Here is a 56,393-nt window from a genome sequence, read left to right as displayed (position 1 = left end):
TAGGATTTTCGGCAATCTTTTTTACATTATTTGTAAAAGTATTGAAAACGACTATTCCAAAGATAACAACAATAGTAACGACCAACCCGAGGAGAATTCTTTTTATCATCTATAGAGCCACCTAAATAACCATTCATTTCAAACGTGTGTAAAAAATAGAGCCCTCGCAACAAGTAGGTCAAGCGAAGCATACATTTTCTTTTATTGCGTAGAATTGCCATCTAACTACAATAGTAAGAAAAAGGACAGAAAATGGCAGATAAAGCAGAACGAAACAAAGCCGTCGCGCGGACTGTAGCAAATATTCGGCAGCTGACTGATGGGAAAGCAATTGTCCCGGATCTCCTGACGCAAATTAGAGCTGAATTACTTACATTGGCGGCGAAAAAAGATTTGTTCTCATTTCAGGATTTTCCACCGCCGGAAAAAACACTTAAGCGCCGTAGTTGCTTATATCGATTATCGGAGGATGAAGATCATGGTTTTGCCTTGTACGTAAATTCAGCTGATGGCTCCGTAAACGCCCCGCCGCACGATCACACGACTTGGGCGGTCATTGTTGGTGTTCATGGACAAGAGGAAAATCGTTTTTATAAACGAATTGAGGCGGGCGTTGAGCAATACGGGAAGCATGTCGTAGAAGACGGAACCGGTGTTGCTTTGATGCCGGATGACATTCATACAATCCATATCGAGGAAGGCGCACCAGTTCTTAATTTTCATATGTATGGTCTGGGCCTTGAGCAGCTTGACGGTAGAAACTTTTGGAATAAGAAAAAGGGTGTTTGGGAAGTATTTCCGGCGCACACGGACATACGTGAGGCCCGTACATGAGTTATTCGCTACTTTCACCGATAGATCTACGTCAAATTATGATGTCTAAAGCGGAATACGCACTTATAGATGTTCGTGAACAAGGTGTGCATTCTGAAGGACATCCCTTTTTTGCAGTATCATTGCCCCTAAGCCGATTTGAGCTGGATGTCGAGAGGTTGTTGCCCGGCAAATTTGCTCCGATTTATCTTCTTGACCAGGGACCAGAAACAGAATTCGCAGTGCGTGCTGTGAAATTGTTAGAGGAGCGTAACTACGCAAATATTGCGATTGTTGAAGGTGGAGTTTTTGCTTGGCGTGAAGCCGGCCTTGAGTTGTTCTCTGGAGTGAATGTGCCAAGCAAGGCTTTTGGCGAGTTTGTTGAAGAAGCCTATGAAACGCCTCACATAACGGCAGAGGAGTTGGCGAAACGACAAGAAAAAGGCGAAACAATTGCTATTTTTGATAGCCGACCCTTTCCGGAATTTCATCGTATGTCGATACCGGGCGGTATAGATATACCGGGTGCCGAATTGGTTCATCGGGTCTTTGAAGCGGTGGTTGATGACAAAACGCAAATCGTTGTTAATTGTGCAGGGCGTACCCGAAGTATTATTGGGGCACAATCTTTGATAAATGCGGGTTTGTCTAATCCCGTATGCGCCTTGAAGGATGGAACAATGGGCTGGTATCTGGCAGATTTTGAGCTTGCCCATCGGCAGGACGCGCTCGCGCCACCGCCTGCATTGCCTGCAGCCGTTCGTAGCCAAAAAGCCGCTTTAGCCGTGGCGGACCGTTTCGATGTAAAATTTACAACTCTGGAATCTGTTAAGGCGTGGCAGAGGGACGATCAAACAACGCTGTATGTTTTAGATGTGCGGACGGAAGAGGAGTATTTAGACGGACACTTGCCAGGATCTTATCACGCGCCTGGCGGCCAGCTTGTTCAAGCCACCGATGAGTTTGTTGCGGTTCGAAATGCCAAGATTGTGGTCGTGGATGATGACGCGACGCGGGCTATCATGACCGCTTCTTGGCTTACTCAGATGGATTGGCAACAAGTCTATGTTTTGCAAGGTGTTCTCGACGCTAGGTGCGAAAGTGGACCACAACCGCGGCCCTCAATCCCATTGCATCCGCATATTTCTGTACTTGAGCTAGATGCCGTGCTTACGTCGCGAGAGGCAACTGCAGTTATTGATTTAGCGAGCTCTTTATCCTATCGGAAGGGCCATGTTCCCGGCTCTTACTGGGCTATTCGGTCACGATTATCGACAGATCACATATTTATTCCCCCAGTTGGGTTGATCATATTGACGTCTGATGACAGCCGTCTCGCCCATTTAGCAGCCCCTGAAATTGCTCTGCTTCGTCCTGACGCAATTGTCAGAGTTTTGGAAGGAGGAACAGATGCTTGGGAAGAAATGGGCCAAAAACTTGAAAGTGGCGATACAAATCTTCTCAGCGCTGCTGATGATGTCTGGTACAAACCCTATGACACCAACAACTCAGAGGAAATTCGTCAACGCATGCAAGATTATCTTACATGGGAAGTTGGCTTACTCCAGCAAGTAGAACGTGATGGTTTGGTGCGATTCCGTCGCTATTAGTTGACGACGTCCTCGTTCCGTAATTATGTGCTCGAATGACGCAACGGAATCCCAGCTTGGATCATATCGAATTTACAAATTGAAACGGGTACTTGCATTGGGCAAAAACCCGGCCTAGCATATGGGTTAAATGGGCACACAAGAAACCCATAAAAAATAATGGAGAAAACCTCGATGGATCTTTCATTCAGCGACGATGATATTGCCTTTCAGCAGGAGGTGCGAGAATTCTTGGCGACTTCTTTGCCACAGGACGTTAAAGAACGAGCCGACCGCGGCTTGCATCCGACAAAAGAAGGCCAGGTTCGGTGGCAGAAAATACTAAATGAAAAAGACTGGATGGCCCCTAATTGGCCCGTCGAATACGGCGGCACAGATTGGACGATTACACAAAAATATATTTTTGCCCATGAAATGGGGTCGGTTGCTGCACCGCAACCTATGGCTTTTGGCGTAAGTATGGTCGGTCCGGTTATCTATACCTTTGGCAATCAAGAGCAAAAAAATAAATACCTCCCAAGAATTCTAAGTTCTGAAGATTGGTGGTGTCAGGGCTATTCCGAACCAGGATCCGGCTCGGACCTTGCTTCATTGCAAACAAAAGCAGTGCGCGATGGAGATCATTATGTTGTCAACGGCCAGAAGATCTGGACTTCCTATGCGCAGCATGCCGACATGATATTTTGCCTGGTAAGAACCGATAGTTCAGTGAAAGCTCAGGAGGGAATTTCATTTCTACTAATAGATATGAAAACGCCGGGTATAACCGTCAAACCAATTTACGGCCTTGATAAAGAAAACAGTCTTAACGAAGTCTTTTTTGAGGATGTGCGCGTTCCCGTCGAAAATCGCATTGGAGAAGAAAACAAGGGTTGGACCTACGCAAAATTCTTGCTGGGCAACGAAAGAACCGGTATTGCGCGGGTTGCGAGATCAAAGAGGCAGATTACCCGTGTGCGCGAAATAGCTGGAGCAGAAAAATGCGACGATGGGTATCTTTTGGAAGATCCGGATTTTGTCAGGAAGCTTGCCAAACTTGAAGTAGATCTGATGGCGCTTGAATATACCGAGCTCCGCTATTTATCTATGTTAAGCAATGGTAAGAATCTCTCCGCGGAGCCTTCTCTGTTAAAAATTAAGGGTACTGAAATTCAACAACGACTTACATCACTGCTTGTTGAATCTTTGGGCATGTATGGCGCTCCATACGAACCCGAACGAGCTTATGAAGGTCGTAACGAAACACCAGTCGGCCCTGATTATGCCAATGGGCCGATGGCAGAACATCTTTACTTACGTGCTGCAACAATCTATGGCGGTAGTAATGAAATTCAACGAAATATCGTCTCCAAGATGGTTCTCGGATTATAAGGAATAAAAGAAAATGGATTTTGAACTCTCGGATGAGCAGAACATGTTGAAAGACAGCGTAGAGCGGTTTGTAAAGGACAATTATTCACCTGAAGCGCGCGCGAAATTGACGGAAACAGAATTAGGATTTAGTCGTGATCATTGGAAAACAATGGCTGAACTCGGTTGGCTCGGGCTCCCTTTCTCGGAAGAAGTCGGTGGCTTTGGCGGAACGGCAGTTGAAACAATGATAATGATGGAAAGCATGGGGCGCGGTCTTGTGCTGGAGCCGTTTTTGAGTACCGTTATTTTGGGAGGCGGCTTGGTCGCGGAAGGCGGTAGCGCTGAGCAGATAGAAAGCATTATACCTGAGGTAATAGAAGGCAACTTGATGCTGGCCTTTGCTTATGCGGAAAAACAGTCTCGATTTAATCTAAATGATGTTGAAACATCTGCCAGTAAATCAGGAGATGGCTATGTCTTGAATGGTCATAAAGCAGTTGTCTATCACGGAACAACAGCGAATAAAATCATCGTCTCCGCTCGTACTAGCGGTTCGTCAAAAGATAAAGAAGGCATTTCCCTTTTTGTCGTGGACAATGATTCCCAAGGTTTAAGCCGGCGTGATTATGCGACGATTGATGGGCAGCGCGCTGCTGATATCGTGTTTGAAAACGTCAATGTTGCTGCCTCCGCGCTCTTAGGTGAAGAAGGTGCGGCTCTTCCTGTTATCGAAAAAGTTGTTGAACGCACAATTGGTGCCCTCTGTGCGGAAGCTGTTGGTGCAATGGAAACGGCCAATGAAATTACCAATGAATATATGAAACAGCGTAAGCAGTTTGGTATTCCTATCGGTAAGTTTCAAGTCTTGCAACATCGTATGGTGGATATGTTTATGGAAGCAGAGCAATCTAAATCCATGTCCGATATGGTTGCAATGAAATTAGCGCTTGATGACGCGACAGAACGAAGCAAAGCGGTTTCAGCGGTTAAGGCCCAAGTTGGACAAGCTGCAAAGTTTGTCGGAGAACAATCCATCCAATTACATGGTGGGATGGGTATGACAGATGAGTATTCTATCGGACATTATTTCAAGCGGCTGACCACTATTGAAATGTTGTTTGGCAACACAGATTATCATTTTAAACGGTTCGCAATACTGTCTGCTTAACGATTACCGCTAATAACGTAATAGGAGGGAGAGGGTTTTTACTCTTTCCCTTTTTTTGTTGATGCAGGTACGTAAGTCGCTTCCTTGAAATGAAGCCGGCATAACGCAACGTACCGATCATTTCCCCCGATTTCTTTTTGCTCTCCCGCGCTGACCGGTTTTCCAGAGCCATCAACGCGGATCACCATGGTTGCTTTTTTCCCGCAATGACAAATGGTCTTTAATTCCCGGAGTTCGTCGGCCCAGGCCAGCAAATATTGACTTCCTTCAAATAAATTACCCTGAAAATCAGTACGAAGACCGTAGGCAAGAACAGGTATGTGGAGCTTGTCGGTAATCTCTGAAAGTTGGTATACCTGTGCGCGCGAAAGAAATTGTGCTTCGTCTACCATGATGCAATCAATAGGTTGAATCTCTAATTCATTCTTAACCGTTTCAAGGAGGTTCGTATCATCGCCAAAAAGCAATGCCTCAGCTTCCAGCCCAATACGGGAAGCTATTTTACCTTTGCCAAATCTGTCGTCTAGCGCAGCCGTAAATAATAATGGGTGCATTCCGCGCTCTTGATAATTGAAACTTGACTGCAGCAATGTCGTCGATTTTCCCGCATTCATAGTTGAGTAATTGAAATAAAGCTTAGCCATTTTTCGGTTTATAATTCATCCAGTTAACCACAAGAAGGGTTGCTTGGCATAAGGGAGATAGAGCGGATGGCCCGGATGTCCCTTGGCTGTTAAAGATAAGACATATAAAGGAATTTTATGGTCTCGTAAAAGGCTAACGATTTCGTCATGTCTTTGGAAATGATTTCCATGTCCACCCCAGGCACATATTGTCATTTTAGCGCCCTGAACACTTTTTAGTAATTTTACGTCATTTAATGGGCCGACAGGTTTTTCAGATTTTTTTAGGTCTTTTGGATCGGTTGCCCGGAACGCAAAAATATTCACGACATCTAGGGCTTCAAATCCCATATCAACTGCTCGTCGATGGCAGCGTTCGACCGTCGGATCATTGCTCATGGCGTCTGCCGTCGAGGGGTTGAGCATGACAAAAGTTACTTTTGCACCGTCACCCCAACGCCTCCAAAGGCAATATCGATAGGTTTCGCAGTCACTAAATTCGGCGCCTGACTGAGCAAAATAACTAGCGTCCATAGTCTTCCGGAAAAGGTAGGCCGTGTGTACCCTCCGTCCATATTTCCCGCTTTTTCATGACATATTTAAAGGCGCTGGTATTCATCTGACCATAGAGCCATTTTTTTAGCTTTTGGTAAGGGGACTGATCAAACCAATCCTTGTCCGAATTGGCAAACTGACGAATGAAGGGGAAAATAGCCGTATCGGCAAAAGTTATCATGTCAGAAGCTAAAAACTCGTGCTGCGAAAGTAGACCTTCAAGTTTTCTCAAGAACTCTTCGCCTTGTGACCGATAGATTTCTCTCGGGCTTTCTGGGTGCCGAACAAAATATTTGTACTGGTCCAAATTACTTTTGAACGGACCATCATTTTCAGCTACGAGATCAAATATGGTCTTTCGTTGCCTTTCATTGTCGGGTAACCAGCAATTGGGATCATTTTGATTAAGGGCCCACAGCATAATATCAAAGCTTTCATCCAATATAGTTCCATCAGATTTCTTCAACACCGGCACCGTTGCTTTTGGACTAATAGCGATCATGTCTTCTGGCTTGTCTTTCAAAAGAATGTCGCGCAGTTCCACTGTGATACCAGAATATACGATAGTCATACGGCTACGAATTGCATACGGGCAACGTCGAAAGCTGTATAGAATAGGCAAGGTTGGTTTGGTCATAGGACGTAATCTGGCTTTAGACATTTGGCATTATTCATAACGAAAAGTTAGTGTGATTACCAGCGAAGTCTATTTACGCGCCTTCTCATAGCCGCCCTCAGAGTTTCTTTGCGTTTGAATTCAATATCGATGATGGGTTCTTCTTCTGTGAAGTCAAAGTTGGGTATGTCCGAAGAATAAACGTTTCCAGCTTTATAGAAATCAGGATGCTCAGTTGCTGCGCCCTGGCCTGGTTCCAAATCAATAACATCGACAGTTTCACGGTCAAAACCCGAACTTCGAAAACGATCTTGTGTAGGTGATTTCAGCAGATCAATTTCTTCAGGGGCTAATTCCGGTGAGACTTTGTATTCAGAAGATTTAGACGCTTCTGATTTAGATGCACATTTCTGATTGTTTGAAAATTGCATTTCAGGTGCGGGTTCCGCAAACTCTATTGGTTCCTGGAATGTTTCAAGGATTTCTACTGTTTTTGGCTTATGTTCTTTATGTTTTGGTTTTCTCGAAAACGGCTTTTGTTTCTCGAAAGTATGCTCAGATTTGTTCGGTTTTTCTCTTGCAGCACTTCGCGGTGCTTCTAGGGATGGCAACTTGGTTTCAATGTGATCAACTAGGGTCAAGATAGCATCGCTTAATCGTCTATTCTTATCACGAAGCAGGTTATTTTCGGCCAATAATTCCCGTTCCCGTACTGAATTGATATCAGTGTGGCCGTAAAGTGATCTTCCAGGGTTATGCCGAGCGAAACTCATTTGAAGCGCAATTACCGATCCGTAGTCGAAAAATTGTCTGCGAAATCAACGTCGAGAAAATCCAAGACATCGATATTTGCGCTTAGTTTATGTTGGAATTAGGTCCGAAACCACTCAAAAAGTAGAATTTATGGTTAATTTACATAATATTTTATCTATTTTTTGGTTGGCTCACGACGCCAGGTCAAAGTTAACTATAATTCTTTTCAAATATACGAAATTTCCCTGTTATTTTGAAAAAATATGGTTTGAGAAAACTTCTTTTTTAAGTGGGCATGGTTAATTCGAATCAGTAAAAAACTTGGTAAACCACCATTTGTACCGATTCTAAATATCAAGAACTGTTCTTTACTATTTTATCGAGCTGACATTCATTCCTTGGGTATACGGATTGAATTTGACAATTTCTGTTCATCTTTACGACGTAATTACCTTTACAATTTTTGAAACTTAACCACCCTTCATAATCATATTGTTCACCAATTTCTCCCATGACAATATTAACTTTGAGATACTCAATTTTCGTCATATTCGTGCGGTCGATGGATAATCTGTCAATTTCCTGTTCGACTACTGGGGCGCAGTCTTCAGCATCATAGGCAGCGATACTTCCCGGTAAATAATCAGAGTCCGCACAGCCTGAAAGGATCGGGAAACAAACCAGCATACTGAGGAGCTTAGAAATTTTTTGTGACATATAGAGGCCCTTCTTAAAATTATATCGATAAAATAACATTGTGAAATCCCTAAACTTGACTAGAGATCCCTAATTTCAAAATAGAACAGCAAAATTTATTATCAATTGATGGTCTCGATCATTTTAAAGTGAAGGAAATTGGTGTCAGTCCCTCGACATAGCCTTCAATTTTATCACCTGATTTAATGGCGCCAACACCAGCAGGAGTGCCCGTATAAATCAGGTCTCCTGGTCTCAGTGCAAACTCAACAGATAAAAACGCAATAACCTCGTCGACGGACCAAATTAAATCTGAAATCGTAGCAGATTGGCGTGTTTCTCCGTTAACAGTGAGCCAGATTCTCGAGCTTGTAATATTAGTTATTTCAGAGGCTTTCGTTAGAGCGGCACAAGGAGCCGATTGGTCAAATGCTTTGCCGCTGTCCCAGGGGCGTCTTTTATCTTTGGCAATTTGCTGAAGGTCGCGTCTGGTTAAATCAATTCCGGCTCCAAATCCAAAAATATGTTTTGAGGCCATTTCCTGGGAAATATTCGCCCCTCCCTTGCCGATAGCAACCACCAATTCCATTTCATGATGAAGGTCGCTGGTGGCCTGCGGAAAGGGTATTTCTGTACCACTATCAACTACAGCATCTGCGGGTTTCGTAAAAAAGAAAGGAGGCTCTCGATCGGGATCTCCACCCATTTCACGAGTATGTTCCGCGTAGTTGCGGCCGACGCAGAAAATCCGGCGAACCGGAAAGCGTTTGGAGGTTCCGTTTACAGCAACGGTCGGGATTTGAGACGGCTCGAAAACATATTCCATAATTACTTTTTTCTCTGGAGGTTACGTGGCTTGTATGACCTTGGTACGGCGTTATACTGTTCAAAAATAAACTATAATAAAAATGGGATGTGGACAAATGAATGTCTGGAATATTGGGGACATAAAAGTTACCCGTGTTGTTGAAGTGCAAGCGACCGGTGGAACTCGTTTTATATTACCTCAGGCAACACCTGATGCTATCAAACCAATTGAGTGGTTGATCCCTCATTTCGCGACAGATGAAGGCAAACTCATTATGAGTATCCATGCTCTGATTATTGATACAGGTTCTCGACGAATAATTGTGGATACTTGTCTGGGCAATGATAAGGAACGGAAAATCCCTGCATGGAACAAGCTGCAAACCACTTTTTTAGAGGACCTCGCCGCTGCCGGATATCCGAGAGAGTCAATTGACACAGTTTTATGCACGCATCTTCATGTAGATCATGTCGGATGGAATACCATGCGTCGTGACGGGAAATGGGTGCCGACTTTCCCCAATGCCCGGTATTTGATGGGATCTGACGAATGGGCATATTGGAAGGATGCCTCTCAAGAAGAGTTCGGAGATGTTATTGGCGATTCTGTGATGCCGATTATTGACGCTGGGCTTGCAGATTTTGTCGATATGAACCACAGGATTTGCGAAGAAGTAAAATTATTTCCGTCGACCGGGCACACGCCAGGCCATGTATGCGTAGAAATTAGATCAAATGGAGAAGAAGCGGTGATTACGGGGGACAGTACGCATCATCCCTGTCAAATAGCGCATCCGGAATGGTCGAGTACAGCTGATTACGACCAAGTTGCATCATCGAAGACTAGGGAAGCTTTCTATTCAAAATACTCTGATACAAATACTCTCATAATCGGAACGCATTTCGCGACGCCGACTGCGGGCTATTTGAAAAAAACACAAGATGGAAATTATTGGTTAGAAGTCTAGAATGCAGGGCACGTTAATCCAGATTCTCCGGTTCGGAGAAACGTCGCCAACTTAATACTAACAGACGGTTAGAGAATGGTTCGCCTTGCCGCGGACGCGCACGATTAACCGATCAATTAAAACAAGGAAATACAATTATGCTAAAAAAACTAACACGGGGGATACTGGTTCTTGGGATATCCATGTTTGGATTTAACGCGAGCGTTCTCGCTGCTGACCCAGCTTCTTGTAAGCAAGTTCATTTTTCGGATGTTGGATGGACTGATATCACGGCAACGACAGCTGCTGCATCTGTAGTTTTGGATGCTTTAGGGTATGAAACGAAAGCGACAGTTCTCTCTGTGCCCGTGACTTACGCCAGCCTAAAAAATGGAGACATAGATGTGTTCCTAGGAAACTGGATGCCGACAATGGAAGGTGACATTGCGTCATATAGGGAAGATGGATCCGTTGAAACGACAGGTAAGAATTTGTCCGGCGCTAAATATACGCTGGCGGTAAACAAAACTGCGGCTGACGGTGGTATCACAAGCTTCGCTGATATTGCGCAACATAAGGATCAGTTGGACGGTAAAATTTACGGCATTGAACCGGGAAATGATGGAAACCGCCTTATACAGGATATGATCGATAAAGACGCGTTTGGACTGAAGGGTTTTGAAGTCGTCGAAAGCAGTGAGCAGGGCATGTTGTCGCAGGTCTCGCGAGCAGACAGGAAAAAAGAATGGGTGGTTTTTCTTGGTTGGGAGCCTCATCCGATGAATGCAAATTTCGCCATGACATATTTGTCTGGCGGCGATGAGTATTTTGGGCCGAATTATGGCGGTGCCGAAGTATTCACCAACGTTCGAAAGGGATATGTTGCCGAATGTCCTAATGCCGGTAAACTTATCTCCAATCTGCAGTTTACGTTGGTGATGGAAAACGAGATTATGGCAGCAATTCTGGATGAAGGTCAGGATCCCAAGAAAGCCGCAGCGGCGTGGCTTAAGAAACAACCCGACGTACCGGCCGCATGGATCTCCGGTGTAACGACGTTCGACGGCGGTGACGCCAAAGCAGCGCTCAATAAAGCGATGGGCATGTAATTGTAATTCGGCCGGGCTTGTCCCGGCCGTTTTCTTGTCCGTTTAAAACGGGTTTCAGGAAGAGGGGGAAGCCATGGAATGGCTGACTGATCATAAAATTCCGCTAGGGAATTGGATCCGCGATGGTGTTAATCTTCTCCTGGACCACGGTGCGTGGATATTCGACAGTTTTTCAGATGCGCTGGCGTTTTTAATTGATGGCATGGTCGACCTGATGTTGTGGTGCCCTCCATTGTTGCTTGTCGGACTATTTGCTTTAGGTGCATACCTATTACACCGCAGCTGGAAGTTATCGCTGCTAATAGTTGTTTGTCTTTTGCTTGTCATAAATCTTGGATACTGGGAAGAAACAGTTCGAACACTCGGGCTGATTATTTTCGCTACACTCACTTGCGTTATTGTCGGTGTTCCACTTGGTATATTAGCAGCCCATCGGCCAAAGTTTTACACTGTGCTTCGGCCCATATTGGATCTAATGCAGACCATCCCGACTTTTGTGTATTTGATCCCAACGATGATCATGTTTGGATTGGGCGTCGTCCCGGGCCTCATTTCGACAGTAATTTTCGCTATCCCTGCGCCGATCCGACTGACTTATCTAGGTATATCGGGCGTTCCCAAAACCCTTGTTGAAGCAGGTGAGGCGTTCGGTGCGACGCGGCGGCAGATCCTCTGGAAAATCGAATTACCTCACGCGGCTCCAACCATCATGGCCGGCGTCACTCAGTGCATCATGCTGTGCCTTTCCATGGTTGTCATCGCAGCAATGGTGGGCGCGCCAGGGCTTGGGGTACCGGTGTTGCGAGCGTTGAATACGGTAAATATTGCCAAAGGATTTGAAGCCGGATTGGCGATCGTGATTATCGCCATATTACTTGATCGGGTGTGCAAGCAGCCTACGCAGAAAAAAGAGGGCAAGTAATATGGCAGTTGTCGAATTCCGCGATGTGGATATTATTTTTGGCGACGAAGTGAAATCCGCGCTTACGTTGTTGGATAGCGGTGCTGACCGAGAAAAGATTCTTGCTGAAACCGATGCGGTCCTGGGAGTGGCTGGTGCTAGTATGGCTGTGGAGGCCGGCGAAATTTGTGTGCTGATGGGATTGTCTGGTTCCGGAAAATCATCTCTTTTACGGGCAGTTAATGGTCTCAACAAAGTATCCCGTGGTGACGTTCTTGTAGAACATGATGGACAGAAAATCAATATTGCAAGCTGCGATGCGAAAACACTTCGGCATTTGCGGATGCATCGAATATCAATGGTTTTTCAACAATTTGCTCTTCTCCCTTGGCGCACGGTAGAGGAGAATGTCGGCCTTGGTTTGGAGCTCCGTGGACTTGGGAAAATAGAACGCGCCAACATTGTTGCCGAGAAGTTGGAATTGGTCCAATTGGATCAATGGAAGGATAAATTCGTGCATGAACTATCTGGCGGCATGCAGCAACGTGTTGGTCTTGCACGGGCGTTTGCAACTGACGCGGACATCTTGTTAATGGATGAGCCGTTTTCGGCTTTGGATCCTCTTATCAGGAACCGTTTGCAGGATGAGTTGCTTGCATTACAGGAAAAAATGCAAAAAACCATCATTTTTGTCAGCCATGATCTGGATGAAGCGCTTAAAATCGGCAACAGAATTGCTATCATGGACCAGGCTCGCATTGTTCAATATGGAGAACCTGAAGAAATCGTACGCAATCCAGCGAACGCCTATGTAGCGGATTTTGTTGGGCATATGAATCCCCTAAATGTTCTTCGCGGCAGGACTTTAATGACAGCTACTGCCGACATACCAACCCAGGGCGATGAGCTACTTCTTGATCGTGCCGGATATTGCCGACTGAAATTGGACAATCTGAGCAAGCCTTCTTCGGCAACCTCAAATGGTATTGCGTCACAAATTGTCTCTTACACCAAGGAGACCGGAATTGATTCTTTCGTTGATACCAATTTTGCAAAAGCGTCTCCGGAAATCATGCTCCGCGAGGTAATCGAAGTACGACATAAAACCGGCTCACCCGTATTGTTTGTTGAGAATGACCAGCTTGTTGGTATGATTGGCGATGATGAAATATTCGAAGGTTTTCTTCGCTAAACGTTTTTCCGGGCGCACCAGATAAACAGAAAGAAAAAGAATGAAACTCTATGATTTTCCGGGACCTCCTAGCCCGAGGCGTGTAAGAATCTTTATCGCAGAAAAAGGATTGGATATTGAAAAAGTATCCGTCAATATTCGTGAAGGCGAGCATCTGTCGGAAGATTTCAAAAAAATAAACCCCCATTGCACCATACCAGTTCTGGAGTTGGACAATGGCACCAGAATTTCCTCCATTGATGCCATTAATCGTTATCTTGAGGAAATTCATCCTGAACCGCCTTTGTTCGGTAAAAACCCTGAAGAGCGGGCGGTCATCAATGACTGGAACCATTACGTTACTGTGAATGGATTTATGGCTGTCGCAGAAGCATTACGTAATTCTGCAGAACGCTTGAAAGGGCGGGCTATTACCGGCCCGCGGGATTTTGAACAAATACCGGCTTTGGCAGAACGCGGTCGTCAACGCGTGATGAATTTCTTTGAAGACCTGAATACGCATTTGGCGGGTCGAGAATTTATTGCCGGTGATAATTATTCCGTCGTCGACATTGGAGCCATGGTCGTAGTCGATTTTTCAGGAATGGCAAAACTAACCGTTCCAGAGGAATATACGGACCTGAAGAGATGGCATGCGGCTGTTGCTGCGCGCCCTAGCGCTCAAGCTTAGATTTCATTTCCGGCGGCGGCGGCTTGTTCGTCGTCCGCCGCTTTCTGCTTTTGCGCCATGTCCCGCTTCGGCTGGAAGTTCGATTGTCCAAACAGGGCCAAACCTTGCTTCAATTTTGGCAATATCCAATGACGGATTGGGCGTATAGCCATCCAATGCATCTGACATTGCTTTTAAATGCGCATGACTGGTGCCGCAGCAGCCGCCAATAATTCGAGCACCAGCATCTGCTGCCAGACGTGCATAATCTGCCATAACATCCAAAGTGCCGCTAAAGGTCAACGCACCGTCCTTAAATTCCGGAATACCACAATTTGCTTTGGAGACTATGATGTCTGTTTCCTGTGCGGTTGATTTAAGCCCAATAAGAGTTTCAAGCATTTCACCAGCTCCAACACCGCAATTTGCGCCCCATCCCATCGGCTTAGAGGGTAATTCTTGGCAAAATTTTGTGTAATCACCGGGCTTAATCCCCATCATTGTCCGGCGGTTGGTGTCAAAAGACATGGTACATACCACAGGCAGGCCAGTGGAGGCCGCGGCGGTAACTGCAGTTTCCATTTCTTCTGTCGCAGATAATGTCTCTATCCATAGGACATCAACCCCGCCTTCAACAAGCGCTTCTGCCTGTTCTTTGAAAGCGGCAACGGCATCTTCGGGGGTCAATTCGCCCAGCGGAACCATTAATTCACCGGTTGGGCCCATTGACCCTGCGACAATAACCGGTCGAGCAACTCTGTCGGCCTCAGCGCGGGCTATTTTTGCAGCTGCAATATTCAGCTCTAATACACGGGACTGCGCATTATGCAACTTAAGCCGATGCGTCGTACCGCCAAAACTATTGGTCAATATAATATCAGAACCGGCGTCCACAAAACCGCGGTGCAACGCGTGAATTTTTTCTGGCGCATCAATATTCCATAGCTCTGGTGCATCGCCTGATTGTAATCCGGCTGCGAACAAGTTCGTCCCCACAGCGCCGTCGGCCAGCAAAAAGGGTTTTTTGTCTAATAGTTCTTGAAGTTTATTTGCCATTTTAGCAGCCTATGCGTTGAGTTTTACCTTGGCCTGTTCATGACATAGTGTAGAGATCAGTGCAAACTGAAATACAGGTTCGCAATCCGAGGACAATAATTGCCACGGCTAGAAGGCAAGGGAAAGCGACCTGTAGCATCAGCAGATGGTATCGGGCTGTTTATTTCTCGTTTTGATCCGAGCTGTCTTTGGATGGTTTTTTTGCCGTTGTCGGTTTCGTTTTCTTAGGCGTTTCATCGACCGGTTCAGCAACAATAATTACGTCATCTGCTTTTTGCCGCGGAGCGGCGGTTTGTTCAGGCCAGGCCCCAACAGGAAATGGTTTTTCGTCACTTTGATAGGAGAGAAACTCTACCACCTGTTTGTTGTACTCTGCCAAGGACCCACCGAAGGATTGAAGTTGCGGGAAAGGTGAGCCGGTAAACAGGGCTTTAAGAAACTGTATGATTGTTATTGCAAACAGAACGATACTTGCCACTCTGTATGTTATCGCGAACAGAATTATAAAGAGTAATCTAGTCCATGTGGATTTTGATTTTACGTTTGTTTTTACGTCGTCGGTCATCGGGGGCGCCCCATATTAATCTCTATTGATATAACCGGCTCGCACTTTCATTTTACGCTACTCTAAATCCAGCGTCGAACCTTTTGCTTATACTGTAGATATTCTTCGCCGAACTTATCTTCAAGGTACGTCTCCTCTTTTGCAATGACAAATATGCGAATTAATAGTAGACAAAAGAACAATAAAACGATCGCAACCAGGCTAGATGCGGCAATTGCTATCCCTAAGTAAACCGCTGCCATTAATACATAAATCGGGTTACGGGAGTAGCGATGAAGCCCGTCAATAATTAAGGCCGTCGTGGGCTTCCAAGGCTCAACATTTGTGCCCGAAGTTTCATGCTTTCGGACCGATTTCAATAGAAATACAGTGCCGACGACGGCAATGACACCCCCAGCGATAAGCATATATGGTGCCCCTAGCTCACCTTGAATCCAAGCGGAACTTTGCCAAATTCCAAGTATGAGAAAGGACAAAAAATACAAAGGTGGTGGAACACGAACACCTGCATGATCTGGTTTTTCCATAAAGATTCTCCCAAGCTAGAAACGTATTTTCGCCTAAACCCGCGTAGTTATTTGCATATTAAGCGGGGACATTCTGGGCTAGATACTCGATAGCTGCCTGCACACCGCCGCTTCCATGTGGAACATCTAAAGCCACCAGACTCATTTCGATGGCGCTAAGTGTTCCGAGTAACATTGGAGCGTTTATATGACCCATATGCGCGATCCGAAGCGCTTTACCACTTAATGCGGCAATGCCAATACCGACAACAACACCACATTTTTCGTCACAATAACTCAGGATATCGTTGAGAATTTTTTCATCATTTACAAGGACCGTCGTCACTGAATTTGAACGCTGGGATGGGTCGGATATATTAAACGATAATACACCTCCTTCGCACCATTTTGAAACGGCGGCACGGGCAGCATTTGCAAGCAAATGGTGCCGTAAAACAACGTTTTCCACGCCTTCGTCTTTTATCATTTCAAAGGCTTTTTGTAAGCCAAAAAGATGGTGGACAGGAGGTGTTCCCGCATATTTGTGATAATGTTCGTCGCCATCTCTTGCCGTCCAATCCCAGTAGGCGGTGCGAAGGTTGGCGTGTGCGTGTTTTTCTTTTGCTTTACTATTGGAAATCGTAAAGCTCAGGCCCGGCGACATCATCAGGCCTTTTTGGCATGCTGCCACTGTGACATCGACACCCCATTCATCCATTTTGTACGGCATAGTACCAAGCGAAGCAATGGTATCGACCATAAACAACGCATCATGTCCGGCATTATCAATGGCTTTTCGAATAGCTGGAATATCATTAACAACACTGGAAGCCGTGTCTACTTGCACAACTAATACGGCTTTGATGTCTTTACTAACATCGGCCACGAGCCGAGCTTCAACTGTCGCTGGTTCGACAGCTTTTTGGTAGCTGCCGGGAAGGACTTCAACATCTAAACCGATTGTTGCGCCAGCTTGTCCCCAACCCGCTGCAAATGAGCCGCTTTCCAGTACAAGCACTTTGTCGTCACGGGACAAAACGTTACTTAATGCGGCTTCCCATGCGCCATGTCCATTGGCAATGTAGATATTTGGAAAGCCTGTTGTCTGGCACAAATTGCGCAAATCGTGCAACAATCCATCTGTAATTTCTACAAGCTCTCCAGTTCGGATATCGATAGGAGGGCGATGCATGGCGGCAAGCACTTCATCAGGGACAGTTGTTGGGCCTGGAATACTGATAAACTGGCGACCATTTCGAACGCTCATTTCAAGATTTTCCTTCTGAAAAATTGTTTGAAGGCGGCAGAGTTTATTCTTTTTTATCTAGAGGGCAATATCTAAATAAAACGCGCCTTAGACGTTTTAACTCTTCGTAGTCCTTTTGTTCTGTGAAGCTTGAACGGTGCTGTAGAGCTGCTTGCTGGATGTTCCATTGCTGCCCAAGGGCAGGAAATTTGCTTTGCGTTCGCCAGAAGGACGTTGAATGATCCGTAGTAAGGCAAACAGAGCAAGGAAGACAGCGCAGGCAGCGATAAAATAGAACAATCCAGCCGGCCCCATAACGCCCATAATTTGTGAGGCGATGATTGGACCGATACTGGCGCCGGCGCCGTAGGCTAATAGTAGGCCAGCAGATACTTGCACAAGGCGATCTTGATCAGCCATGTCATTAACCTGCGCTGACGATAAGGGGTAAACAGTGTAACAAAAGCCGCCATATATTGCCCCGATAGCGAATAGTACTATTACAGAGCTTTGATCGGCGGCCCAGATAATCCCCACGGCGGCGAGTGATGTGAGTAGAGCAGATATGATAAGAGTTCCGCGCCTGTCAAATCGATCGGAAAGGCGGCCGACGGGAAATTGCAGTAGCATCCCACCTAACAGAATACTCGCCATAAACGTTGAAATCTGCGTGATGGTCAGACCAATAGAAGTGGCAAATATAGGCCCCATACTATTGAAAGAGGCATTCGTCATTCCAGCGATAAGCGTGCCGAGCACACCAACAGGTGAGATTTTGAAAAGGCCGGAAAATTTCATCCGTTCTGGTACCGAAGGTTTTGGTGCGGTCGCGCGCGTCAAAAGTATGGGTACCAAGGCCACGGAAAAAATGATCGACGCAATCGAAAATAACTGGAAACTATCTGGATTTGCGACAGTCAGGAGAAACTGTCCGACACCGCCGCCAAGATAGTTGGTCATCATATAAAGAGAAAGAACGCGGCCGCGATTGGCATTAGTCGACCTTTCATTAAGCCAGCTTTCAACAATCATGACCATGCCGGCCATACAGAAGCCCGCGATTGCCCGAAGAAAAAACCAGGCTATTGCATCAATGATCAAAACATGAGCTAAAACGGAAACAGACATCACGGAAGCAAAGGCGGCAAACGCACGAATATGTCCGGCACTGGCAACAACGCGGACAGCATAAACCGCCCCTAACAGCATTCCGAAGAAAAACCCGGCCATAATGACACCGGTAACTTCTGTCGAGAACCCTTCTAGCTTGCTCCGTAGTCCCAGTAGCGTAGAAAACATGGCGTTTGCCAGCATCAAAAGACCGTAACTGGAAAGGAGTGAGGCAACTGATTTGATAGTCGACCACATCGAATTTATCCCTCGTTCCCATGGGGTGCCGTTTTTATTGTCCAGATCATAGCAGCCAGTGATAGCGCACCCAAAATAGCGAAACTACCAATCAATGGAGAAACTGTTCCATCGTAAAGCTGTGCAATCACGGTGCCGAGTGCCATGGAAACAAATGTTGTTAAAGAGCCAATTACAGCGGCGGCGACACCGGCAATATGGCCGAGAGGTTCCATCGCCATTGCGTTAAAATTACCAAACAAAATACCAATGCAAAAGAACGTGACCATGAAGAAGCTGACAAGGGTCCAAAGAGGCGGGTGACCATTTTGTACATAAGTATAAAGCCAGTAGGTAAACGAAATTGCTGTGAGAGCGATCAACGCGTAAAATGTCAGTTTCCTCATACCGAACCGCATGACCAACTTGGCATTGACGAAGGATGCTATGCCCAATGCAATTGCCAGTACTCCAAAATACACGGCGAATAAATCACCGACGCCATATTGGTCCTGAAATATTTGCTGTGACATGGTCAGGTAGCCCAGAAAGGCACTAAAAATAAAGCCGCCGACCATGGTGAAACCAAAGGCGGCGCGCGTAAAGAATACTTCTTTAACAGCGCCTGCAATTCGGCGTGCTGATAATTTTGCCCTTTTCGACGGAACAAGCGTTTCCTCTTGTCGAATACCGAACCAAACTAAGACACCGAAACCAAGAATAAAAAGAACCACGAAGATCATCCGCCAGTCACCAACGAATAGAATGACTTGTCCGAGAGCTGGGGCAAGAACAGGGACCAATATGAAGACGGTCATCACAAGCGAGACAAAACGGGCCATTTCACGGCCTTCGTATTGATCACGGATAAGGGCAAGGCTGACAATTCTAGGTCCAGCAACCCCGAGACCCTGCAAAAACCGACCGATCAGCATCATGTCGTAGTTTGTGGCAAAGATGGATAGTAGGGTGCCCAGCAAAAAAAGGCCAAAACCGAAATAAATTGCCGGCTTTCTCCCGGTACTGTCGGAAACAGGTCCGTAGATCAACTGGCCAATCGCCATACCAAGGAAAAGAACCGCGACGATATATTGGCGTTCATTCGCGTCACCCGCATTGAGATCTCGCCCGATGTCGTAAAGTGCTGGCAGCATCACATCAATAGAAAGCGCTACCATGGAGATCATCAGGGCAAGTAAGGAAACTTGCTCAATAAATCCGAGTTTTGACGGTTGCGATGACATGCTAAAACTCACAATGTGGAAAATCAAAATAGCGAAGCGAAGCCGTCTCTTTAGTAGGCTTCGCTTGCCGTCGGGTGAATAACAAGTATACGTTGATATTCGTAATAACGGGCAGATTGTTTTTAAGCAATCAATTCGTCTGATTTCTTTAATTTAAAAGTCGACAGCTTTGCCCAATGCAAACTGGATCCGAGAAAATGTGTAATTATCCCAATTTTTCGTTCCGTATTGCCCAGCGAAGTCGCGGTCTTTATTGGTGGCGAAATCACCGATTTCTATTTTTATACCTAGTGCATTCATGTATTCGTCATCAACGATGATGAATTGGGTTTTAAAGGGAACAATATATTTCCCTGAATGCGACAAATGTTGGTTCTTCGCTTCAGCATAATCTCTACACCAAATGTTCAGAAATACTTGGCATTTCCCATCATACCATAGCGTGCCCATGTCTTCACCAATTTGAGCGGAGCCAGATAAAACATGACTAGCATGTTGCCAATTTTTAAATCCGGCCCTTTTGGACACAAGTTTAAGACCATCTTTATGTTTATACGGTCCGTCGACAGCGCCATTCTGAGCGAAAAGTTCTAATGTTTTCGGATTTTCCGATTTGGCCGATTTTAGCATGATTTTGCTGCGAATTTTGAGTTCGGCAAGTGATTTGTGCGGCTGGTATCGGGAGGCAATAGTTTCCATTTTCTGTTCCTTCAATTTATCAGGCATCCCGCGAGGCCAAACTTGAAAGTAAAAAATAGAGAAGCGCAAAAAAATCTCGACAAGGTGATGTCATCTTGGGCGGGCAGGCTCCCTTGCGAACCTCGCCGGACTATACAAATCATGAACGGTAAGTCAAGTCGCCTGATTTCGTTTCGTTTGAATCCGATACTGGAGTAAGGTTTATGCCTAAGGCGAGAAGGTATGCCGGTCAAAATAAAAATAACAAGGATATTCCATGTCTCAACCGTCCGCAAAAAAGCCGCTTGGCGGTCTTGACGCTAAACTTGCCGGAAGTCCCTTTTTTTATGGCTGGGTAGTTGTCGCCATAGTCTTTGTTACAATGGGAATCGGCGTGAATGTTCGAACGGCATTTTCTCTCCTATTTCCTGCTATTTTGGACGAATATGGTTGGGATAGAGCGACAACGGCGGCCGCGTTTTCAATTGGATTTGCTGTCGCGGCTTTTTTATCCCCTCTTGTTGGCAAATTGCTGGAGTATATAGCGCCTAAGTATCTCCTATCGATATCGGCCATCTCTGTTAGCGCTGGGCTGGTTTTGTCAACGTATGCGACGGAACCATGGCATTTTTACCTAACTCTGGGTGTTCTGATGGTTGGTACGGGAATCGTCGTGACGTATGTTGGGCAGTCTATGTTTTTACCTAACTGGTTTCAACGCAAGAGAGGGCTGGCCATCGGGCTTGCTTTTTCCGGTGTTGGGATTGGATCCATAATCTTGATGCCACTCATCCAAGAAACCATCGATCTGGAAGGCTGGCGGCAAGCTTGTTGGTTGATGGCCATTCTACTTCTTACTATTGTTTTACCGCTAAATTTCTTTTTGCAAAGAAAAGAACCGGCGGATTTAGGTTTATATCCGGATGGAGATTTTTCGCCCGAGGATGCAATTGCTCAGGGGCATAAAATTGCGGCAGATCCGGTAGTTGACGTCCAATGGGTTCAGACGGACTGGACGATTTTAAAGGCCATGAAGACTGTGACTTTTTGGTGGATGTCGTTGGCTTGTTTTTCAGCGTTGTATGTCTGGTATGCAGTGCAAGTTCATCAGACCAAATATCTGATTGAAATTGGTTTTTCTTATATCCAAGCGGCGTTTGCTTTGGGATTAGTGGGATTCGCCGGTGTTTTGAGCCAGATTTATCTTGGTCACCTTTCAGATAGGTTGGGTCGGGAGTGGGTATGGTCAATTTCGTTACTTGGTTTCATGATTTGCAGTTTTTTACTGTTGGCGATGGAGACGACGCCCAGCCTGACGATGATGTATGCGATGGTTATTTTGCAGGGGATTGGTTATGGCGCGGCCACGGTTTATGGCTCCATGCCGGCCGATGTGTTCCAGGGTAAAGGCTATGGCGTGATATTTGGCATGATCAGCACTATGGCGTTGATTGGGGGCGCTGTTGGTCCTTGGCTAACAGGACTATTTTATGACAATAGTGGAAATTATCACATAGCTTTTTATGTCGTGATTGGCATGTCAGCGTTATCAATATTCGCTGTTTGGATGGCGGCGCCAAGAAAGAAGCGCCTCGTTGCCGGCCAGGCGGAAAAAAGAGCCGCCAGGTTACAATCCATCTAATGAGAAATCCGGGTTAAATAGACATTGATCTGATCAGAGTTAGTATGCGCGTGAGCCACAAGATAACGGGCGCCTTCAGGTTTGAAATCTATTTCAAATCGATCCGCATTTGCTTCCTTGTTCGTAATTTTTTGCCAGTTTTCCTTACCAACTAGATCATGCGCTGTTGTAATGTTGTAAGAGCGGAAAAATCGGCTCGTTACCGCTCCAACTTCAACGAATTTTCCGTCTTTCGTTGCCCGAAATACCGGGCTTGGGTTCCGATCAGGAAAATCGGCAATTGATTCCAATCGTCGATTTTTATATCGGGTTCCCACAGAAGAATACAGGGCCACACCAAATGGAAAACAATATGTTATCAGGATTGTAAATGTTGTGAGATATGGTCTGACGTCCAGCTCGTGAAGAAGCAATAAAAAGGGATTTTTTCCGGATCTCATCCAAGGAACAAGTAAGTGGCCATAGCAATTAATTGCTGTGCCGACAATGAGAGCGAGCCAGTAGAGGGCGGGGTCGTTGAGTTTTTCTTTGATAAATCGGACGATCAATTGATAATTCATTATCAAGTCCAGCTTTCTCATTCCGTTAGCGCGCCCGCTTTATGAAGGTAGCCTAACCGCTTTCATATTGTTTCAGCAAGAAGACAGTCCTATGCTGTGCCAAATTGTTTGGACCTAGGGGTAGAAGACATGGTGAAGACGACAAAATTTGCGATTGTTACTGGCGCAGGAACAGGAATTGGTCGCGCAGTTTCGCTGGCGTTGCTCAAAAATGACTACAGAGTGGCGCTTACTGGGCGCCGCGAACAGCCCCTGGAGGAAACCAAATCAATGGCTGGCGACAATAGTGCCAATGCATTGGTAATTCCCAGCGATGTTGCTGATCCGGCTTCTGTGCAAGCGTTGTTTGCCAAGGTAAAGAATGAATTCGGTCGATTGGATTTGCTATTCAATAATGCAGGTATGGGTACCCGCCCAGTACCGCCAGATGAACTGGAGATTGAGGCTTGGCAAAGCGCCGTAAATACTAACTTGAATGGGTCTTACTATTGCGCTCGAGAGGCCTTTGGAATTATGCGGCATCAAACGCCAATGGGGGGGCGCATTATTAATAATGGATCGATTTCCGCGCATGTACCGCGCCCCTTTAGCGCGCCGTATACGTCAACCAAGCATGCTATTACGGGATTGACCAAGTGTCTGTCCTTAGACGGAAGACCGTATGATATCGCCAGCGGTCAAATTGATATAGGCAATGCGGAAACTGAAATGACGCAAACGATCAAGAAGGGCGTTCCGCAAGCCAATCTTAAACTGGCTCCAGAGCCCGTGATGGATGTAGAAAATGTGGCGTCAGCTGTTCTTTATATGGACAGTTTAAGCTTGGACGCCAATGTCCAGTTCATGACAATAATGGCGACAAAAATGCCATTTATTGGAAGAGGGTAGGACGGAATGGCAATCAAAGCGTCGGGCTTTAAAATTATTAACAGATGCCTATATGAAAAGGGTATCTAACTGATCGTTCCAATATGATTTAAAGGATAGGTTCCAAATGGCAATTGCTCGCACTGTGTCGCGTGTCGTTAAATCACAGATTGCCTCGGATGGTGCAGGCGTTAAACTTCGGCGCTCGATTGGATCCGGCGACATATCGGAACTTGATCCTTTCTTATTGCTCGACAATTTTGGCACCGAAAATCCCGACGATTATATTGCGGGATTTCCCGAACATCCGCATCGGGGTTTCGAAACGGTTACCTATATGATTGCGGGACAAATGCGTCATAAAGATTCAACTGGCGCAGAAGGTGTGCTTGGACCGGGAAGTGTCCAATGGATGACGGCAGGTCGCGGCATACTGCATTCGGAAATGCCGGAACAACGAGAAGGTGAGATGAGCGGGTTTCAGCTTTGGGTTAATCTTCCCGCCAAAGATAAGCTTTGCACACCGCGTTATCAGAATATTGAGCCAGAAGACGTGCCCTTTGCCAAGATAGAAAACGGTGAAGTCCGGGTGCTGGCGGGTGAAGTCGAGGGATTAAAAGGACTTGTTCGCGGCCCTGTCACGGACGTTTCTGTTGATCCGGTATATATCGACATAACCCTGCAAACCGGCGGATCCTACAGGCACTCTATCAAGCCCGGACATACTGCCTTTGTCTATGTATTTGATGGATCAGTCAATGTGGCCGGAACGACTGTTGGGAAACATCATCTCGCCATTTTGAGAGATGGCGACAGCGTTCAGCTATCGTCGAGCGAGGGTGGGCGGATGATACTAGTCGCGGGACGACCGATTGGCGAGCCTGTTGCCCGCTACGGTCCGTTTGTCATGAATACATTTGAAGAAATACAGCAAGCTGTAGAGGATTTTCAAACCGGAAACTTTTAACCACTGTATTGTTACCAGCCTTCGTACGCGGTGCCTTGATCTAACGGTGAAAAGCCGGTAATTTTCAAATAGAAATTGTCACAATAAGAATGACGAAATAAGGAAATACTATGACTATTGATATCTCTTCGCCTCTCACGCTTCCGTGCGGTGTTTCTGTAAAAAATCGAATTGCCAAGGCACCAATGACGGAAGGCCTGGCCGATGAGATGAACCGGGCCACGGCGCGGCATGAAACTTTATACCGCAAATGGGCTGAAGGAGGCGCTGGAATACTTGTGACTGGAAATGTCCAGGTCGACCGTCGATTTCTTGAGCGGCCGGGCAATGTGGTCATTGATCAAAATGGTGGAATAGAAGAATTACGGGCCTTCGCTGCGGCGGGTACAGCTAATAATACCCTGCTTTTAATGCAAATCGGGCACGCCGGACGGCAAACACCTCGCCGGGTTAATCCGCAACCTGTGGCGCCATCGGAAATTCCGCTGGCATTGCCGGATAGTGCGTTTGGGCGTCCCAGGGCGCTTTCCGCGGAAGAAGTTGAAGATGTCGTCGCGCGGTTTGCTCATGTGGCCAGCATTGCGAAAGAAACCGGCTTTTCTGGCGTTCAAGTTCATGGTGCACATGGGTACCTGATTTCGGAGTTTCTGTCACCTCTCGCCAATCAACGACAGGACAAATGGGGCGGGCCGCTTGAGAATCGTGCCAGATTATTGCGTGAGGTCGTCCAGGCGATCCGACAGGAGGTTGGTCCGGATTTTCCGATTTCAGTCAAGCTGAACTCGTCGGATTTCCAAAATGGCGGATTTAGTCATGAAGATTGTCTTCAGGTTGTTAAGTGGCTTGAAGAAGACACGGTTGATCTGCTGGAAATCTCCGGTGGAAACTATGAAAACCCAGCAATGATGATTGGCGGACGAGGGGCTGACGAAATCAAGGGAACAACTATAGCCCGTGAGGCTTACTTTATGGATTACGCCGCAAATATTAGGGAAGCGACAACAGTGCCCCTTATGGTAACCGGTGGATTTCGTACCCGCGCCGCTATGGACGCCGCTTTGTTGGAAGGAAATGTCGACTTCATCGGTATTGGACGCCCCATGTGCGTTGATACGGACGCTCCTAATCAGCTGCTGGCGAACAAAGAAGCTGAAGCTATTGCTTATGAACAATCAATCAAACCGTCAAAAGGAGCGTTGGGTTGGTTTTGCCTGAACATTATCCGGCATGCGGATGGATTGGATGCAGATAAAAACATGACCGGCGGGGATGCAATTAATGCGTATCTTGTTAATGAAGAAAATACAGCCGCGGCCCTCATTGACCGTCGGCTCGATTAGAGATTGTTAGCGGCGGCGGACCAACTCCATACATTCCATCACCACGGTAGCTGCGAGCTGGGCAGTCACCCCGTTCTGATCATAAAGCGGGCTCATCGTATTGATGTCACAAGCGACAATATTTAACCCAGCAAGGCCTTTCAGGACTTGCAGGCCTTCAAAAGTCGTCGGGCCGCCGGGCGTCGGGGTGGCAACTCCCGGGGCGACGGACGGATCAAAAAAATCCATGTCAAAGCAAAGATAAATAGGCTTCCCTTCTGTCGTCGACCTAATTAGCTGGTTGGCCTCAGAGACGGGTAATCCCGAGATGTCCGACCACGGTAAAACACGATAGCCGAGACTTTCTGTAAATTGAGTGCTTGCCGTGGCATTCACCGGAGCACGGGTTCCAATATGGACAGACGCGTTGACGTCAATCAGATTTTCATTGGCCGCATGGGTGAACGGCGTTGCATTGTCGAAGTGGTCATTGTTTTTTAAAGGATAAGTATCCGTATGCGCGTCAAAATGAATAACGGTTAACCCCGGGAAAAATTTTGACGCCGCGCGCATTTGAGGAAGGGTAACTGCGCCGTCACCCCCAAGCGTAACCGGAGTGCAATTTCCCTCGAAAATGGCGGCCATAGCCGCTTCGGCAGCACCGTAGAAATTGTTGATATCGGCAATCCCACCGCCGCTAAAATTAACATCTCCTGCGTCAATTGCGCTAAGTGCGGTAAGGGGATCATTATGAGCATCTTCGATCAATTCTAGTGTAAGGATAGATTCCTGCCGAACAGCGTTCGGACCGAGGCGCGCGCCAACGCGTGTCGGGTGTGTCCCGCAATCAAAGGGAAGTCCAAGGATTGCAATATCCGCGGCGTTAAAATCCTGACTATAAGGAAGTCTCGCGAAAGTCAGGGGCGGGACAAATAGACCTTCGCGTTCCGTCCGCATAAAATACTCCATCATAGTTCCAACGGTTCAACAGTTTGAACCAGACCGCATAACTATGAAGAGATTTCACGCACTCGGCAAGCTTCAGATTAAGAGCGTTTAAGCGGCGGCACCAGGCTGCTTTACAAGATAAACGCCCGATATGCGCCAACTGCCATTTGGTTGCTGCTCGAATGTGTACAGCGCGGCCCATAAGGTACCGCTTGGACCGACAATCGTGACAACTTGTGTCGGGTGGCCATCTTTTAATTCCGTCTGCCCGAACTCAAAAGACTTTGGACGATAAACAGGTGCATAGCCTTGCCGAACCATCGAAATAAAATTTTCAGGCGACTGAAATATTTCCTGGAGCTTTGGTGTTGCAAAAGCAAAGGCCGCATCAGCATTGTCCGCCTGAAACGCCATTATTTGGAACGTGATTATTTCTTGAAAGGCGGCCGCATCTCCCTTGTTGATTTCTTCGGCGCCAGCTTTTACGGAAATTGTTGTACAAACAAGGCTGAAAAAAATTGCGGTAATTAGAGTTTTTATTTGTCTCATTGGCCGGCCCTTTGTTGAAATCTTTCAGCGGATACTCATCGACGCATGTTTTCTAATATACGGAATTGAGTCTGACTTGGTTCACCAAAAGGAAAAGGCAACTGCATTTTTATTGATTTAGCTCAATTCGGCGGTTGGGTAAGTCGCGTAAACTACCGACCTAGTTTCATGAGAAACGGAGTTTGACATGACGATACACCCCTCGTTAATCACCAGAATTGGAATTGGTAAATTGATCGGACTGATATTCGGTTTAGCGGGATTCTTTTTGCTGCCGTATTTATCGCCGGAAAGTGATACCTTGCTACGATGGGGCGTTCTGTTTTGGTACATTACCGTTGGCGCGGTCATCGGTATTTTTGGCGTTATCACTTGGCATCCGCTTCTGCATTTACCGCTACCCTGGTGGTTCAGGGCGCCGCTCATCGGCGGTTGGATGAATTTCGTTCTGACCTTCTTTGCCTATGACGCGTTTCAAAGCATTATTGTATCAATTTTTGGCTCTGACTTCTACGCGACATCTCCCTTTTGGTTTGTTTTGGAAGGGGCACTGATCGGCTTGATTATCGGGTTTTTCGCCACACTTTTTGGCGGCGAAGTAAAGGCAACTGTTCCAGATGCCCCCTCGGAGGGCGGCTTTTAAAGAAGAACCGCTTGCACCATCCGGCTAACAATCAAGCCTGTCTGTTGATTTCCTGTTCAACGGCGTCAAGCCTGTCTTTTCCGAAGAACATTTCCTCGCCAACAAAGAAACTTGGTGATCCGAAATTACCTTTTTCGACGGACCTGTTCGTATTGTCGATAAGCGCCGTTTTTATGATCGGGTCTTGGGTTCGCTCCAGAATATGATTGCCGTCGAGACCCGCACTATTCAGCGTCTGTATAATGACAGCGGCTTCATCCATTTTTAAAGATTGCTCCCACATCCCGGGAAAAACAGCATCTACATAGGCTTCAAAATATCCTTCGCCCTGAGCGACAATGGCACCGCGCATAGTTTGAACTGTATTGACAGGAAAATGTGGATTACTAGCATAGTCGGTCAAATTATTGTCGCGCCGAAAACGATCTGTTTCCTTTTGCATATAGTCTCGTTTATGCATAACACCGGCAAATTGCTCCATCGGAGATTTGTTATTCGTAAGTTTGAAAACACCACCTAGCAGAATAGGAAAATATGAAAATTTGGTGCCAGTTCGACCTTCTATCTGCGGTATTAGTTTGTGACAGAGATAGGCATTTGGGCTACCAAAATCGAAGTGAAATTCAACAGGAACGGTCATTTTTTCTTCCTTATTTTTTGTTTCGTCGAATTAATTACCTGTTTCGGTCTGGACCTCAGACAAAAAATGGACAACATTAGTGTGGAATAGTTGACAAAATAAATAAAGAAAAAAGGAGTGGCACTATGAACGATATGTCGGATCCACGCGCCGGTTTTACGAATATGACGGAAGGTAAGTCGGAAGATTATCAGATAATCGTCGATCATTTCAAAACATACTCAAAACAGCTACCTGGTCGTATCTTGGACCATATGCAGCTCCTCAAAGGAGATTTTGGCGGATTTCCAATTGATAGATTGGAGCATTCACTGCAAACAGCAACACGGGCCCATAAAGATGGTCAGGATGAAGAGTATGTTGTCGCGGCGTTGCTGCATGATATAGGGGATACTTTGGGGACGTTTAATCATGCGGACATCGGCGCCGCTATCCTGAAACCTTTTGTCTCTTCTAAACTTCATTGGATCCTGGAAACACATGGTGTATTTCAAGGATACTATTTTTTCCATCACATCGGCTTGGATCGGGATATGAGGGAAAAGTATCGCGGTCACGAATTTTTTGAAGATTGCGCTCATTTCTGTGAAGCTTATGATCAAGCGGCGTTTGACAAGAATTACGTATCTGCTCCTTTGGAATTCTTCGAACCAATGGTCCGTCGCGTAATGGCATCTCCCAAACAATCGATCTACGTCACAGAGTAAATAACTGTTGGATTGCCCTTTCGAGCGACGCGCTAAGTTTTCGTTGCCATGGCGGGCGGCGTGCGTAGCTGGCGCGCGACCTGCATTTCACGATGTGAAATATAGGTTGCGGCGCCAACGACGACGGCACCTCCAATAAAAACGAACGGATCAAGCGCTTCGTCGAACAACAGCATTCCTAAAAGCGCCGCCCAAACCAGCTGCAGGAAGCCGAGAGGCTGTGTCACCGTGATGGGGGCCGCCTGAAAAGCTTTGGTCAGCGTATAATGCCCGGCAGTTGCAAGCGCTGCGGTGAGGGCAAGCCACAAAATTTCTACTAAGGTCGGTGTTTGCCACTGCAGGATAGCCCCCGGTAACAATGTAATTGTGCAACCGATTGAGAGCATTCCGACAATCATAGTGGAACTTTGTGTGCCGGTAAGTTTCTTGGCGATAATAAATGAAGTCGCGAACAGAGGCGCGGCACAAAGCTGAGCTAACTGACCCAAACCGATTTCCTGAAATCCGGGGCGCAAAATGATTAGCGCCCCTATTAATGCGCAAAGAACCCCACCTATCCGCCTTAAATGAAGCTTTTCGCCCAGAAACAAAGCAGCGCCAATAGTTACGAAGATTGGTGAAACGTAGCCGATTGCTGTTACTTCAGCGATTGGAATTCGTGCCATGGCAAAAAACCAGAGCATAACGCCGACGCCATGGATTAATCCTCGAATGACATAAAGCTTGATTGTTTGAGCTTCCAGTTTTTCTCCCAATTGCCGAATGACCCAAGGTAAGATCATCAAGGTCCCCAATAGGTAGCGGAGAAAGGCAGTTTCAGTTGCAGCCATACTAGTTCCCAGATAGCGGACAACACAAGTGACACCGACAAAAAGAAAACTTGTCAAAATCATCCAGGCAATGCCTTGAGAAGTTTTGCTGTCCCTGAGGGATTGGGCGACGGTCATGATTGTTTCATTTTTGTTTTTTTATCTATGGTCGTTGGCGAGAAGGCATCCCAAGTATTCCTTACTACCACTCCTTTTCGCTGCAGGCCAATGTAAACACGCTGAGAGTCGTTTAATTGCAAGGGTTTGGGGAAGATTCGAGTTGTCGCGTTGCATATTTGTAATCATGATGGATGTTAGTTTTTGCTCGTTTGGTAAAATATTGAACTCTATTGATATCAATTAGTTGGCTAAAATTTGTAGTAATTACATCACCATTAATGCTCATGTCTGTTCAGGGTTTATTAGGGACTGCGCATTATATTGGAAGAATTAGGACTAGAGTTTTAGGTGTTTTTAGTGAGCCAATGGATTTTATGGAACTAGTGTCTGCCTTTTTTCATCCGAGTTTGATTGTGTTCGTCGGTGTTTTGTCTCTGCCGCTTTTTCTTTTCTGGCGTCGCAAAAGGATGACCACTGTCGACAAAGGCTACCACTATATGATGTGGGGCGTTTCACTGATAGCTTTAGGAACCTTCGTTGACTATGCCGCCGAAGTAATTCTGGCGCTTAATATGTCCAGTATGCAGCAATTTTCATATGCTGTTAATTACCGAACCATGATGGCGCTGGTCTTTTATTTCCCGGGCAGTTTATTGGCAGCAAAGGGGTTGTCCTCCTGGTTGCCGGCCATCCAAAGTTTGAGTAAAGAAATTGATTTGCGTCAGCAAACAGAGCGTAAACTCATTCAGGCAAAAACAGATGCTGAAGTGGCGAATGCAGCAAAATCCCAATTTCTTGCTAATATGAGCCATGAACTGAGGACACCGCTCAACGCTATTCTTGGTTTTTCAGATATTCTTAAAAATGAGTCTTTTGGCGCCATCGGGTCGCCTATTTACAGAGAATATTCTCACGATATTCATACCTCAGGCAAGCATTTGCTCGACCTAATAAATGATATACTTGACGTTGCAAAAATTGAAGCGGGTAAGTTACGGCTCTACGAAGAAGCTTTCGACATAAAATCTGCGACGGAAATTAGTGTGAATATGTTGTCGCTGACAGCGAGAGAAGCAGACGTGAATTTGAAAGTAAATATTGCTAAGGACTTACCGTATCTCTATGCGGATGATACCCGTCTCCGTCAGATCATTTCCAATTTATTGTCGAATGCTATAAAATTTACAAATCCAGGCGGTCGGGTAACATTATCTGTTGGTCTGAGCGAGAACGCAGGCATGTTTGTTTCAGTTGTTGATACGGGTATAGGCATTGATGGTGGTGATATCGAAAACGCTTTGTCGCAGTTTGGTCAGGTGGATGACAAATATTCCCGAAACACGGATGGAACCGGCCTTGGACTTTCTCTTGTTCAATTGATTATTTCAGAACATGGTGGATCCTTCGAATTCTCAAGTAAGCTTGAGGAAGGAACTACCGCAATCGCACATTTTCCGGCAGACAGGCTGCGGGCACGTCCCTCTGATGTTTTAGATCGCGCCGAATACAATGTATTATCGAAGCGAGCAATTTAACAAACAATCACGATAATTGAGTATGGAGAGACGGGGCCTTGACAAGGTTTCAGAACATCGTGCTGTGGCGATAATCATAATGTCATCGATTTACCTTGCCTTCGTAATTATGGGCGTTCATTCTTGACTTCCTCATCGGCTATCTTTGAATAGTCATAACAATCAATAAAAAGAGGATGATCGATATGCGATCTGCGCCCTATTATGGTGTAACTATGGTTGGGGTTGCTTTTATGCTGAGCACATTCGCCTTTGGGGGTTTGGGCAGTGTAGGCGTTTTCTTAAAGCCGTTAAGTGCTGAATTTGGTTGGTCCCGTGCGCAAGTCTCTTTTGGCTACACATCGATGGCTCTTTCCAGCGCCTTGTCCAGTATATTTCTGGGATTTATCGCTGATAAATTCGGTGCTAGACGACTCGCGCTTATGGGTGTTTTGGCCATGTTTGTCGCAATGGTTTTATTGAGCCGAATGCAAACCCTCTGGGAATTTTATCTCTACTATTTCCTTTTCGGATCTTTAGGTTTTAGCGCAGTCGGCGCACCATTAATGGCCTCAGTTGGACAATGGTTTACGGATAAACGCGGATTGGCCATTGGTGTCGTCGCGGCTGGCGGAGCGTTTGGACAAGGAGTATTTCCTTTTATGGCCAGGTTAATTACGTCTGGTTATGGATGGGACACGGCCTATCTTGTCTTGGGATTGATTTTTCTGATTATGGGCTTGCCGCTTGCCTGGATGGTTCGGGAATCGCCTAGCAGGATAGCGGCGATAAATAATCCGAACGATCATTCAGCGCCACAGGATCATTACCCCATGAAACCCGCGGAAGTAATTTCTTGGCTAGGACTTGCAATTTTGTTTTGCTGTCAATGCATGGCAGTACCGATTGTACATGTCGTTGCCTTAACTTCGGATATGGGGTTCGATCCTAAAACAGCCGCGAGTATTTTTATGGTTCTAATGATTTCGGGTGTAGTCGGCCGGATTGCCGGCGGCGGCCTTTGTGATCGTTTGGGGGCCCTTCGAACCTATGCATTAATGTCGCTGGGTCAAACAGTGTCGGCGGTCTGGTTCCCGCAGATTACGAATTTGGTTGGGTTATACGGGCTCGCCGTAGTTTTCGGGTTTTTCTATTCCGGCGTTATGACTTCTCTTATCGTAAATTTACAAGCGATGACGCCGCCTCGGATGACAGGCCGTGCAATGGGATTTGGTGTTTTTTTTGGCATGATCGGGATGGGCCTCGGCGGATTTTTAGGAGGCTATATTTATGACCTAACTGGCAACTATACAGCCGCTTTTGCTTATGCTTCTGCTGCAGGCGTCATTAATCTTTGCATCATATTTGTTATTTCTCTTCGGCTTAAAGGTGCGACAGCTAAAATGGCGGCAGTTTAGTCTTAGACTACTTTGATCGAAGGCCTCTACTTTTCGAAAAAATAGTACGAAGACGTGGTGTGATCATCGGCATAAAGAGAATAAGAGCTGCGAAAGCCAGGATACTAAAGGTAAGAGGACGTTCCCAAAGAAATGACCAGGAATCGTCATTGATCAAGAGTGCTCGGCGCAGGTTTTCTTCCATCATCCCACCAAGAATAAACCCAAGCAACATAGGTGCCATTGGAAATTCTAGAAGTCTTAGGCCAAGGGCCACCAACGCAAAAATGACCATCAATTGTATATCGAATGTGTTGAAAGATACGAAATACACGCCGATCAAAGAAAAGAACAAAATCATCGGAACTAGAATAGTCGCGGGAATGGCTAATATACGGGCGATATAGGGGATAAGTGGTAAGTTCAAAATAAGCAAAACTATATTTCCAATATACATAGAGATAATGACTGACCAAAAAACAGCCGGATTTTCGATGAACAAACGGGGCCCCGGTTGGATGCCATAAGAAATCAGCGCACCGAGCATTATAGCTGTCGTCCCCGAACCTGGAATTCCAAGAGTCAGTAGTGGGACGAAAGAACCTGAACAGGCAGCATTATTAGCAGTTTCAGGTGCTGCGAGGCCGCGAACAGAACCTTTTCCAAATTCTTTTGCTTTTTCTGGGCCCGCTAAACGTTGTTCCATACCGTAAGCAAGAAAAGAGGCAATGGTGGCGCCAGCGCCTGGTAAAACTCCTACGATAAAACCGAGAACGGAAGAGCGACCAATAACCGGTATCATTTCCATTTTCTCTTTCCGTGAAATTTTCATGGAACCCAAATTGGTTTGTGCTTCCATTTCGCGTTTTCGGTCGGCGTCTGATTTGGGTTTTAGGACTTGCATTAATGCTTCAGATAACGCGAAAGTCGCCATAGCAAGAAGTAAGAAAGAAATTCCGTCCGTCAGATCCAATATGCCCAGCGTAAATCGCTGAATACCCTGAGTCTGATCGGTTCCGATAGTCGAGATCATTAAGCCGAGGACTGTCATCAACAACGCTTTTACTATGTTTCCCTTTCCCGCGAATGCGGCGACGGCCGTCAAGCCAAGAACCATAAGGGCGAAATAGTCGGTGGACTGGAAAGCCAAAGAGACGACCGCGAGTGATGGGGCGGCAATGAGCAAGAAAATCGCCGCAATTGTGCCGCCTGAGAAAGAAGAATAGGCGGCGATAGCTAGAGCTTTGCCGGCCATTCCTTTACGGGCCATAGGGTAGCCGTCGAAAGCTGTGGCTACAGTTCCGGCAACGCCTGGAGCATTAATCAATATGGAAGAAGTAGATCCGCCAAATATCGCGCCATAATAGACGCCTGCCATCAAAATAAGGCCGGTTGCCGGATCAAACCCATAGGTAATGGGGATCATCAATGCAATCGCTGAGATAGGCCCTAATCCAGGCAGCATGCCTATAAAGGTTCCGACAAAACACCCGACAGTGACCATAAGCAAGTTAAGCGGTGAGACTGCTGTTGAGAGTCCTGACAAAATTCCTTCTAACATCTTACAACTCTCCAATAAAAGATGGCCAAGCTTCAATATGGACGGATAACAGCTGCGTCATGACTGTCCAGAAAAACAGAACCACTGGTAATGAAGCGCCGAGTAAAAGGAGCCATCTGCGTTCGCCCAGAATGTAGAAACCCAGTAATAGAAACAAACTGGTTGAAATCAGAAACCCCGCGGATCTGACTGTGAGACCATAAAATATCATCAACAGGCAGATCATTAGCCCACGCTTCCAGAGGAAGCCTGCAACTTCCGGTTTGCTGTCGCTTGATGGTTTGATTATTAGATAGAGCGAGAGCAAGCTGCCGAGCACGGCTAGTGCTTCGGGCATAGTGCGAGCTGTAAATGCGGCGTCAGCCTGGAACGGAAGCAGAGGTATTCTAAATGTCAGTGCGCCATAGGCGATCGAAAAACAGAGAAGCAACAATCCGCCAATTCGATCATTTGTCAACATCTACGGTTCAATCTCTCATCGAACAAAAATCAAACGGATCGAAGCGGATCGATCCGTTTCAGGGCGGGCTTACAGAAAGCCCAATTCTTTCATCAGATCCTGTAGTTCGGCTTCTTGAACTTCGAGGAAATTCGTGAATTCAGGTCCGACGTTAAAAATTTCAACCCAGCCATTTCTTGCTCGGACGGTTTCCCATTCTGGTGTGTCATACATTTTTCTTAAGGCTGCAGCGTAAGATGCCTGCGCTTCAGCGGACAAGCCGGGAGGGCCGAAAAAACCGCGCCAATTAACGAATTCCGCCGGGTTTCCGGCCTCAATGCACGTTGAAATGTCCGGAGCATCCGCTAGGCGTTCTTTCGAAGTGACACAAAGAATTCGGACCTGACCCTGCTTTTGTAAATCCAAAGCCTCACCTAACCCTGTGGAGAGGGCCTGAATCTCCCCTGATAATAGTCCGGCCATGGCTTTGCCGCCGGCATCATAGGGTATATATTTTAGGTTCTTCGCATCAGCACCGCCAGATTTCATAATCATGGCAGCGACGAGATGATCCATGCTTCCGGCGACCGATCCTCCACCAATCGCAACCTTTCGTGGAGTGTCATTGTAAATCGCCATCAGATCGCTCATGGAATCTATTTTGGAATCAATGTTGACCACAAAGGCTGCGTAATCACCAATGGTACCAGCTACCGGCGTTAGGTCTCGAAAAGACTGTGGGAACACTTTTTGCAAAGATCGGATCACTATTGGCGTTGAATTCACCATTAATGTTCCCTGAGCTTTGTCAGCTGTCTCAATTAAATGTGCAATGGCCTTCCCGCCGCCGCCGCCAGACATATTTTCATAAGAGGCGGAGTCAACGATTCCGGCTTTCGTCAGTGCTTCTCCGGTTCCGCGAGCTGTTCCATCCCAACCGCCGCCGGCGCCACCAGGAATAAGAAAATGAATTGTTTCTATGTCCGCTGCCGTTGCCGAAAAGGCGACACCCAGCGAAATAACGGCGCCTGCCACGGTTTTTGCAAATATTGTCATTGATTAGCTCCCAGTTTTTTTTGAGCTAAAACAGTTAGATAAATTTCTGGAAAAGTCCAGAGCGAACGTTACGTTAAATTGAGTGCAGTCAATTTTTAAGCAGCCAATAGTTTTTTGGGTCTTCGGGACATACACCAGGTCCGCATTCCGCGAAGGCCGCTATTGCACATACGGCTACGATACTAAATGCGATGACGAGGGCTATTTTGCACAAGGCCGTTTGATCAGAAAACGCGATGTATCGTTGTTTATGATATTGTGTACTGTACGCTGCAATTATGGCCGTCCCAAGAATAATCATTGAGAAGACAATAAATGCCCAAGTGTAATAATGCAGACCCAAAAACGGATCCCCGTATGTCGAAGTTCCCGGGATAACGTGAAGACTAACTTGTCGCAGAGAAACAGCGGCGCCAAAAAAAGCGGCGATAATCATAATGGAATAATGATCGGCTTTGGGGCCTTTGACTATATTCAGCACGAGGCCGCTCATGACTGCGACAAACCCTACGCGTTGCAATAAGCACAAAGGGCAAGGTAAGTCGCCACTTGCAAACTGGTCATAAAGCGCTGTTATTAAGACCGCCGAAACGGCTAGTGTTCCTAGAGCATTAAGGTTTCGGAATAAATATGTCTCAGAAGAATTCGTCATGATATCCCTCTACAGCTGAATGTTGAGCGTAGAAGTCGCATGGTGATGAAACCAGAATAAGCTTGCAGCAATGGAAAGACCAAAAGCTACGAACGATGCTTTTTCCTTGTTGATCAGGGCAAGCGCCATCGTTATGAAGAACATCAAAAAAAGCAGGCTGGCCATAGAAGAGCTCCTTATAGTGTTATCCAGTATAAGGGCAGTGTCTCGTATAGATAGTATCAGGTCAAGAGGGAGTGCAGATGCACTCCGTCAATGATTACGTATCGATTTTAATGTTCGGTAATACCACTATAGGCCTGATCACCCCACACTTCGCGCACCCTCTTATCCCGACCGCAGCTATATCTATAATACTTATAGCGGATCGGATTTTTCGTATAGTAATCCTGATGATACTCTTCGGAGGGGTAGAAAGTCGTGGCGTCGATTATCGGAGTGACAACGGGATCGCTCAGAACACCAGAAGCGTCTATCAGTCTTTTAGATATCTCCGCGCTTTGCCGTTGTTCCGGAGAATTAACATATATTGCCGTCTTGTAGCTTTCACCTCTGTCACAAAATTGTCCGCCGTCATCGGTCGGATCAACACTGCGCCAGAAAACATCCAGCAATTCTTGATACGATACTTTTTCGGGATCAAAGGTTATTTTAACAGCTTCCAGATGCCCGCTATCACCTGCTGAGACTACTTTGTATGTCGGATTCTCTACGGTTCCACCTGTGTAACCAGACACAGTATCCACAACGCCTGGAACGTTATCAAAATCGGATTCCACGCACCAAAAACAACCACCAGCAAGAACTACTGTGTCTGTATTATCTGCCGCCTGCGCGTGCCAGGTAATAGTTGACGTTCCGAGTATGGCCGTCATTGATACTAACAACACTTGACCAAATCGCTTAATCAAAGTTCGCATTCGATAGTCTCCAAGAAAATTACAATAATTGGAAACTGGCGAAGGTCAGTATAAATTACTAGCCCATCTCGCGAAAACTTGACTTCACGAAAATGTGGTTCGCCGTTCTTTAGGCTTAGGAAATTCACCGGCAAGTTCCAAAAACGCTATATTTTTACTCAGCATATCCAGGCATTTTGCGATCAAGTTTTCGCAATAATGCGGGCCAAGCCAGACTTGATACTCCTGTGAGTCCATAAGCTCCTTGTTGCGCTGTCAAGGTCTTAACGTCGTCGGCAGGGTAATGAAGCTTACGATTTCCCGCTAAGCTGGCTACTTGCATTTCACAAGCGCGTTCCAGGAAATACATTGCTAAAAAAGTGTCGGCAATCGTTTCGCCAAGCGCGAGCGTGCCATGGTTCCACAGTAACATCAGCTTCTTATCTGGTCCTAGATCTTGCTGTAACCGTGGACGCTCGTCATGATTAAGGGCGATACCTTCATATTCGTGGTACGCAATTTGTTCGCGGATTACCAATGCCGTCTGGTTCAGCGGTAGGAGGCCATCTTCTTGAGTGGCGACGGCAGTGCCGGCCGCCGTATGTAAATGCATGACGCAAGCCGCGTCATGACGCACCTCATGAACGGCCGAATGAATTGTAAATCCAGCAGGATTTACTGGATAAGCACTTTCGCCGACAATCTCACCGTTCATGTCGACCTTAACTAAGGATGAAGCAGTCATTTCCTCGAACATCAATCCGTACGGGTTTATCAAGAAATGCCCATCGTCTCCTGGAAGCCTTGCTGAAATATGCGTGAAAATCATATCGTCCCAGCCGTATAAAGCGACGAGCCGGTACGCAGCTGCTAAATCAACTCGTACTTTCCATTCTTCATCACTCACACTATTCCGCATAGAGGTTACTTCGACAGATGTTAAATTCATGGAATTCTCTCCTTTTCGCTTTTACAGGCTCGGACGACGGCAAAACCACTTGCTTCTTCCACCAATTTTTCCAAATTGTAGCGGAAACTTAACGAAGAACACAGCCTTCTATTTCATTTCTCATTTTCCGATAACTACTTCTTAACAGATTCAACGTTAATGTGCCCTCCTACTTTATAGTGAAGAGGAATAACTCGTTGAAAAACGTTCTGGTTGAGAGATTCTCCAAGGTTTTTGTCAAAAATACTAAAACTAGCGATTCTGAAGGCAATTCTAAATACTCGAAATACGGGATAGGGTTTCGGTTAATTTCTGCCTTTTCTGTAGTTGCCTTCTTAATGGTTGGCATTTCAGCAATCAGTTGGGTCAGCTTGGGAAACCTGACGAGCGCGCAAACGGATATGACAAACCAAAAAGTTCCTTCAATTTCACTCGCCCTTAAACTTGCAAACGAAACGACGCTTTTAGCCGCAGCTGCCCCGCAGTTAAGCAATTCCGTTTCCGATTCAGAGCGCAGTCAAAGTTATAAAAGTATTACCGCTGCTGTTCAAAAAGCGGTTGACCGGCTCGGTTCCCTCAATGAATTTATGGCAGGGGAGGCGGCGCTTGAGAAAATAGAAGGCAGTTTGCAAAACCTGTCTCCTTTGTTCGCTCGCTTGAACGAGGAAGTTGAAAAACGTATTTCTTTATCGATGCTACGAACCGAGGCATCTGATCGATTAAGAGCTGTAGGAGATGTGCTCGATACAAGTTTAAGCTCATTACTCGTACCCTTGAGAATCAGAACTGTTGAAAATGCAGATGCTTGGAATGAGTTGTTAGACACCTCCGTTGATACAGCTTTATCCGGCACGAAACCAAGGTACGATACGGAAGAGCTTTCGTCTGCTGGCCTCGATATACTGAAATTTCAGGAGAACGTGTATTCCTTCAAAAGCAACGGTTATTTGATGATTAGCTTGTTAGCCAAAGGGCTACAGGCTGAAGACGTAAAATCAGTTGCTAAACTGGAAGAGAGCTTTCTGTCATCAATAGCCTCTATGTCTTCGCCGCTCGTCGAACTAGAAAATGCAACTTCGAAAGAACAAACAGAAAGCCTCAATCAAATTTTCAATGAGCTTCTTGAAATAGGGGTGACAGGCAAGAAAGTGGACGGAAAAGTGACAACCGAAAACATTTTCAATACCAGAACGAAGGAATTGGAAGCCGCCGCCGCCGCACAGCAGGTGGTAATGGGCGCCCGGTTTCTAGCCGCCGGCCTCACCCAAAACGTCAACGCTTTTGTCGAAGAAGTTGAAGCTTCCGTGGGCGTTGCCGCAGAACAAAATGTCGGCCTGGCAAATGATACGAAAATGACGTTGCTTGTTTGTGCGCTTTTTGGCGTATTGGCGGCAATCGCAATCGGATGGTTCTATATTCGAGGAAATATTGTACGACGGCTAATGCTCCTTGTTGGATCCGCACAACGCCTTTCCGAGGGCGACCTTGCATCAAGTATTTATCGCGATGGAACTGACGAAATTGCCCGAATGGGTCGCGCGTTAGTTGGATTTAGGGATACTGCACGTGAAGCAGAACAAGCGCGCGCAGACGCAGAAGATCAACGTCGGAAGAGCGAAGAGGAAAAGATCAAGCGGGACGAAGAACGACATATCGCGGAAGACAAAGCCCGACAGGAGAAAGAACAGAACTTAGCGGAACTTGAAGCGACTAAACAAACTGAAAAAAACCAACTAGCGGATGACTTCGAAGGCAGTGTGAAGCATCTTGTCGAAAAATTTGCAGCAGCAACTTCTGAAATGACAGTGATGTCACAATCGATGTCTGAAGCGGCGGCAGGGACAAGTCAACGGGCTGCGACAGTTGCTTCGGCATCTGATATGGCAAGTTCTAGCGTGAATTCAGTGGCGGCGGCAACCGAAGAATTGTCTTCTTCAATTAATGAAATCAGCCGGCAGGTAAATCAGGCGGCGAGCATCGCAAATGAAGCTGTTAGCGAAGCGGAACGAACCAATGTGATGGTCAATAGTTTGAATGAAGCTGCATCAAGAATTGGTGATGTCGTGGGCCTAATTAACGATATCGCGGGACAAACAAATTTGCTTGCGCTGAACGCTACAATCGAGGCGGCCCGAGCTGGAGACGCTGGCAAGGGTTTTGCTGTTGTTGCAAGTGAAGTTAAAAATTTGGCTACTCAAACCGCGCGAGCCACTGAAGAAATCTCTGAACAAATAAAGGCTGTTCAGGAAGAAACAGGTAATGCAGTAGGCGCAATTGCCGGGATAACGACAACTATCAGCAGCATTAATGAAATTGCAACGACGATTTCTGCGGCTGTTGAGGAGCAAGGCGCGGCGACCGGTGAGATTAGCCGGAGCGTCCAGCAGGCGGCGCAGGGGTCTCAAGAAGTTTCTCAGAATATAACCTCCGTCAATGAGGCTGCGGCGAGCACGGGAAGTACAGCCTCGCAAGTAAAGGAAGTTTCTGATCAACTAGCGAAAGAAGTCTCCAGCCTCGACAATGAGGTCGAGCGCTTTTTGGCTCAGGTCCGTGCAAGTTAAGGCTATCTGCACGCACAAATAATGGGATATTTTCTGATTGAAAGTTTCAGAAAATATCGCCTTTTACAGTCATTTAAATCTTCAAAAAAAATGGATGGCGAAGATATCCCCAAAAACCGAATTGATGTTAAGGCTTTAAAAAATGAATTTTTTTTGTAGCCAAATGAAAAAAATTGCGTCAGTGTTAGTGAACAATAATTAAGAATAACGTTTTTTTGGGAGGTGGGCGCTTAGGCGCTCGGAGGCGTTTTCAAACTTGATATGAACGTGCATCTGGGAACCGGCGCAGCCAATGGTAATGCGTGAATAATGAAATAGAGAGTACAAATTCAGCGAATTCTGCTGCGACAGATACGCTGCTAAGCGTTCAGGATGTTAGCGTCCATTTCGGCGGTATTATCGCTTTGGATGGCGTTTCATTTGACATACCCGCAGGCCAAGTCGTTGGTCTAATCGGCCCCAATGGTGCCGGTAAAACAACCTTGTTCAATTGTATCAGCCGACTTTACAACGTGAATTCGGGAGATATTTTGTTTGAAGGGCAATCGATACTGGAAAGCGCTGTGCATAAAATGAGCGCACTTGGAATTGGCCGTACGTTCCAAAACCTAGCCCTTTTTACTAATTTGAGCGTGCTAGATAATGTGATGATTGGTGGGCATCCGACCGGTAAAACGGATTACATAAGTAATGCGTTGCATCTTCCCTGGACAAGGCGTGAAGAACGAGAGTTGCGTGATCGTGCGATGGAAGTCCTTCGCTTTGTGGGACTGCAGGAAACAGCGTTGCAGCTTATTGGTGGTTTGCCATTTGGCGTTCAAAAAAGACTAGAGATTGCACGTGCTCTAATGAGCAGACCCAAACTATTGATGATGGATGAACCGGCTGGCGGCTTGAACCATAATGAGCTTTCTGATTTGGTTGCGACAATTCGAAAAATTCGCGACGAATTTGGAACGACAGTCCTGTTGGTTGAGCATCATATGGGATTGGTCATGGAAGTTTCAGATAAAGTTGTTGCGCTGAGTTTCGGTAAGAAGCTTGCCGAAGGCGCTCCGCGTGAAATTCAAGAACATCCCGATGTTATAGAGGCCTATCTGGGGACCGGTAAAAAATGAGCGTAATTCTTGACGTAAAGGGCCTGGAAGCATCTTACGGCCCAACTAATGTGCTCCATGGATTGGATTTCAGCCTCGAAGAGGGTGGTGTGACAACCATTTTGGGGGCTAACGGTGCGGGAAAAACAACGACGTTACGGGCTATCAGCGGTATGGTCGAACGTAAAGGCGTGATCAATGTCGGTGGTAAGGAGTTAAGCACCCTTCGGCCCGCGGATATCACGCGCCAGGGAATTGCCCATGTGCCAGAAGGCCGGGGAACTTTTGTGCGGATGTCTACGGAAGATAACCTCCGATTGGGAGCCTATACCCGAAAAGATAAAAATGAAATCGAAGCAGACATCGAACGTGTTTATTCCTACTTTCCAATCCTAAAGCAGCGACGTGATCAGCAAGCAGGAACCTTGAGTGGAGGTGAAGCTCAAATGCTTGCCGTTGGCCGGGCGTTAATGCTCAGACCGAAGCTTTTGTTGCTTGATGAGCCGTCTTTCGGCTTGGCCCCTCTCATCGTGCAAGAGCTTTTTGAAATCTTGAAGAGGATTAATGTGGAAGACGGGGTAAGCATGTTGCTGGTGGAGCAAAATGCCGCATTGGCACTTGACCTCGCGGATCACGCATATCTTTTGGAGACTGGCAATATTGTTATTTCTGGAACGTCAGACTCTATTCTTGAAAACGAGACCGTTCGCCGGTCCTACTTAGGGTATTAGGCAAACTCCCATGGAACTTTTTCTGCAACAAATACTCACGGGTATAGCAAACGGTGCGATTTATGCCTGTTTGGCGCTCGCCGTGGTGATGATTTATCAAGCTATTGACCATTTCAATTTTGCCCAGGGCGAAATGGCAATGTTTAGTACTTACATATGCTGGGCGATGATTTCCGTCGGCATTCCATATTGGATCGCCTTCCTTCTCACAATTGTCGTTTCCTTTTCGGCAGGCGTCGCAATTGAGCGTATTATCTTTAAACCAATACATAACGCGCCGGTTCTCAGCCATATTGTCGTCTTTATTGGCTTATTGGCTGTTTTTAACAGCTTGGCCGGCGCCATTTGGGATCACACAATTAAAGTGTTCCCGTCACCGTTCCCTGAGGGGTCTTTTCAAGGCCTCATCGGTTTGCATGAAGTTGGAATGTTTTTTGTTACGCTGGTATTGCTCGGGGCCATTTTCTCCTTCTTTAAATACACCCGTACCGGTATGGCGATGCAGGCCGCTGCCGCAAACCCAGATTCAGCGGAACTCGTTGGAATTCGTGTTGGGTGGATGTTGGCTCTCGGTTGGGGACTAGCTGCTGCGATTGGTGCGGTGGCCGGCATGATGATTGCTCCGATCGTTTTCCTGGATCCAAATATGATGTTGGGTATTTTATTGTACGGTTTCGCAGCGGCAATTGTCGGGGGCATCACCAGCCCTGGCGGCGCGGTCGCCGGTGGGTTTCTTGTTGGAATTATCGAAAATCTCGCGGGCACCTATATTCCCGCCATCGGTAGTGAGCTAAAATTGACAGTCGCCCTCGTATTGATAGTGACCGTATTGTTATTCAAGCCAAATGGACTATTTGGTAAATCCATTGTGACCAGGGTGTAGTAGCATGACGACAGAAGTTGAAACAAACAGTGATCCGAGATTGACTGTCGGTGCCAAGATAAACTTTAAATGGGTTTTCTTGTTTATTATTCTTGGTGCCGCAATTCCGTTTTTAGTGACCGGGTATACGACATTTCAAGGTACGCTTGTGATGATCTATGCCATTGCAATTCTGGGCCTCAATCTTCTCACAGGATTCAATGGGCAGTTTTCCCTGGGACATAGCGCCTTTTATGCTATTGGTGCGTATACAGCTGCGATTCTGGTTTATCACTTGGATTGGCCGGTATACGTAACTATTCCAATAGGCGGCGTCGTTTGCTTCGTTGCGGGTTTTTTGTTTGGACTGCCTGCTCTCCGGCTTGCCGGTCTCTATCTTGCCTTGGCAACCTTTGCTTTAGCTGTGGCGGTGCCTCAAATTTTGAAATCATCACATTTGGAAGACCTGACCGGTGGTGTTCAGGGGCTCGATATCTTTAGGCCAGATGTGCCGGCTGTTCTGGTCGAAAACTTTGGTATGACTATGGATCAATGGTGGTATTTGATCACCTTTGTGATTCTGCTTATGATGTTTTGGATGGCTTGGAATTTGGTCAATAGCCGTTCTGGCCGCGCTATGATGGCGATTAGAGATAATCCAATTGCGGCTGCTTCGATGGGGGTGAATACGTCCCTTTACAAGTCTTTGACATTTGGCGTTAGTGCATTTTACACGGGCATAGCCGGCGCTTTGAGCGCAATTGTTATTGAATTTGTTGCCCCGGATAGCTTCACTTTTCAGCTTTCTATACTGCTTTTTATTGGTTTAGTAGTTGGCGGCGCAGGATCAATTTGGGGTGCTATATTCGGCGGATTGTTCATCTTGATGGTGCCAAATATTGCCGAAGAAATTTCGACGGGCCTTTCTTACGCCATATTTGGCGTTATTTTGATATTAGTGATTTATGTCATGCCCTCTGGTATTGCGGGTTTGGTGAATATGCTGGGTGTTCGACTAAAAAAGATGTTTTGAACAATCAGGTGCGTGCGTAGAGTAATACCATTTTGAAGAAGCGATAAATATAAACAGGAGGTACTAATGAATACCGGGAGAAAATTAACACTCACCTTGGCAGCAGTTGCTGCCATGGGACTGGCCGCAGGTTCTGCTCTTGCAGAAAAAGCCTATGGCCCAGGTGTCACAGACACATCCATCAAGCTTGGTAACACTAATCCATATAGTGGGCCGGCTGCAGCTTATGGTACGATTGGTAAAGCCATCGCCGCCTATTTTGACAAAGTCAATAAAGAGGGCGGCATTAACGGTAGAACGATTGAGTTTATCTCTCTCGATGACGGTTACAGCCCACCAAAGACTAAAGAGCAGACTAGGAAATTGGTAGAGCAGGAAGAAGTTTTAGCTATCTTCCAAGGATTGGGAACACCGACAAACTCGGCTATTCATAAATATATGAATAAGAAGAAAGTTCCGCAGCTTTTCGTTGCAACCGGCGCAACAAAATGGGGCGATCCTGAAAATTACCCTTGGACAATGGGCTGGCAGCCGAGTTACCAGACTGAAGGTCAGTTGTTTGGTGCCTACATTTTGGAAAATGTAAAAGATCCAAAAATCGCTATTCTTTTTCAGAATGATGACTATGGCAAAGACTATGTGACTGGTTTGAGAATGAAACTTGGTGATAAAGCCGATTCCATGATTGTCGCTGAAGAAAGCTACGAAGTAGCTGATCCAACGATTAATTCGCAAATCATTAAATTAAAAGACAGTGGCGCAAATGTGTTTTTCAATGTGTCTACGCCTAAATTTGCGGCTCAAGCAATCAAGAAGGTTCGGGAACTTAATTGGGATCCCGTGTTTTTGAACAATTCCGTCTCGAATACAGTCGGTTCTGTTTATAAACCAGCCGGGTTGGAAAATTCTAAAGGCATTATTTCCTTGCTGTATTATATGGATCCAACTTCACCAGATACAAAAAAGACCGAAGGCTACAAGAAATGGAACGCCTGGATGGACGAGTATCAACCTGATGGAGATAAATTGTCTTCTTTCAACGTATATGGCTACTTGGTTGCCCAGACAATGGTGCAAGTTATCAAGCAGGCTGGTGATAACCTGACTCGTGAAAATCTGATGAAGGAAGCCGCTAACCTGAACATGGAAATGGATATGTTCTTGCCGGGCGTTAATATTGAAACGAGCCCGACAGACTTCTACCCAATTGAGAAGATGATGCCGGTTCAATTTAATGGAGATGGCTTCACTCCTCTAGGAAATGTGGTTTCTGCAAACTAAATTTCTGAAAAGCCTCGCTTAAAGGGCAAAGAAAAAGGCAAAGGAGAAAATCCTTTGCCTTTTTTATTGATTGAAAACGGATATCTACTTAGCTGGGCTGAGGACAACGCGCCCCTTTATTTTTCCGGCTTGTAGATCCATTAGCGCATTATGTGCTTCATCCAGAGGCCTGACCTCATAGGGGATCGGTGCGACCTTCCCATCCTTCACCAGTTCCATCAATTCATGCATCTCTTCCAATGTACCGACGTAAGATCCCTGAATTGTTCGCATCATCAGCGGCATCATAGCAAGAGATATGGGAAGCGAGTCACCGAATAGGCCGACTGACACCAAGTGCCCACCTTTGCAAAGACCGTTAATACCAAACTCTGTTGTTGCCGGTGCACCGACGAAATCGATCGCACCTTCGGCGCCACCGCCCGTCATTTCAATGAGTTTGGCAACAGCCTCCGGTTCACTGTTGTCGATCGTCTCATGCGCCCCAGATTGGCGAGCAATTGCACGTTTCGTCGCGTCAATATCGGCAACAATAATTTTTGCCTTTGTGACCGAGGACGCGAAATGCACCGCTGACAAGCCAACTCCGCCGGCACCGATGATAACAAGAGACTGATCTTCCCTGAGGTGGGAGAGTTTTTTTAAGGCACTATAAGCTGTCAAACCCGAGCAGGCATATGTGCAGGCAAGCTCTGTTGGGACTCCATCATAGGGGATAAGGTATTTCGAATGCGGGGCAATGACTTCATCAGCATATCCGCCATTATACCGTGTTCCTACAGTTTGTGGCGCCATACACAGGAGCTCATCGCCTGCCTTACATACAGAGCATTCACGGCACCCAATCCAGGGAAAGACTATCCTTTTATCGCCGATTTCGACGTCTTCCGCGTCCGGACCCAGAGCAATAACTTCGCCGACGACTTCATGCCCTAAGGTAAAGGGAAGTGTCATACGTTGCAGCAAGTCGAGCTTTTGTCCACCACCTAGGTCAAAAAAGCCTTCCCAAATATGTAGATCACTGTGGCAGACGCCGCAGGCATCTACTTTAAGTAAGACTTCGGTTCCTTGCGGCTCCGGTGTTGGATAATCCCTTGCCTCCAATGGCTCTCCGAATTGGATGATTTGTTGGCTATGCATGAATTTTCTCCCAGGTTGTTATTGTAGATTGATGAGCTTTTGGAACATGTTTCAGCTTTTTACAAAGCGATCACGCAACCGTCTCATTCCTTTTATCCAGCGATCATAGTCTGCCGTTTTTCGTTGAATATAATTGAGGACTTCAGGATGTGGTAAAATAAGAAACTCTTCCTTATCAATTGTATTGATAACGCATTCTGCGAGCTGTTCGGGCTCCAATATGCCATCCACACTGGCAACTGATCCGCCGCCTCTCGTGGCCATTGCTGTCCTCACAGACTGTGGGCAGAGCACGGAGACGCGTACACCTTTATCGCCATAGCGGATTGCTAATGTTTCGGCAAAAGCGACTGCCGCATGCTTCGTAACAGAATAAGTGGATGAGTCTATTTGCGACAGCAGACCGGCGGCGGAGGCAGTATTGATTAGATATCCTTGGCCTTGAGCAACCATTTTATCGACAACAGCACGCGCAGCGTAAACGTGCGCCATAACATGCAAATCCCAATTAAGTTGCCAAATTTCATTATCTGCTTCCTCCCAGCCATAGCGAATTATGCCGGCGTTGGAGCAAAATATGTCGATTGGGCCATGTGCATCTTCTGCCAATTGAACCAAGTTTTGAATATCAGCTTCCTGCGTGGCGTCGCAAACGACAGCTAATCCATCTACTTCATTGGCGACTTGCAGTAATTCTTTTTCTTGCACATCTGCTACTGTAATTCCAGTGGCCCCTTCGGCTCTAAAACGTCGGGCGAGTTCACGGCCAATGCCGCTAGCGCCCCCGGTGATGACAATATTTTTGCCTTGTACTTTCATAACTCGGGTTATCCCTAATTTTTATTGTTTTTGCATAGAACATGGTAACGGCTTTTCCTTATTCCTGCCAGAGATTACGAGCCACAAAAACAGCCTTTAGAAGGGCCGCATCATCGGACATAATGCCATCGACTTTCAGGTCAAGGAGGCGATTCATTTCTGATTGATCATTAATTGTCCAGACGTGGACTTTTTGGCCCAAATCATGTGCTTTATCAATAAAGAACTTATCAACAAGAGGGATTTTCCATTGATGCGTGGGTACTTGCGCACATTTAGCCAATGAGTTTTCCGCCAGCCAAGCTATTCCCGGAAGAGGTACACTCGCCAAGCGTAATTTGAGTACCTCTAAAGGACCCATTGAAGTGCAAATGGCGCCGTTAAAACTCTTTCGAATTTTACTTAGGCGCGCGCCAGAGAACGATCCAATGCACACGCGGTCTTCCGCTTTACATTGTTTTATTATTTCGACAACCGCCTGAACGGCCATGTCAGATTTAGGGTCAATATTTACACGCAAATCCGGCCAAGTCATAAGAATATCAATGAGTCGGGGTATGGGTTCTCGCCCGGATACTCTCGCCTGCATTATTTGCGGCCAGTCTAACTGAGAAATCTTACCCTTGTCCTCTGTTACACGATCCAGCCGATCGTCGTGAAAAGCAATTAGTACACTGTCCTGGGTGAGGTGCACGTCAGTTTCAATATACCGATATCCGAGGGATACTGCCGCTTGAAAGGCAGCCATCGTGTTTTCCGGATGTTCAAAAGATGCCCCTCGATGAGCAATTGCTATGGGACCAGTTGTGTCCAGATATATCGAGTTGGATAGTCCCATAATTCTCTCGTGGTTGCCTTATTGAAACATTCCGGTCAAGTACATACTTATGTGTAAAGAGTAATTTATAGGAGATAGGTCATGCGTACAAAGCTTATGATAATTCCGTTGGTTGCGGCAGCAACAATGTCATTTTCGGTATATGCGTCCACGACGCCGCCAGCGAACTCAATGGCACTTTCTGACGTACTTCAATCAGTAGAAAGACAGTTTAGCCCAACATACATTGATGAAGTGAATTGGGATGATGACGGCTACTGGGAAGTTGAATATGTGGATCGGAATGGAGCAAAGAGAGAAATTAAAATTGATCCCGTCACCGGAGATATCCTCAAATAATCCGCATTTTCAGCTTAAAAAAAAGCGATGAGAATTAGGATTGAAGTCGGTTTGAATAGATATACCGCCCATCCCGCATTTCTGAAAAATAGTTTTTGACAGCAGGATGGGAAACGGGTTTACCGCTGTCGTCGTCCAACAGATTCTGCTCCGAGACATATGCTTCGTAAGTCGTTTGTTCATTCTCGGCGAACAGATGATAAAAAGGTTGATCTTTTTTAGGCCGGACATTTTCGGGAATTGATTCCCACCATTCGTCAGTATTATTAAATGTCGGATCTACGTCATATATTACGCCACGAAACGGGTAAATTCTGTGCTTAACGATCTGTCCAATGGCGAATTTGGCGGCTTTCAATGTTTGATCCTTAAATAGGCTACTCGAAAACGAATTTTATATACTTATAGTAATGCACTTTGACGATGGGACAAGGTCAATAAGCAGCTTTATTCCTGTTCTTCAAGAATCTAACTTTATCAAAAATAGATAGTTGTTACAGAATGCGGCTTTTCTTGTCGCCCCAATATTTATCGCGTAATAAGCGCTTATAAAGTTTTCCAGTAGGCAATCTAGGCAGTTGTTCTTCGAAATCAATTGATCGCGGGCATTTTTGCCGAGAAAGATTCTGCAGGCAATACTCAATGAGTTCTTCCGCCAATTTGTCGTTAGCTGGCACGCCTGGCATTACTTGGATAACAGCCTTCACCTCTTCTCCAAAATCTTCATTTGGCACACCGAATACGGCGGCATCGGCAATTTTCGGATGGGTTATCAATAAGTTCTCGCATTCTTGCGGATAAATATTTACGCCGCCGGAATTAATCATGAAAGTAGCGCGATCCGTCAAATAGAGGAACCCATCGTCGTCAATATATCCAACGTCACCGACGGTGCTCATGGACCCATCAGCGGACATTGAGTCTTGAGTCCTTTCCGGATCATTAAAATATTCGAATTCTGAGGCCGTTTTAAACCAAACCGTACCAGGGGTTCCTTTCAAGCTTGGGTTCATGTCATCGTCAAGAATATGTAAATCACCCAATAAAACTTTGCCCACCGATCCTTTATGGGCGAGCCACTCCGCACTGTTGCACGCTGTAAAGCCTAGGCCCTCAGTCGCTCCATAATATTCGTGAATGATTGGCCCCCACCAGTCTATCATTTGCTCCTTGACTTGAATGGGGCAGGGAGCGGCAGCATGAATGGCAATTTCCAGAGAGGATAGATCTGCATTGTTTTTTATTTCCTCGGGCAATTTCAGCATTCGAGAAAACATCGTTGGAACCAATTGACTATGGGTCACTTGATACTTTTCAATTAATGATAAATATTGTTCCGGGTCAAAATTCTCCATGATGATCACCGTTCCGCCAAAACGAATGCAGAAATTTACGGCGGCTTGTGGAGCGGAATGATATAGAGGCGCTGGCGATAAATACACCATTCCTTCGCGATATTGCCAAAGCGATTGTAGAAAGTCATATAAGGGAATTTGCTGTGTGGGATGATTTCCCAGAGGCATTGGACGAAGAATTCCCTTCGGTTGCCCAGTTGTTCCTGAAGAATAGAGCATTGAAAGCCCGAGTTGCTCGTTCTCGAGAGGTTCGCCAGAAAAAGGGCCCGTCGCATCCTGGAGGTTCGTAAATGTCTCGTCCCCTTCGCCATCAACAACAATTGCCATCATTACATTTGGGCAGATTTTCAATGCCTCGGCGGCAACTTTACGTTTGGCATCAGATGTAACCAGAATTTTTGATTCACTGTTGTTAATTATGTACGCGAGTTCTTCCGCTGTTAGATAGGAATTGATGCAGGTATAATACAGGCCTGAGCGTTCACCAGCGCCGCAAGACTCGAAATAATAGGCGTTGTTTTCCATATAGATGGAATAGTGATCTTCGAGACCAAGACCTTGATTTTCCAGCAATCGGGCAAGTTTGTTCGCTCTCGCCTCATATGCCGCGTAAGTAACCATTTCACCTGTATTCGCCATAATAAACGCTGGCTTATTAGGGTGCTTCTGCGCGTGCTTTCCTGGATACATTATCTGCCCTCTTGTCGAGTTTTATTATTATATGAGAGAAGATTATAATTCCTGAGAAGTGACTTCAACTAGTTTATATATCGCCTTAAGATGATACGGGGGATCCAAACCGATTTTCACCTTCCGTACCTTTGGAAACGTACCAAAAAAGGAGTAATAAGAATCCAATGATTGGGATGAAAAAAATGAGAATCCACCAACCAGATTTATCAATATCATGAAGACGTCTTACGGCAACGGCTAGATTAGGAAGTAATATACCCAACGAGATTATGAGGCTGAGGGGCGTGCCGGTTGCGGTGTCATTCGTCACGTCAAATCCAAGCAACGGGGCGATAACGAACGCATCGAGGAAACCGGCGATAAGCATGATGATAAAAACCGCGAGCGCCCACCACCAATATTCTGGTCTCGCCGCCCGGCCAGAAAAATTAACGTAGTTTGAAAGAACAGATTTTACAGCTATAGCCATCCCCATAATGATCACTCCTCTATTGTGGTATTTAGATATGAGATCATTTTAAAAAATAATCTCTCAACATGCCACTGAATTCAGCAAATGAATTAGCGGTATGGTTCTTATAAAATGGGGGTACAATAAGAAAAAAAATAGGCTCAATGGCTTTGCACAAAACAACTCCAAAAAAAGCGATATTGGAAGGGGGCGATTTTTTTCTTATCGCCGCTGTACTTGCATGGGGCGTCAATTTTCCTATTGCAAAATTTACATTGTCATTTATGGAGCCAGTCGTTTTTTCTGCGACACGCTATTTGGCGGCATCTCTCCTTTTATTTTTCATACTGTTGGTACGCAGGGAAGATATTTCGATTAAGAAGCGGGAAATTGGGTTGCTTATTGTTATCGGCTTTTTAGGCATAACTTTGTTTCAAGGAGGTTGGGCTTACGGTCTTAATTTAACAAGTGCGTCGAAAGCATCAATTCTAATAACGACTTCACCTATATTTGGCGCATTGTTATCAGCAATTTCGGGGAATCGACCAAGCCTGCTCTCATGGTGCGGTATCCTCGTGGCTTTTCTTGGCGTTGTGATTATCATTAACAATAGCCTTACCGAAATCGTTATTGATTATGGATCCGTGCTGGGAGATTTACTGATCGTGGCGGCGTCATTTATGTGGGCTATTTACACCTTTATCTCAGCGCCAATTGTTTCTCGTCGTGGCCCAGTCTTGGTCACGGCTTGGGCGATGTTGTTCGGCGCCACTATTTTAAGTTTAGCGGGGTATCAGGACCTGACAATGCAGGATTGGAGCAGTATTTCTCCTGTAGGGTGGCTTGCATGGGCTGCAACATCTGTTTTCGGCGCTGCGTTGGCGTTTGTGTGGTATTGCGCCGGAATCGCGCGGCTCGGTATAACGAGAGGCATGGTGTACAGCTTTTTTATCCCTGTCGTCGCCATTCTGACCTCAGTCTTATTCTTTGGCGAGACATTATCTCTTGTGCAGATATGCGGCGCAGTTGTTATATTGTTTGGAGTCATTTTGACCAGATCAGGATAGGGGTTTAATTTTCTGACATCGTAACTTCAATTACGGTCACATCCCCCTCACTGCAGATATTGCGTATCGCTGGCTCACTAATTGTGTCTGTAACGAAAGTATCTACTTGAGTGAGTTTTCCTAGTTTGACTGAAGCGCGGCGTTCGTATTTTGTGGAGTCTGCGACCAAAATGACATGGCGCGCATTTGCGATTATGGCTTGCGCTACTTTAACCTCTCGGAAGTCGTAATCGAGTAGAGAACCGTCCAAATCTATTGCGGAAGCACCAATAACTGCATAGTCGACTTTAAACTGATTAATGAAATCAACGGCTGCTTCCCCTACGATGCCGCCATCTGACCGTCGAACTACTCCCCCTGCAATTGCGACTTCAATTGACGGGTAAAGTCGCAGACTGTTTGCAACATTGATGTTATTAGTGACAACCATCAACCCAGAATGATTTGCCAGAGCTTGGCCGACCGCTTCGGTAGTTGTACCGATGTTTATAAATAGTGAGGCGTTGTTCGGGATTATTTTTGCGGTAGCTAATCCAATTTTTCGTTTCTCATCTGCAGCAATTTGTCGTCTTGCTTCATACTCCACATTTTCTTTTCCATCCGGATAAATTGCACCACCATGAAAGCGGACTAGGACGCGTCCGTTACAAAGACTATTAAGGTCCATTCGAATTGTTTGAGGGGTAATATCGAAATGTGCCGCCAGTTCGTCGACAAGGACTCTACCTTTCGTTTTCGCTAGTTCGACGATCTCTGATTGTCGCTCACTTAAATACACGCATATGCCTCCACCTAGCTTCGTTTCCATACCAATTTAGGCATGTTCGAAAATGAATGAAAACAAAAAACGAAAATATTGCCGCTTAAGGCGCAATATTTTTCCATCTGTTTCTATTTAGGAGAAAGTTTCTTTGCGATTTCAAGATCTCTGCGACGTGTGGTCATGTACAACAGTCTTTTGCCAACACCGTTACTTAGTTTGTACCAAAATCGATAAAAGGGATGCAATAGTTTCGTTCCGCCAGTAATTTTTGAGCGCTTATTAAAGCGATCATCGCCGATTGTCGACGGGCTTATGAGGTCGGGCGTGACAGGAGAAGGATGAACGAGGAACGTATCGAGTTTGGTTTCCCATGCGCGGCTGTGAATAATATCGACAGGCACCCAGTTTTTCTGCATATAGCTTACTAGAGTTTTGGCGGCTTTTTTTGTGAGTATATAAGCGTAAGCCCCACTGGGGGATGTTGGAACTCGCGCAATTGAATATTGATTTCTTAATTTGACGAGCGGGCGATATCCAATATCGAATACTTTGCCATGCCCAACAAAGCGGATGAGGTCCCAAGATAATTTTGTATTTTTAATGTCCTCAAGGACCTCCTTCAGATTATTTTTAACAAAGACATCGTCTTCGAAAACAACAGCTGACGCTATATTCTCATCTATCATTTTCTCATAAATTTTCCGATGAGATAAGGAGCATCCGATTTCGCCATGCCCCAGATCTTTCGCAAAATACCGTCGTCGTTTTTCTCTGTCATAGTCTGGCAAATTCAAAATATCCAAGGCATACCCATCGACGGCCTCAATAAAAATAGGTGATATACCTACTTCGCCCAGGCGGTCTGTCATGTCTGATCGACGATGCGTATCTTTGCTTCGGTTGATGACAAACACCGGTGGGAAGGTTTCTTTTATAGTGTCAAGCAAATTCGTCTGTGTCCTATATCTACAACGCATATTTGTAGAAAAAAATTATCATCGATACAAGGGTATTAGAATCTACGGTTTACATAGCAAAATCGATTTCTTGAACCTTTGAAGCGAGCTGGTGAAGGTATTTATCTTTTACATCCATTTCTTCGAGATGCGCAATTGTGTTCATGAGGTAGTCGCGGCAAGTTCCTAGATGCCCTTCACCTGTTGCAAGTAATCTTGCCGTCGTATCCATATCCATTTTTTCAATGTATCTAGGGTGTTGCCTATTCATGATGAAGGTCAATCCGGAGACAGTTTTATGTGGTAATTTCATGCGTACTTTTTTTGCGTCATAGGATCCGGAAATCATTTCACGCATCCATAGAATTTCCGTTTCGCTCTCTATCTTCTTGGTTTCTATTCTAAAGGCGCGGCCATTACAGGATCCGCCTCGATCAAGCGCCAGCATCAAGCCCGGCTTTTCTTTACTACCGCGTCCAATTGAAGACTGGAGGCAAAATCTACGGCGATATCCGAAAAGTCGAGCAGGTTGACAATCCACATAGTGAAATGCCGGGTTCCAAAGCAACGACCCGTATCCGAATACCCAAAGATCTTCACCTTGAGTATGGCGCAATAAAAATTCGTGTCTTGTTGCTTCGCGTTCGTCATGGCTCAAGGCATGGAAGGGGCCTTGACGGCGTGCTTCGCGAATGAGTTCCTCCACCCTCTCGCGGCTAAATTCTTCGCGGATTAGCATCTTCCTCACTTTACCTTGCAATTTACATCCTGATAGGCTCTAAAAATGGATAGCTTCCTTACAGGAATTAGGTTGGATAAGAACAATGTTGAAGAATATTTTAAAAAATGTCCAAAGGCCAGATATTGATTTTGCTAGTTTGAAAAAACCGCGAAAGCCGAATAGTTATTTGATGTGCCCTGCAGATTATTGCCTTTATCCTGCAAAAGACATTAGCCCTGAATTTGAAATGTCAGCGCAAAAATTGGCCCAAATGTTTGAGAAAGTAGTACTTGCTCAAGAAAGAACCGAAAAATTAAGTGAATCCGACAATCAGGGTGAAATTCAAATAGATTTTGTTCAGTATTCTGCTCTTATCGGTTATCCCGACACCATCACCGTTAGATTTATTGAGTTGCCAGATGGACGGTCAACTTTGGCTGTATTTAGCCGTGCGCACTACGGTTATCGAGATTTCAACGTAAATGAAAATCGGATTAAAGCCTGGATTGAGAAACTTCATAATTCTCTCTAAGCAGAAATTTTATGAGCCCTAAGCTTTTCATAATAAGGCATTTGAACAGCCAATAACCTTTCATGGTCGTCAGAAAGACTGACTTCTTTTGTTAGATATGGTGCGAACCCAGTAGACGCATCTACAGAAGCATACCAATGGTCCGCCCAGGCACCATCTTCCGTGCGCCTCCCGGCGGGCCAATTGAGCATTTGAGCCTGCCAGGGAATATCAAGCAACGTACATAGATTTGGTAATACGCGCTGTGGGTCCTTTAGAATATCTTCTGCTTCAACTACGATTGGCACTTCACCGGACAGTTTTTGTAGGCCTTCGAAAATTTCTAGCTGCCGTTTTATACCAATATCCTCTGTAGAAATCTGATCCCACTTCGCTGCATAAGAAGCAATAACCAGGCGGGGATGTCTAATGAGAAAACAATTTTTGTGGGATAAGAAATTTCCGAAATTTATCTCTGGCAATATATGGTGAGTCATATGCTT

62 protein-coding genes (2 of these 62 cut by a window edge) are annotated in these 56,393 nt (G+C 45.9%); 26 read left to right on the top strand and 36 right to left on the bottom strand.

Features of this window, described 5'->3' with window-relative positions:
* Positions 1-109: the start of a M20 family peptidase gene (locus V7723_RS00855; RefSeq protein ID WP_335682515.1), read on the bottom strand. Its footprint begins 1,352 nt before the window's first position; 109 of the gene's 1,461 nt are visible here — the first part of the coding sequence; its start codon is at positions 107-109; its stop codon lies beyond the left edge, outside the window.
* Between the two features lie 143 nt (positions 110-252).
* On the opposite strand from V7723_RS00855, the gene V7723_RS00850 reads away from it, so the two are divergent.
* From V7723_RS00850 to V7723_RS00835, 4 genes are all read left to right on the top strand, one after another.
* Positions 253-834 carry a hypothetical protein gene (locus V7723_RS00850; protein ID WP_335682514.1) on the top strand — a complete coding sequence of 194 codons (582 nt, stop codon included), beginning with the start codon at positions 253-255 and terminating at the stop codon, positions 832-834.
* Positions 831-2,423 carry a rhodanese-like domain-containing protein gene (locus V7723_RS00845; RefSeq protein WP_335682513.1) on the top strand — a complete coding sequence of 531 codons (1,593 nt, stop codon included), beginning with the start codon at positions 831-833 and terminating at the stop codon, positions 2,421-2,423. The genes V7723_RS00850 and V7723_RS00845 overlap by 4 nt, the downstream gene beginning before the upstream one ends.
* Before the next feature lie 174 nt (positions 2,424-2,597).
* On the top strand, positions 2,598-3,794 hold the full coding sequence (locus V7723_RS00840) for an acyl-CoA dehydrogenase family protein (protein WP_335682512.1): 1,197 nt from the start codon (positions 2,598-2,600) through the stop codon (positions 3,792-3,794).
* Positions 3,795-3,807: 13 nt separating this feature from the next.
* Positions 3,808-4,944: an acyl-CoA dehydrogenase family protein gene (locus V7723_RS00835; protein ID WP_335682511.1), complete on the top strand. Its 1,137-nt coding sequence runs from the start codon at positions 3,808-3,810 to the stop codon at positions 4,942-4,944.
* 38 nt (positions 4,945-4,982) lie between these two features.
* Here V7723_RS00835 and V7723_RS00830 read toward each other — a convergent pair whose 3' ends face one another.
* The 6 genes from V7723_RS00830 to V7723_RS00805 all read right to left on the bottom strand — a co-directional run bounded on the left by V7723_RS00830 (position 4,983) and on the right by V7723_RS00805 (position 9,016).
* Positions 4,983-5,588: a thymidine kinase gene (locus V7723_RS00830; RefSeq protein WP_335682510.1), complete on the bottom strand. Its 606-nt coding sequence runs from the start codon at positions 5,586-5,588 to the stop codon at positions 4,983-4,985.
* Positions 5,589-5,603: 15 nt separating this feature from the next.
* Positions 5,604-6,101, bottom strand: coding sequence for a DUF1643 domain-containing protein (locus V7723_RS00825; protein WP_335682509.1), 498 nt, complete (start codon positions 6,099-6,101; stop codon positions 5,604-5,606).
* Positions 6,091-6,759 (bottom strand): glutathione S-transferase, encoded by a 669-nt coding sequence (locus V7723_RS00820; RefSeq protein WP_335682557.1) that lies wholly within the window; start codon positions 6,757-6,759, stop codon positions 6,091-6,093. The genes V7723_RS00825 and V7723_RS00820 overlap by 11 nt, the downstream gene beginning before the upstream one ends.
* Positions 6,760-6,815: 56 nt before the next feature.
* Positions 6,816-7,433, bottom strand: a complete 618-nt coding sequence (locus V7723_RS00815) for a hypothetical protein (RefSeq protein ID WP_335682508.1) — start codon at positions 7,431-7,433, stop codon at positions 6,816-6,818.
* 412 nt (positions 7,434-7,845) lie between these two features.
* A complete protein-coding gene (locus V7723_RS00810; protein ID WP_335682507.1) occupies positions 7,846-8,208 on the bottom strand; it encodes a hypothetical protein in 363 nt (120 codons plus the stop codon).
* A 118-nt stretch (positions 8,209-8,326) separates the two neighbouring features.
* A complete protein-coding gene (locus tag V7723_RS00805) occupies positions 8,327-9,016 on the bottom strand; it encodes a fumarylacetoacetate hydrolase family protein (protein WP_443024155.1) in 690 nt (229 codons plus the stop codon).
* Between the two features lie 94 nt (positions 9,017-9,110).
* Here V7723_RS00805 and V7723_RS00800 point away from each other — a divergent pair, with 94 nt between their 5' ends.
* The 5 genes from V7723_RS00800 (at position 9,111) to V7723_RS00780 (ending at position 13,813) form a co-directional block, all read left to right on the top strand.
* Positions 9,111-9,962, top strand: coding sequence for an MBL fold metallo-hydrolase (locus V7723_RS00800; protein ID WP_335682505.1), 852 nt, complete (start codon positions 9,111-9,113; stop codon positions 9,960-9,962).
* Positions 9,963-10,144: 182 nt separating this feature from the next.
* Positions 10,145-11,050 carry a choline ABC transporter substrate-binding protein gene (locus V7723_RS00795; protein ID WP_443024154.1) on the top strand — a complete coding sequence of 302 codons (906 nt, stop codon included), beginning with the start codon at positions 10,145-10,147 and terminating at the stop codon, positions 11,048-11,050.
* A gap of 73 nt (positions 11,051-11,123) precedes the next feature.
* Positions 11,124-11,972: a choline ABC transporter permease subunit gene (gene choW, locus V7723_RS00790; RefSeq protein WP_335682503.1), complete on the top strand. Its 849-nt coding sequence runs from the start codon at positions 11,124-11,126 to the stop codon at positions 11,970-11,972.
* 1 nt (position 11,973) lies between these two features.
* Positions 11,974-13,143, top strand: coding sequence for a choline ABC transporter ATP-binding protein (choV, locus tag V7723_RS00785; protein ID WP_335682502.1), 1,170 nt, complete (start codon positions 11,974-11,976; stop codon positions 13,141-13,143).
* A 40-nt stretch (positions 13,144-13,183) separates the two neighbouring features.
* Entirely contained in the window at positions 13,184-13,813 is a 630-nt protein-coding gene (locus tag V7723_RS00780; protein WP_335682501.1) for a glutathione S-transferase family protein, read from the top strand.
* A 3-nt stretch (positions 13,814-13,816) separates the two neighbouring features.
* Here the strand turns inward: V7723_RS00780 and bmt are convergent, their stop codons facing one another.
* The 7 genes from bmt to V7723_RS00745 form a co-directional block, all read right to left on the bottom strand.
* A complete protein-coding gene (gene bmt / locus V7723_RS00775) occupies positions 13,817-14,848 on the bottom strand; it encodes a betaine--homocysteine S-methyltransferase (RefSeq protein ID WP_335682500.1) in 1,032 nt (343 codons plus the stop codon).
* Positions 14,849-15,008: 160 nt separating this feature from the next.
* Entirely contained in the window at positions 15,009-15,413 is a 405-nt protein-coding gene (locus V7723_RS00770) for a DUF4389 domain-containing protein (RefSeq protein WP_335682499.1), read from the bottom strand.
* 62 nt (positions 15,414-15,475) lie between these two features.
* The gene (locus V7723_RS00765) at positions 15,476-15,940 is read right to left on the bottom strand and encodes a methyltransferase family protein (RefSeq protein ID WP_335682498.1); all 465 of its coding nucleotides are present in this window, start codon (positions 15,938-15,940) and stop codon (positions 15,476-15,478) included.
* 58 nt (positions 15,941-15,998) lie between these two features.
* On the bottom strand, positions 15,999-17,186 hold the full coding sequence (locus tag V7723_RS00760; protein WP_335682497.1) for a pyridoxal-phosphate-dependent aminotransferase family protein: 1,188 nt from the start codon (positions 17,184-17,186) through the stop codon (positions 15,999-16,001).
* Between the two features lie 96 nt (positions 17,187-17,282).
* Positions 17,283-18,533, bottom strand: coding sequence for an MFS transporter (locus V7723_RS00755; RefSeq protein ID WP_335682496.1), 1,251 nt, complete (start codon positions 18,531-18,533; stop codon positions 17,283-17,285).
* Positions 18,534-18,538: 5 nt separating this feature from the next.
* Positions 18,539-19,756 carry a multidrug effflux MFS transporter gene (locus V7723_RS00750; protein WP_335682495.1) on the bottom strand — a complete coding sequence of 406 codons (1,218 nt, stop codon included), beginning with the start codon at positions 19,754-19,756 and terminating at the stop codon, positions 18,539-18,541.
* A gap of 153 nt (positions 19,757-19,909) precedes the next feature.
* Positions 19,910-20,455, bottom strand: a complete 546-nt coding sequence (locus V7723_RS00745) for a hypothetical protein (RefSeq protein ID WP_335682494.1) — start codon at positions 20,453-20,455, stop codon at positions 19,910-19,912.
* Positions 20,456-20,711: 256 nt separating this feature from the next.
* Between V7723_RS00745 and V7723_RS00740 the strand changes: the two genes are divergently transcribed.
* Positions 20,712-22,076, top strand: a complete 1,365-nt coding sequence (locus V7723_RS00740; protein WP_335682493.1) for an MFS transporter — start codon at positions 20,712-20,714, stop codon at positions 22,074-22,076.
* On the opposite strand, the gene V7723_RS00735 is transcribed toward V7723_RS00740, so the two are convergent.
* Entirely contained in the window at positions 22,073-22,636 is a 564-nt protein-coding gene (locus V7723_RS00735; protein ID WP_335682492.1) for a hypothetical protein, read from the bottom strand. The two genes, V7723_RS00740 and V7723_RS00735, sit on opposite strands and share 4 nt — an antisense overlap.
* A 129-nt stretch (positions 22,637-22,765) precedes the next feature.
* Between V7723_RS00735 and V7723_RS00730 the strand changes: the two genes are divergently transcribed.
* The 3 genes from V7723_RS00730 (at position 22,766) to V7723_RS00720 (ending at position 25,810) form a co-directional block, all read left to right on the top strand.
* Positions 22,766-23,524, top strand: coding sequence for an SDR family oxidoreductase (locus tag V7723_RS00730; RefSeq protein WP_335682491.1), 759 nt, complete (start codon positions 22,766-22,768; stop codon positions 23,522-23,524).
* Positions 23,525-23,630: 106 nt separating this feature from the next.
* Positions 23,631-24,470, top strand: coding sequence for a pirin family protein (locus tag V7723_RS00725; RefSeq protein WP_335682489.1), 840 nt, complete (start codon positions 23,631-23,633; stop codon positions 24,468-24,470).
* 110 nt (positions 24,471-24,580) lie between these two features.
* Positions 24,581-25,810, top strand: coding sequence for an NADH:flavin oxidoreductase/NADH oxidase family protein (locus tag V7723_RS00720; protein WP_335682488.1), 1,230 nt, complete (start codon positions 24,581-24,583; stop codon positions 25,808-25,810).
* A gap of 6 nt (positions 25,811-25,816) precedes the next feature.
* Here V7723_RS00720 and V7723_RS00715 read toward each other — a convergent pair whose 3' ends face one another.
* Positions 25,817-26,746 (bottom strand): arginase family protein, encoded by a 930-nt coding sequence (locus V7723_RS00715; protein ID WP_335682487.1) that lies wholly within the window; start codon positions 26,744-26,746, stop codon positions 25,817-25,819.
* A 99-nt stretch (positions 26,747-26,845) separates the two neighbouring features.
* Positions 26,846-27,286: a DUF4864 domain-containing protein gene (locus tag V7723_RS00710; protein WP_335682486.1), complete on the bottom strand. Its 441-nt coding sequence runs from the start codon at positions 27,284-27,286 to the stop codon at positions 26,846-26,848.
* 187 nt (positions 27,287-27,473) lie between these two features.
* On the opposite strand from V7723_RS00710, the gene V7723_RS00705 reads away from it, so the two are divergent.
* Positions 27,474-27,929 (top strand): hypothetical protein, encoded by a 456-nt coding sequence (locus tag V7723_RS00705; RefSeq protein WP_335682485.1) that lies wholly within the window; start codon positions 27,474-27,476, stop codon positions 27,927-27,929.
* 31 nt (positions 27,930-27,960) lie between these two features.
* Here V7723_RS00705 and V7723_RS00700 read toward each other — a convergent pair whose 3' ends face one another.
* On the bottom strand, positions 27,961-28,569 hold the full coding sequence (locus V7723_RS00700) for a 2-hydroxychromene-2-carboxylate isomerase (protein WP_335682484.1): 609 nt from the start codon (positions 28,567-28,569) through the stop codon (positions 27,961-27,963).
* Between the two features lie 125 nt (positions 28,570-28,694).
* Between V7723_RS00700 and V7723_RS00695 the strand changes: the two genes are divergently transcribed.
* A complete protein-coding gene (locus V7723_RS00695; protein ID WP_335682483.1) occupies positions 28,695-29,276 on the top strand; it encodes an HD domain-containing protein in 582 nt (193 codons plus the stop codon).
* Between the two features lie 32 nt (positions 29,277-29,308).
* On the opposite strand, the gene V7723_RS00690 is transcribed toward V7723_RS00695, so the two are convergent.
* Positions 29,309-30,223: a DMT family transporter gene (locus V7723_RS00690; RefSeq protein ID WP_335682482.1), complete on the bottom strand. Its 915-nt coding sequence runs from the start codon at positions 30,221-30,223 to the stop codon at positions 29,309-29,311.
* A gap of 356 nt (positions 30,224-30,579) precedes the next feature.
* On the opposite strand from V7723_RS00690, the gene V7723_RS00685 reads away from it, so the two are divergent.
* On the top strand, positions 30,580-31,740 hold the full coding sequence (locus V7723_RS00685; RefSeq protein WP_335682481.1) for a sensor histidine kinase: 1,161 nt from the start codon (positions 30,580-30,582) through the stop codon (positions 31,738-31,740).
* Positions 31,741-31,925: 185 nt separating this feature from the next.
* Complete coding sequence (locus tag V7723_RS00680; RefSeq protein WP_335682480.1) at positions 31,926-33,137, top strand: MFS transporter; 1,212 nt, start codon at positions 31,926-31,928, stop codon at positions 33,135-33,137.
* 7 nt (positions 33,138-33,144) lie between these two features.
* Here the strand turns inward: V7723_RS00680 and V7723_RS00675 are convergent, their stop codons facing one another.
* The 7 genes from V7723_RS00675 to V7723_RS00645 all read right to left on the bottom strand — a co-directional run bounded on the left by V7723_RS00675 (position 33,145) and on the right by V7723_RS00645 (position 38,672).
* Positions 33,145-34,677: a tripartite tricarboxylate transporter permease gene (locus V7723_RS00675; RefSeq protein WP_335682479.1), complete on the bottom strand. Its 1,533-nt coding sequence runs from the start codon at positions 34,675-34,677 to the stop codon at positions 33,145-33,147.
* A 1-nt stretch (position 34,678) separates the two neighbouring features.
* Positions 34,679-35,137 carry a tripartite tricarboxylate transporter TctB family protein gene (locus tag V7723_RS00670; RefSeq protein WP_335682478.1) on the bottom strand — a complete coding sequence of 153 codons (459 nt, stop codon included), beginning with the start codon at positions 35,135-35,137 and terminating at the stop codon, positions 34,679-34,681.
* Between the two features lie 69 nt (positions 35,138-35,206).
* Positions 35,207-36,172, bottom strand: a complete 966-nt coding sequence (locus V7723_RS00665) for a tripartite tricarboxylate transporter substrate binding protein (RefSeq protein ID WP_335682477.1) — start codon at positions 36,170-36,172, stop codon at positions 35,207-35,209.
* Positions 36,173-36,260: 88 nt separating this feature from the next.
* The gene (locus V7723_RS00660) at positions 36,261-36,824 is read right to left on the bottom strand and encodes a disulfide bond formation protein B (RefSeq protein ID WP_335682476.1); all 564 of its coding nucleotides are present in this window, start codon (positions 36,822-36,824) and stop codon (positions 36,261-36,263) included.
* A 9-nt stretch (positions 36,825-36,833) separates the two neighbouring features.
* A complete protein-coding gene (locus tag V7723_RS00655; protein ID WP_335682475.1) occupies positions 36,834-36,989 on the bottom strand; it encodes a DUF5993 family protein in 156 nt (51 codons plus the stop codon).
* A 107-nt stretch (positions 36,990-37,096) separates the two neighbouring features.
* On the bottom strand, positions 37,097-37,744 hold the full coding sequence (msrA, locus tag V7723_RS00650; protein ID WP_335682474.1) for a peptide-methionine (S)-S-oxide reductase MsrA: 648 nt from the start codon (positions 37,742-37,744) through the stop codon (positions 37,097-37,099).
* Between the two features lie 154 nt (positions 37,745-37,898).
* Complete coding sequence (locus V7723_RS00645) at positions 37,899-38,672, bottom strand: class II aldolase/adducin family protein (RefSeq protein WP_335682473.1); 774 nt, start codon at positions 38,670-38,672, stop codon at positions 37,899-37,901.
* 197 nt (positions 38,673-38,869) lie between these two features.
* Here V7723_RS00645 and V7723_RS00640 point away from each other — a divergent pair, with 197 nt between their 5' ends.
* From V7723_RS00640 to V7723_RS00615, 6 genes are all read left to right on the top strand, one after another.
* A complete protein-coding gene (locus tag V7723_RS00640) occupies positions 38,870-41,233 on the top strand; it encodes a methyl-accepting chemotaxis protein (RefSeq protein ID WP_335682472.1) in 2,364 nt (787 codons plus the stop codon).
* 302 nt (positions 41,234-41,535) lie between these two features.
* Positions 41,536-42,351, top strand: coding sequence for an ABC transporter ATP-binding protein (locus V7723_RS00635; RefSeq protein ID WP_335682471.1), 816 nt, complete (start codon positions 41,536-41,538; stop codon positions 42,349-42,351).
* Positions 42,348-43,061, top strand: coding sequence for an ABC transporter ATP-binding protein (locus V7723_RS00630; protein ID WP_335682470.1), 714 nt, complete (start codon positions 42,348-42,350; stop codon positions 43,059-43,061). The genes V7723_RS00635 and V7723_RS00630 overlap by 4 nt, the downstream gene beginning before the upstream one ends.
* 10 nt (positions 43,062-43,071) lie before the next feature.
* Complete coding sequence (locus V7723_RS00625; RefSeq protein ID WP_335682469.1) at positions 43,072-43,944, top strand: branched-chain amino acid ABC transporter permease; 873 nt, start codon at positions 43,072-43,074, stop codon at positions 43,942-43,944.
* Positions 43,945-43,948: 4 nt separating this feature from the next.
* Positions 43,949-44,956 carry a branched-chain amino acid ABC transporter permease gene (locus tag V7723_RS00620; protein ID WP_335682468.1) on the top strand — a complete coding sequence of 336 codons (1,008 nt, stop codon included), beginning with the start codon at positions 43,949-43,951 and terminating at the stop codon, positions 44,954-44,956.
* Positions 44,957-45,022: 66 nt separating this feature from the next.
* Complete coding sequence (locus tag V7723_RS00615; protein ID WP_335682467.1) at positions 45,023-46,237, top strand: ABC transporter substrate-binding protein; 1,215 nt, start codon at positions 45,023-45,025, stop codon at positions 46,235-46,237.
* A gap of 84 nt (positions 46,238-46,321) precedes the next feature.
* Here the strand turns inward: V7723_RS00615 and V7723_RS00610 are convergent, their stop codons facing one another.
* The 3 genes from V7723_RS00610 to V7723_RS00600 are packed head-to-tail and all read right to left on the bottom strand — an operon-like array spanning position 46,322 to position 49,034.
* A complete protein-coding gene (locus V7723_RS00610; RefSeq protein ID WP_335682466.1) occupies positions 46,322-47,377 on the bottom strand; it encodes an alcohol dehydrogenase in 1,056 nt (351 codons plus the stop codon).
* A gap of 51 nt (positions 47,378-47,428) precedes the next feature.
* Positions 47,429-48,196 (bottom strand): SDR family oxidoreductase, encoded by a 768-nt coding sequence (locus V7723_RS00605; RefSeq protein ID WP_335682465.1) that lies wholly within the window; start codon positions 48,194-48,196, stop codon positions 47,429-47,431.
* 58 nt (positions 48,197-48,254) lie between these two features.
* A complete protein-coding gene (locus tag V7723_RS00600; RefSeq protein WP_335682464.1) occupies positions 48,255-49,034 on the bottom strand; it encodes a glycerophosphodiester phosphodiesterase in 780 nt (259 codons plus the stop codon).
* 81 nt (positions 49,035-49,115) lie between these two features.
* Here V7723_RS00600 and V7723_RS00595 point away from each other — a divergent pair, with 81 nt between their 5' ends.
* Positions 49,116-49,373 carry a PepSY domain-containing protein gene (locus V7723_RS00595; protein ID WP_335682463.1) on the top strand — a complete coding sequence of 86 codons (258 nt, stop codon included), beginning with the start codon at positions 49,116-49,118 and terminating at the stop codon, positions 49,371-49,373.
* 34 nt (positions 49,374-49,407) lie between these two features.
* On the opposite strand, the gene hspQ is transcribed toward V7723_RS00595, so the two are convergent.
* The 3 genes from hspQ to V7723_RS00580 form a co-directional block, all read right to left on the bottom strand.
* The gene (gene hspQ, locus V7723_RS00590; protein WP_335682462.1) at positions 49,408-49,731 is read right to left on the bottom strand and encodes a heat shock protein HspQ; all 324 of its coding nucleotides are present in this window, start codon (positions 49,729-49,731) and stop codon (positions 49,408-49,410) included.
* A 136-nt stretch (positions 49,732-49,867) separates the two neighbouring features.
* Positions 49,868-51,418 carry an AMP-binding protein gene (locus V7723_RS00585; protein ID WP_335682461.1) on the bottom strand — a complete coding sequence of 517 codons (1,551 nt, stop codon included), beginning with the start codon at positions 51,416-51,418 and terminating at the stop codon, positions 49,868-49,870.
* 85 nt (positions 51,419-51,503) lie between these two features.
* Positions 51,504-51,896, bottom strand: coding sequence for a DUF805 domain-containing protein (locus tag V7723_RS00580; protein WP_335682460.1), 393 nt, complete (start codon positions 51,894-51,896; stop codon positions 51,504-51,506).
* Positions 51,897-52,036: 140 nt separating this feature from the next.
* On the opposite strand from V7723_RS00580, the gene V7723_RS00575 reads away from it, so the two are divergent.
* Entirely contained in the window at positions 52,037-52,939 is a 903-nt protein-coding gene (locus V7723_RS00575; RefSeq protein WP_335682459.1) for a DMT family transporter, read from the top strand.
* Between the two features lie 4 nt (positions 52,940-52,943).
* Here the strand turns inward: V7723_RS00575 and V7723_RS00570 are convergent, their stop codons facing one another.
* The 3 genes from V7723_RS00570 to V7723_RS00560 all read right to left on the bottom strand — a co-directional run bounded on the left by V7723_RS00570 (position 52,944) and on the right by V7723_RS00560 (position 55,397).
* Positions 52,944-53,717, bottom strand: coding sequence for a DeoR/GlpR family DNA-binding transcription regulator (locus tag V7723_RS00570; protein ID WP_335682458.1), 774 nt, complete (start codon positions 53,715-53,717; stop codon positions 52,944-52,946).
* 113 nt (positions 53,718-53,830) lie between these two features.
* Positions 53,831-54,649 carry a glycosyltransferase family 25 protein gene (locus tag V7723_RS00565; RefSeq protein ID WP_335682457.1) on the bottom strand — a complete coding sequence of 273 codons (819 nt, stop codon included), beginning with the start codon at positions 54,647-54,649 and terminating at the stop codon, positions 53,831-53,833.
* A gap of 79 nt (positions 54,650-54,728) precedes the next feature.
* Entirely contained in the window at positions 54,729-55,397 is a 669-nt protein-coding gene (locus V7723_RS00560; protein WP_335682456.1) for a gamma-glutamylcyclotransferase, read from the bottom strand.
* 85 nt (positions 55,398-55,482) lie between these two features.
* On the opposite strand from V7723_RS00560, the gene V7723_RS00555 reads away from it, so the two are divergent.
* The gene (locus V7723_RS00555) at positions 55,483-55,911 is read left to right on the top strand and encodes a DUF1499 domain-containing protein (protein WP_335682455.1); all 429 of its coding nucleotides are present in this window, start codon (positions 55,483-55,485) and stop codon (positions 55,909-55,911) included.
* Here the strand turns inward: V7723_RS00555 and V7723_RS00550 are convergent.
* A protein-coding gene (locus tag V7723_RS00550) for a hypothetical protein (protein ID WP_335682454.1) crosses the window boundary here: on the bottom strand, positions 55,908-56,393 show its 3' portion. 258 nt of this gene lie beyond the right edge of the window; 486 of the gene's 744 nt are visible here — the last part of the coding sequence; its start codon lies off the right edge, out of view — the gene reads right to left on this strand; the stop codon is at positions 55,908-55,910. The genes V7723_RS00555 and V7723_RS00550 overlap by 4 nt on opposite strands.

The sequence above is a fragment of the Sneathiella sp. genome (assembly GCF_036960985.1).
Classification (GTDB): domain Bacteria; phylum Pseudomonadota; class Alphaproteobacteria; order Sneathiellales; family Sneathiellaceae; genus Sneathiella.
This window is presented reverse-complemented; position numbering and strand designations above follow the sequence as displayed.

Bases quoted from the DNA above. Each gene is read 5' to 3' on its own strand.
- V7723_RS00850 (WP_335682514.1), top strand. From the start codon at position 253: ATGGCAGATAAAGCAGAACGAAACAAAGCCGTCGCGCGGACTGTAGCA.
- V7723_RS00845 (WP_335682513.1), top strand. From the start codon at position 831: ATGAGTTATTCGCTACTTTCACCGATAGATCTACGTCAAATTATGATG.
- V7723_RS00840 (WP_335682512.1), top strand. From the start codon at position 2,598: ATGGATCTTTCATTCAGCGACGATGATATTGCCTTTCAGCAGGAGGTG.
- V7723_RS00835 (WP_335682511.1), top strand. From the start codon at position 3,808: ATGGATTTTGAACTCTCGGATGAGCAGAACATGTTGAAAGACAGCGTA.
- V7723_RS00830 (WP_335682510.1), bottom strand. From the start codon at position 5,588: ATGGCTAAGCTTTATTTCAATTACTCAACTATGAATGCGGGAAAATCG.
- V7723_RS00825 (WP_335682509.1), bottom strand. From the start codon at position 6,101: ATGGACGCTAGTTATTTTGCTCAGTCAGGCGCCGAATTTAGTGACTGC.
- V7723_RS00820 (WP_335682557.1), bottom strand. From the start codon at position 6,759: ATGACCAAACCAACCTTGCCTATTCTATACAGCTTTCGACGTTGCCCG.
- V7723_RS00810 (WP_335682507.1), bottom strand. From the start codon at position 8,208: ATGTCACAAAAAATTTCTAAGCTCCTCAGTATGCTGGTTTGTTTCCCG.
- V7723_RS00800 (WP_335682505.1), top strand. From the start codon at position 9,111: ATGAATGTCTGGAATATTGGGGACATAAAAGTTACCCGTGTTGTTGAA.
- V7723_RS00795 (WP_443024154.1), top strand. From the start codon at position 10,145: ATGTTTGGATTTAACGCGAGCGTTCTCGCTGCTGACCCAGCTTCTTGT.
- choW (WP_335682503.1), top strand. From the start codon at position 11,124: ATGGAATGGCTGACTGATCATAAAATTCCGCTAGGGAATTGGATCCGC.
- choV (WP_335682502.1), top strand. From the start codon at position 11,974: ATGGCAGTTGTCGAATTCCGCGATGTGGATATTATTTTTGGCGACGAA.
- V7723_RS00780 (WP_335682501.1), top strand. From the start codon at position 13,184: ATGAAACTCTATGATTTTCCGGGACCTCCTAGCCCGAGGCGTGTAAGA.
- bmt (WP_335682500.1), bottom strand. From the start codon at position 14,848: ATGGCAAATAAACTTCAAGAACTATTAGACAAAAAACCCTTTTTGCTG.
- V7723_RS00770 (WP_335682499.1), bottom strand. From the start codon at position 15,413: ATGACCGACGACGTAAAAACAAACGTAAAATCAAAATCCACATGGACT.
- V7723_RS00765 (WP_335682498.1), bottom strand. From the start codon at position 15,940: ATGGAAAAACCAGATCATGCAGGTGTTCGTGTTCCACCACCTTTGTAT.
- V7723_RS00760 (WP_335682497.1), bottom strand. From the start codon at position 17,186: ATGAGCGTTCGAAATGGTCGCCAGTTTATCAGTATTCCAGGCCCAACA.
- V7723_RS00755 (WP_335682496.1), bottom strand. From the start codon at position 18,533: ATGTGGTCGACTATCAAATCAGTTGCCTCACTCCTTTCCAGTTACGGT.
- V7723_RS00750 (WP_335682495.1), bottom strand. From the start codon at position 19,756: ATGTCATCGCAACCGTCAAAACTCGGATTTATTGAGCAAGTTTCCTTA.
- V7723_RS00745 (WP_335682494.1), bottom strand. From the start codon at position 20,455: ATGGAAACTATTGCCTCCCGATACCAGCCGCACAAATCACTTGCCGAA.
- V7723_RS00740 (WP_335682493.1), top strand. From the start codon at position 20,712: ATGTCTCAACCGTCCGCAAAAAAGCCGCTTGGCGGTCTTGACGCTAAA.
- V7723_RS00735 (WP_335682492.1), bottom strand. From the start codon at position 22,636: ATGAATTATCAATTGATCGTCCGATTTATCAAAGAAAAACTCAACGAC.
- V7723_RS00730 (WP_335682491.1), top strand. From the start codon at position 22,766: ATGGTGAAGACGACAAAATTTGCGATTGTTACTGGCGCAGGAACAGGA.
- V7723_RS00725 (WP_335682489.1), top strand. From the start codon at position 23,631: ATGGCAATTGCTCGCACTGTGTCGCGTGTCGTTAAATCACAGATTGCC.
- V7723_RS00720 (WP_335682488.1), top strand. From the start codon at position 24,581: ATGACTATTGATATCTCTTCGCCTCTCACGCTTCCGTGCGGTGTTTCT.
- V7723_RS00715 (WP_335682487.1), bottom strand. From the start codon at position 26,746: ATGCGGACGGAACGCGAAGGTCTATTTGTCCCGCCCCTGACTTTCGCG.
- V7723_RS00710 (WP_335682486.1), bottom strand. From the start codon at position 27,286: ATGAGACAAATAAAAACTCTAATTACCGCAATTTTTTTCAGCCTTGTT.
- V7723_RS00705 (WP_335682485.1), top strand. From the start codon at position 27,474: ATGACGATACACCCCTCGTTAATCACCAGAATTGGAATTGGTAAATTG.
- V7723_RS00700 (WP_335682484.1), bottom strand. From the start codon at position 28,569: ATGACCGTTCCTGTTGAATTTCACTTCGATTTTGGTAGCCCAAATGCC.
- V7723_RS00695 (WP_335682483.1), top strand. From the start codon at position 28,695: ATGAACGATATGTCGGATCCACGCGCCGGTTTTACGAATATGACGGAA.
- V7723_RS00690 (WP_335682482.1), bottom strand. From the start codon at position 30,223: ATGACCGTCGCCCAATCCCTCAGGGACAGCAAAACTTCTCAAGGCATT.
- V7723_RS00685 (WP_335682481.1), top strand. From the start codon at position 30,580: ATGGAACTAGTGTCTGCCTTTTTTCATCCGAGTTTGATTGTGTTCGTC.
- V7723_RS00680 (WP_335682480.1), top strand. From the start codon at position 31,926: ATGCGATCTGCGCCCTATTATGGTGTAACTATGGTTGGGGTTGCTTTT.
- V7723_RS00675 (WP_335682479.1), bottom strand. From the start codon at position 34,677: ATGTTAGAAGGAATTTTGTCAGGACTCTCAACAGCAGTCTCACCGCTT.
- V7723_RS00670 (WP_335682478.1), bottom strand. From the start codon at position 35,137: ATGTTGACAAATGATCGAATTGGCGGATTGTTGCTTCTCTGTTTTTCG.
- V7723_RS00665 (WP_335682477.1), bottom strand. From the start codon at position 36,172: ATGACAATATTTGCAAAAACCGTGGCAGGCGCCGTTATTTCGCTGGGT.
- V7723_RS00660 (WP_335682476.1), bottom strand. From the start codon at position 36,824: ATGACGAATTCTTCTGAGACATATTTATTCCGAAACCTTAATGCTCTA.
- V7723_RS00655 (WP_335682475.1), bottom strand. From the start codon at position 36,989: ATGGCCAGCCTGCTTTTTTTGATGTTCTTCATAACGATGGCGCTTGCC.
- msrA (WP_335682474.1), bottom strand. From the start codon at position 37,744: ATGCGAACTTTGATTAAGCGATTTGGTCAAGTGTTGTTAGTATCAATG.
- V7723_RS00645 (WP_335682473.1), bottom strand. From the start codon at position 38,672: ATGAATTTAACATCTGTCGAAGTAACCTCTATGCGGAATAGTGTGAGT.
- V7723_RS00630 (WP_335682470.1), top strand. From the start codon at position 42,348: ATGAGCGTAATTCTTGACGTAAAGGGCCTGGAAGCATCTTACGGCCCA.
- V7723_RS00625 (WP_335682469.1), top strand. From the start codon at position 43,072: ATGGAACTTTTTCTGCAACAAATACTCACGGGTATAGCAAACGGTGCG.
- V7723_RS00620 (WP_335682468.1), top strand. From the start codon at position 43,949: ATGACGACAGAAGTTGAAACAAACAGTGATCCGAGATTGACTGTCGGT.
- V7723_RS00615 (WP_335682467.1), top strand. From the start codon at position 45,023: ATGAATACCGGGAGAAAATTAACACTCACCTTGGCAGCAGTTGCTGCC.
- V7723_RS00610 (WP_335682466.1), bottom strand. From the start codon at position 47,377: ATGCATAGCCAACAAATCATCCAATTCGGAGAGCCATTGGAGGCAAGG.
- V7723_RS00605 (WP_335682465.1), bottom strand. From the start codon at position 48,196: ATGAAAGTACAAGGCAAAAATATTGTCATCACCGGGGGCGCTAGCGGC.
- V7723_RS00600 (WP_335682464.1), bottom strand. From the start codon at position 49,034: ATGGGACTATCCAACTCGATATATCTGGACACAACTGGTCCCATAGCA.
- V7723_RS00595 (WP_335682463.1), top strand. From the start codon at position 49,116: ATGCGTACAAAGCTTATGATAATTCCGTTGGTTGCGGCAGCAACAATG.
- V7723_RS00585 (WP_335682461.1), bottom strand. From the start codon at position 51,418: ATGTATCCAGGAAAGCACGCGCAGAAGCACCCTAATAAGCCAGCGTTT.
- V7723_RS00580 (WP_335682460.1), bottom strand. From the start codon at position 51,896: ATGGGGATGGCTATAGCTGTAAAATCTGTTCTTTCAAACTACGTTAAT.
- V7723_RS00575 (WP_335682459.1), top strand. From the start codon at position 52,037: ATGGCTTTGCACAAAACAACTCCAAAAAAAGCGATATTGGAAGGGGGC.
- V7723_RS00560 (WP_335682456.1), bottom strand. From the start codon at position 55,397: ATGCTAATCCGCGAAGAATTTAGCCGCGAGAGGGTGGAGGAACTCATT.
- V7723_RS00555 (WP_335682455.1), top strand. From the start codon at position 55,483: ATGTTGAAGAATATTTTAAAAAATGTCCAAAGGCCAGATATTGATTTT.